Origin of the sequence: Serratia sp. UGAL515B_01 (genome assembly GCF_033095805.1) — a bacterium.
In the GTDB taxonomy this organism is placed as follows: domain Bacteria; phylum Pseudomonadota; class Gammaproteobacteria; order Enterobacterales; family Enterobacteriaceae; genus Chania.
In genome coordinates this window covers 3,398,717-3,456,113 of the sequence record NZ_CP109901.1, presented here as the reverse complement: position 1 = coordinate 3,456,113, position 57,397 = coordinate 3,398,717, and the positions used below count along the sequence as shown (strand labels likewise).

The 57,397-nt window shown below is 48.3% G+C and carries 58 protein-coding genes (2 of these 58 cut by a window edge); 29 read left to right on the top strand and 29 right to left on the bottom strand.

The window, feature by feature from the left end; genetic code table 11:
• The 11 genes from dusB to OK023_RS15510 all read right to left on the bottom strand — a co-directional run.
• Positions 1–936, bottom strand: the 5' portion of a protein-coding gene (dusB, locus tag OK023_RS15560) for a tRNA dihydrouridine synthase DusB (protein ID WP_317693592.1). Its footprint begins 30 nt before the window's first position; only the first 936 of its 966 coding nucleotides appear in the window; the start codon lies at positions 934–936; the stop codon falls past the left edge of the window.
• Between the two features lie 536 nt (positions 937–1,472).
• Complete coding sequence (locus OK023_RS15555; RefSeq protein WP_317693591.1) at positions 1,473–2,210, bottom strand: carbonic anhydrase family protein; 738 nt, start codon at positions 2,208–2,210, stop codon at positions 1,473–1,475.
• 214 nt (positions 2,211–2,424) lie between these two features.
• Positions 2,425–3,306, bottom strand: a complete 882-nt coding sequence (gene prmA / locus OK023_RS15550) for a 50S ribosomal protein L11 methyltransferase (RefSeq protein ID WP_317693590.1) — start codon at positions 3,304–3,306, stop codon at positions 2,425–2,427.
• An 11-nt stretch (positions 3,307–3,317) separates the two neighbouring features.
• The gene (gene panF / locus OK023_RS15545; RefSeq protein ID WP_317693589.1) at positions 3,318–4,763 is read right to left on the bottom strand and encodes a sodium/pantothenate symporter; all 1,446 of its coding nucleotides are present in this window, start codon (positions 4,761–4,763) and stop codon (positions 3,318–3,320) included.
• Positions 4,753–4,995: a YhdT family protein gene (locus tag OK023_RS15540; RefSeq protein ID WP_317693588.1), complete on the bottom strand. Its 243-nt coding sequence runs from the start codon at positions 4,993–4,995 to the stop codon at positions 4,753–4,755. Before OK023_RS15540 ends, panF begins: the two co-directional genes overlap by 11 nt.
• Before the next feature lie 141 nt (positions 4,996–5,136).
• Complete coding sequence (gene accC, locus OK023_RS15535; RefSeq protein ID WP_317693587.1) at positions 5,137–6,486, bottom strand: acetyl-CoA carboxylase biotin carboxylase subunit; 1,350 nt, start codon at positions 6,484–6,486, stop codon at positions 5,137–5,139.
• Between the two features lie 11 nt (positions 6,487–6,497).
• Positions 6,498–6,962: an acetyl-CoA carboxylase biotin carboxyl carrier protein gene (gene accB, locus OK023_RS15530; RefSeq protein WP_317693586.1), complete on the bottom strand. Its 465-nt coding sequence runs from the start codon at positions 6,960–6,962 to the stop codon at positions 6,498–6,500.
• Positions 6,963–6,993: 31 nt separating this feature from the next.
• The gene (aroQ, locus tag OK023_RS15525; RefSeq protein ID WP_317697760.1) at positions 6,994–7,446 is read right to left on the bottom strand and encodes a type II 3-dehydroquinate dehydratase; all 453 of its coding nucleotides are present in this window, start codon (positions 7,444–7,446) and stop codon (positions 6,994–6,996) included.
• Between the two features lie 285 nt (positions 7,447–7,731).
• Positions 7,732–8,331, bottom strand: coding sequence for a protein-methionine-sulfoxide reductase heme-binding subunit MsrQ (msrQ, locus tag OK023_RS15520; protein ID WP_317693585.1), 600 nt, complete (start codon positions 8,329–8,331; stop codon positions 7,732–7,734).
• Entirely contained in the window at positions 8,332–9,333 is a 1,002-nt protein-coding gene (gene msrP / locus OK023_RS15515; RefSeq protein ID WP_317693584.1) for a protein-methionine-sulfoxide reductase catalytic subunit MsrP, read from the bottom strand.
• 189 nt (positions 9,334–9,522) lie between these two features.
• Positions 9,523–10,500, bottom strand: a complete 978-nt coding sequence (locus OK023_RS15510; RefSeq protein ID WP_317693583.1) for an MDR family oxidoreductase — start codon at positions 10,498–10,500, stop codon at positions 9,523–9,525.
• A 387-nt stretch (positions 10,501–10,887) separates the two neighbouring features.
• Between OK023_RS15510 and csrD the strand changes: the two genes are divergently transcribed.
• The 10 genes from csrD to OK023_RS15460 all read left to right on the top strand — a co-directional run bounded on the left by csrD (position 10,888) and on the right by OK023_RS15460 (position 25,389).
• Positions 10,888–12,819, top strand: a complete 1,932-nt coding sequence (gene csrD, locus OK023_RS15505) for an RNase E specificity factor CsrD (protein WP_317693582.1) — start codon at positions 10,888–10,890, stop codon at positions 12,817–12,819.
• A gap of 320 nt (positions 12,820–13,139) precedes the next feature.
• Entirely contained in the window at positions 13,140–14,183 is a 1,044-nt protein-coding gene (gene mreB / locus OK023_RS15500) for a rod shape-determining protein MreB (RefSeq protein WP_021180765.1), read from the top strand.
• A gap of 97 nt (positions 14,184–14,280) precedes the next feature.
• Positions 14,281–15,282: a rod shape-determining protein MreC gene (mreC, locus tag OK023_RS15495; protein WP_317693578.1), complete on the top strand. Its 1,002-nt coding sequence runs from the start codon at positions 14,281–14,283 to the stop codon at positions 15,280–15,282.
• Positions 15,279–15,767 (top strand): rod shape-determining protein MreD, encoded by a 489-nt coding sequence (gene mreD, locus OK023_RS15490; protein ID WP_317693576.1) that lies wholly within the window; start codon positions 15,279–15,281, stop codon positions 15,765–15,767. Before mreC ends, mreD begins: the two co-directional genes overlap by 4 nt.
• Before the next feature lie 10 nt (positions 15,768–15,777).
• Entirely contained in the window at positions 15,778–16,362 is a 585-nt protein-coding gene (locus OK023_RS15485; protein WP_317693575.1) for a Maf family protein, read from the top strand.
• A 65-nt stretch (positions 16,363–16,427) separates the two neighbouring features.
• Positions 16,428–17,897, top strand: a complete 1,470-nt coding sequence (rng, locus tag OK023_RS15480) for a ribonuclease G (protein WP_317693574.1) — start codon at positions 16,428–16,430, stop codon at positions 17,895–17,897.
• 106 nt (positions 17,898–18,003) lie between these two features.
• Positions 18,004–21,813 (top strand): AsmA2 domain-containing protein YhdP, encoded by a 3,810-nt coding sequence (yhdP, locus tag OK023_RS15475; RefSeq protein ID WP_317693573.1) that lies wholly within the window; start codon positions 18,004–18,006, stop codon positions 21,811–21,813.
• A complete protein-coding gene (nit1, locus tag OK023_RS15470; RefSeq protein WP_317693572.1) occupies positions 21,810–22,670 on the top strand; it encodes a deaminated glutathione amidase in 861 nt (286 codons plus the stop codon). The genes yhdP and nit1 overlap by 4 nt, the downstream gene beginning before the upstream one ends.
• A gap of 7 nt (positions 22,671–22,677) precedes the next feature.
• Positions 22,678–24,123, top strand: coding sequence for a metalloprotease TldD (gene tldD / locus OK023_RS15465; RefSeq protein ID WP_317693571.1), 1,446 nt, complete (start codon positions 22,678–22,680; stop codon positions 24,121–24,123).
• A 561-nt stretch (positions 24,124–24,684) separates the two neighbouring features.
• Positions 24,685–25,389: an acyl-homoserine-lactone synthase gene (locus OK023_RS15460; RefSeq protein WP_317693569.1), complete on the top strand. Its 705-nt coding sequence runs from the start codon at positions 24,685–24,687 to the stop codon at positions 25,387–25,389.
• Here the strand turns inward: OK023_RS15460 and OK023_RS15455 are convergent.
• A complete protein-coding gene (locus OK023_RS15455; RefSeq protein WP_317693568.1) occupies positions 25,306–26,049 on the bottom strand; it encodes a LuxR family transcriptional regulator in 744 nt (247 codons plus the stop codon). The two genes, OK023_RS15460 and OK023_RS15455, sit on opposite strands and share 84 nt — an antisense overlap.
• A 243-nt stretch (positions 26,050–26,292) precedes the next feature.
• Between OK023_RS15455 and OK023_RS15450 the strand changes: the two genes are divergently transcribed.
• Positions 26,293–26,562, top strand: coding sequence for a hypothetical protein (locus OK023_RS15450; protein ID WP_317693567.1), 270 nt, complete (start codon positions 26,293–26,295; stop codon positions 26,560–26,562).
• A 1,083-nt stretch (positions 26,563–27,645) separates the two neighbouring features.
• On the opposite strand, the gene OK023_RS15445 is transcribed toward OK023_RS15450, so the two are convergent.
• Positions 27,646–28,062 (bottom strand): IS110 family transposase, encoded by a 417-nt coding sequence (locus tag OK023_RS15445; protein ID WP_317693566.1) that lies wholly within the window; start codon positions 28,060–28,062, stop codon positions 27,646–27,648.
• A 587-nt stretch (positions 28,063–28,649) separates the two neighbouring features.
• Between OK023_RS15445 and OK023_RS19230 the strand changes: the two genes are divergently transcribed.
• Positions 28,650–28,772, top strand: a complete 123-nt coding sequence (locus OK023_RS19230; RefSeq protein ID WP_411569365.1) for an IS1-like element transposase — start codon at positions 28,650–28,652, stop codon at positions 28,770–28,772.
• 335 nt (positions 28,773–29,107) lie between these two features.
• On the top strand, positions 29,108–29,707 hold the full coding sequence (locus tag OK023_RS15440) for an ester cyclase (protein WP_317693565.1): 600 nt from the start codon (positions 29,108–29,110) through the stop codon (positions 29,705–29,707).
• Positions 29,708–30,029: 322 nt separating this feature from the next.
• Here OK023_RS15440 and OK023_RS15435 read toward each other — a convergent pair whose 3' ends face one another.
• The 3 genes from OK023_RS15435 to aaeR all read right to left on the bottom strand — a co-directional run bounded on the left by OK023_RS15435 (position 30,030) and on the right by aaeR (position 32,854).
• Positions 30,030–30,311: a hypothetical protein gene (locus OK023_RS15435; RefSeq protein ID WP_317693564.1), complete on the bottom strand. Its 282-nt coding sequence runs from the start codon at positions 30,309–30,311 to the stop codon at positions 30,030–30,032.
• Positions 30,312–30,466: 155 nt separating this feature from the next.
• Positions 30,467–31,369: an acetamidase/formamidase family protein gene (locus OK023_RS15430; RefSeq protein WP_317693563.1), complete on the bottom strand. Its 903-nt coding sequence runs from the start codon at positions 31,367–31,369 to the stop codon at positions 30,467–30,469.
• 573 nt (positions 31,370–31,942) lie between these two features.
• Positions 31,943–32,854: an HTH-type transcriptional activator AaeR gene (gene aaeR, locus OK023_RS15425; protein ID WP_317693562.1), complete on the bottom strand. Its 912-nt coding sequence runs from the start codon at positions 32,852–32,854 to the stop codon at positions 31,943–31,945.
• A 700-nt stretch (positions 32,855–33,554) separates the two neighbouring features.
• Between aaeR and aaeX the strand changes: the two genes are divergently transcribed.
• The 5 genes from aaeX to OK023_RS15400 all read left to right on the top strand — a co-directional run bounded on the left by aaeX (position 33,555) and on the right by OK023_RS15400 (position 37,568).
• The gene (aaeX, locus tag OK023_RS15420; RefSeq protein ID WP_317693561.1) at positions 33,555–33,758 is read left to right on the top strand and encodes a p-hydroxybenzoic acid efflux pump operon protein AaeX; all 204 of its coding nucleotides are present in this window, start codon (positions 33,555–33,557) and stop codon (positions 33,756–33,758) included.
• A 7-nt stretch (positions 33,759–33,765) separates the two neighbouring features.
• A complete protein-coding gene (aaeA, locus tag OK023_RS15415; RefSeq protein WP_317693560.1) occupies positions 33,766–34,701 on the top strand; it encodes a p-hydroxybenzoic acid efflux pump subunit AaeA in 936 nt (311 codons plus the stop codon).
• Positions 34,701–36,668, top strand: coding sequence for a p-hydroxybenzoic acid efflux pump subunit AaeB (gene aaeB, locus OK023_RS15410; RefSeq protein WP_317693559.1), 1,968 nt, complete (start codon positions 34,701–34,703; stop codon positions 36,666–36,668). The genes aaeA and aaeB overlap by 1 nt, the downstream gene beginning before the upstream one ends.
• 140 nt (positions 36,669–36,808) lie before the next feature.
• Positions 36,809–37,255, top strand: coding sequence for a ribonuclease domain-containing protein (locus tag OK023_RS15405; protein WP_317693558.1), 447 nt, complete (start codon positions 36,809–36,811; stop codon positions 37,253–37,255).
• A gap of 4 nt (positions 37,256–37,259) precedes the next feature.
• Complete coding sequence (locus OK023_RS15400) at positions 37,260–37,568, top strand: barstar family protein (RefSeq protein WP_317693557.1); 309 nt, start codon at positions 37,260–37,262, stop codon at positions 37,566–37,568.
• 12 nt (positions 37,569–37,580) lie between these two features.
• Here the strand turns inward: OK023_RS15400 and yjgA are convergent, their stop codons facing one another.
• A complete protein-coding gene (gene yjgA, locus OK023_RS15395; protein WP_317693556.1) occupies positions 37,581–38,129 on the bottom strand; it encodes a ribosome biogenesis factor YjgA in 549 nt (182 codons plus the stop codon).
• A gap of 183 nt (positions 38,130–38,312) precedes the next feature.
• On the opposite strand from yjgA, the gene pmbA reads away from it, so the two are divergent.
• Together pmbA and cybC are read left to right on the top strand one after the other, a co-directional pair.
• Positions 38,313–39,653, top strand: coding sequence for a metalloprotease PmbA (pmbA, locus tag OK023_RS15390; protein ID WP_317693555.1), 1,341 nt, complete (start codon positions 38,313–38,315; stop codon positions 39,651–39,653).
• Positions 39,654–39,848: 195 nt separating this feature from the next.
• Entirely contained in the window at positions 39,849–40,235 is a 387-nt protein-coding gene (gene cybC / locus OK023_RS15385) for a cytochrome b562 (RefSeq protein WP_317693554.1), read from the top strand.
• 270 nt (positions 40,236–40,505) lie between these two features.
• Here cybC and rnk read toward each other — a convergent pair whose 3' ends face one another.
• The 3 genes from rnk to OK023_RS15370 all read right to left on the bottom strand — a co-directional run bounded on the left by rnk (position 40,506) and on the right by OK023_RS15370 (position 42,801).
• Complete coding sequence (rnk, locus tag OK023_RS15380) at positions 40,506–40,916, bottom strand: nucleoside diphosphate kinase regulator (protein ID WP_317693553.1); 411 nt, start codon at positions 40,914–40,916, stop codon at positions 40,506–40,508.
• A gap of 243 nt (positions 40,917–41,159) precedes the next feature.
• Positions 41,160–41,717 (bottom strand): TetR/AcrR family transcriptional regulator, encoded by a 558-nt coding sequence (locus tag OK023_RS15375; protein WP_317693552.1) that lies wholly within the window; start codon positions 41,715–41,717, stop codon positions 41,160–41,162.
• A 592-nt stretch (positions 41,718–42,309) separates the two neighbouring features.
• Positions 42,310–42,801, bottom strand: a complete 492-nt coding sequence (locus OK023_RS15370; RefSeq protein WP_317693551.1) for a YkgB family protein — start codon at positions 42,799–42,801, stop codon at positions 42,310–42,312.
• A gap of 1,129 nt (positions 42,802–43,930) precedes the next feature.
• Between OK023_RS15370 and OK023_RS15365 the strand changes: the two genes are divergently transcribed.
• The 9 genes from OK023_RS15365 (at position 43,931) to OK023_RS15325 (ending at position 51,549) form a co-directional block, all read left to right on the top strand.
• Complete coding sequence (locus OK023_RS15365; RefSeq protein WP_317697758.1) at positions 43,931–44,263, top strand: glycine dehydrogenase; 333 nt, start codon at positions 43,931–43,933, stop codon at positions 44,261–44,263.
• 36 nt (positions 44,264–44,299) lie between these two features.
• Entirely contained in the window at positions 44,300–44,665 is a 366-nt protein-coding gene (locus OK023_RS15360; RefSeq protein ID WP_317693550.1) for a glycine-rich SFCGS family protein, read from the top strand.
• Positions 44,665–44,961, top strand: coding sequence for a DUF4312 family protein (locus OK023_RS15355; RefSeq protein WP_317693549.1), 297 nt, complete (start codon positions 44,665–44,667; stop codon positions 44,959–44,961). The genes OK023_RS15360 and OK023_RS15355 overlap by 1 nt, the downstream gene beginning before the upstream one ends.
• Positions 44,962–45,041: 80 nt before the next feature.
• Positions 45,042–45,818, top strand: coding sequence for a DUF4311 domain-containing protein (locus OK023_RS15350; protein ID WP_317693548.1), 777 nt, complete (start codon positions 45,042–45,044; stop codon positions 45,816–45,818).
• 11 nt (positions 45,819–45,829) lie between these two features.
• Positions 45,830–46,480, top strand: coding sequence for a DUF4310 family protein (locus OK023_RS15345; RefSeq protein WP_317697755.1), 651 nt, complete (start codon positions 45,830–45,832; stop codon positions 46,478–46,480).
• 53 nt (positions 46,481–46,533) lie between these two features.
• Positions 46,534–47,673, top strand: coding sequence for an amidohydrolase/deacetylase family metallohydrolase (locus tag OK023_RS15340; RefSeq protein ID WP_317693547.1), 1,140 nt, complete (start codon positions 46,534–46,536; stop codon positions 47,671–47,673).
• On the top strand, positions 47,657–48,766 hold the full coding sequence (locus OK023_RS15335; protein ID WP_317693546.1) for a DgaE family pyridoxal phosphate-dependent ammonia lyase: 1,110 nt from the start codon (positions 47,657–47,659) through the stop codon (positions 48,764–48,766). Before OK023_RS15340 ends, OK023_RS15335 begins: the two co-directional genes overlap by 17 nt.
• 5 nt (positions 48,767–48,771) lie before the next feature.
• Positions 48,772–49,512 (top strand): 2-dehydro-3-deoxy-phosphogluconate aldolase, encoded by a 741-nt coding sequence (gene dagF, locus OK023_RS15330; RefSeq protein WP_317693545.1) that lies wholly within the window; start codon positions 48,772–48,774, stop codon positions 49,510–49,512.
• Between the two features lie 120 nt (positions 49,513–49,632).
• Positions 49,633–51,549, top strand: a complete 1,917-nt coding sequence (locus OK023_RS15325) for a BglG family transcription antiterminator (protein ID WP_317697753.1) — start codon at positions 49,633–49,635, stop codon at positions 51,547–51,549.
• A gap of 268 nt (positions 51,550–51,817) precedes the next feature.
• On the opposite strand, the gene npr is transcribed toward OK023_RS15325, so the two are convergent.
• The 9 genes from npr to kdsC all read right to left on the bottom strand — a co-directional run.
• Positions 51,818–52,090, bottom strand: a complete 273-nt coding sequence (npr, locus tag OK023_RS15320) for a PTS phosphocarrier protein NPr (RefSeq protein WP_317693544.1) — start codon at positions 52,088–52,090, stop codon at positions 51,818–51,820.
• Positions 52,087–52,941, bottom strand: a complete 855-nt coding sequence (rapZ, locus tag OK023_RS15315) for an RNase adapter RapZ (RefSeq protein ID WP_317693543.1) — start codon at positions 52,939–52,941, stop codon at positions 52,087–52,089. The genes npr and rapZ overlap by 4 nt, the downstream gene beginning before the upstream one ends.
• 127 nt (positions 52,942–53,068) lie before the next feature.
• Complete coding sequence (gene ptsN, locus OK023_RS15310; RefSeq protein WP_317693542.1) at positions 53,069–53,530, bottom strand: PTS IIA-like nitrogen regulatory protein PtsN; 462 nt, start codon at positions 53,528–53,530, stop codon at positions 53,069–53,071.
• A gap of 217 nt (positions 53,531–53,747) precedes the next feature.
• The gene (gene hpf / locus OK023_RS15305) at positions 53,748–54,035 is read right to left on the bottom strand and encodes a ribosome hibernation promoting factor (protein WP_317693541.1); all 288 of its coding nucleotides are present in this window, start codon (positions 54,033–54,035) and stop codon (positions 53,748–53,750) included.
• Between the two features lie 23 nt (positions 54,036–54,058).
• Positions 54,059–55,495 (bottom strand): RNA polymerase factor sigma-54, encoded by a 1,437-nt coding sequence (gene rpoN / locus OK023_RS15300; protein ID WP_317693540.1) that lies wholly within the window; start codon positions 55,493–55,495, stop codon positions 54,059–54,061.
• Between the two features lie 52 nt (positions 55,496–55,547).
• A complete protein-coding gene (gene lptB / locus OK023_RS15295; protein WP_317693539.1) occupies positions 55,548–56,273 on the bottom strand; it encodes an LPS export ABC transporter ATP-binding protein in 726 nt (241 codons plus the stop codon).
• Positions 56,274–56,279: 6 nt separating this feature from the next.
• Positions 56,280–56,819 (bottom strand): lipopolysaccharide ABC transporter substrate-binding protein LptA, encoded by a 540-nt coding sequence (gene lptA / locus OK023_RS15290; RefSeq protein ID WP_317693538.1) that lies wholly within the window; start codon positions 56,817–56,819, stop codon positions 56,280–56,282.
• Positions 56,788–57,366 carry an LPS export ABC transporter periplasmic protein LptC gene (gene lptC / locus OK023_RS15285; RefSeq protein ID WP_317693537.1) on the bottom strand — a complete coding sequence of 193 codons (579 nt, stop codon included), beginning with the start codon at positions 57,364–57,366 and terminating at the stop codon, positions 56,788–56,790. Before lptC ends, lptA begins: the two co-directional genes overlap by 32 nt.
• On the bottom strand, positions 57,363–57,397 hold the final stretch of the coding sequence (gene kdsC, locus OK023_RS15280; protein WP_317693536.1) for a 3-deoxy-manno-octulosonate-8-phosphatase KdsC. 520 nt of this gene lie beyond the right edge of the window; the window shows 35 of its 555 coding nt (coding positions 521–555); its start codon lies beyond the right edge, outside the window; it ends in the stop codon at positions 57,363–57,365. The genes lptC and kdsC overlap by 4 nt, the downstream gene beginning before the upstream one ends.

Genomic DNA, 57,397 nt, shown 5'->3' with positions numbered 1-57,397 from the left:
CGCCTCCAGCTGTTCGCTAGCATCCTCAATGGCGTTGAATGTGCGCCGAAACTGGTCATTTGGGGCATGCTCCTGTAAGTACCAGGAGACGTGCTTTCGAGCAATCCGGAATCCCTTGCCTTGGCCATAAAAGCCGTGCAGCTCCCGAATATGCTCTATCAACAAGCGCTTCACTTCGCCCAGTGGCATCGGTGATAGCAACTCCCCAGTGTCCAGATAATGCTGGATTTCCCGGAAGATCCAGGGTCTCCCCTGAGCAGCGCGGCCTATCATCAGGGCATCAGCCCCAGTGTAGTCGAGCACTGCTCTGGCTTTATGCGGGTCAGTAATGTCGCCATTCGCGATAATCGGAATGGAAACACTCTGCTTAACTGCCCGAATACTGTCGTACTCCGCGTCGCCGTTAAACAGACAAGCGCGGGTTCGGCCATGAACAGTCAAGGCCTGTATACCACAATTTTCGGCCAGTTGGGCAATCTCTACACAGTTACGGTGCTCTGGTTCCCAGCCAGTACGGATCTTAAGTGTTACCGGAACATCCACTGCGTTAACTACCGCAAGGAGGATTTGCTTAACCAGGTCTGGATACTGCAGTAATGCAGACCCGGCAAGTTTCCGGTTCACTTTCTTGGCTGGGCACCCCATATTGATGTCGATGATCTGAGCACCACTGGCCACATTAATGCGCGCAGCAGCGGCCATATCATCAGGATCACATCCGGCTATTTGCACGGAGCGGATCCCTGGTTCATCGCTATGTACCATACGCAGACGTGACTTATCCGTTCGCCATACCTCTGGATTAGAGGAGAGCATTTCGGACACAGCCATCCCAGCCCCCATTGCATGACATAAGGTTCTGAATGGTCGATCTGTGATACCGGCCATCGGGGCCGCAATCAAGCAATTTGTTAACTGGTGTTGTCCAATGCGCATAGACAAAGAATGACCATACTGTGCCCGCAAGGGCGCGTATATTACGCATTTTTTCATCGAGATGAAAGGACAAACTTTGACCAATTTACTGCTATTTATCAATGAAAATACGGTTCGTAGAAGCCTGTAAAAATATTATACTTATTTAACAATGAGTTGAATTTTTTAGAGTGTTTTTTGTGCAGATAAATACTCTGCAAATAATAGGATTTTATCTTAGGCGGGAGAGGGATGAGTATAAGCATGCGACATCATGCATATCGAGATATTGCCAGTACTGTACTTTGGAAATAAAACCGCAAATTTATTATGGAAAATGTGCGGTACGCCAGTATCAATGGCTCGCCGTCATCCCATCGGGGGCGACGGCGAGCAAAAGATTAGGCGGTGCTACATTGCCGCCACGGGCTATGCTGGCTTGGGCCAATTGAACTAACAGGGGCGCTGTTTACCGCTTATTTTGGCGGTTCATGCTTTACTGGATGTCTAAATGGTTGCCAGCGACGCTTACGTGCAATTAAGGCTACAGCCTGACATCAATCAATGATTATGCGGCCATTGAGCGGTTGTACCGGGCGATTGTTGACATGATGGATAACGGAACGGAATTGGCTGATTTGCTCAGCAGAAGCGCTTACAGGTTTATCTATGACTATCCAGCTGACACCTTCAGAGCATGGTGGAGTGGTCAATGAGCCACTGAAGCGGTAGAAGTGAAATTCTTTAGGCAACAGCGCCTTAATATCCACTGGCTTGTTGAGCACAGCGGTTTGATCAACGGCTGTGGGCATTTGTTGCCAGGCCTGTGCCAGTTGCGTATTGGCTTTACCCTCTTCGAACATCAGTGCTACTACAGCCAAAGCACCGTCTTTGTCTTTAAAGACAAAATGCGCTTCTAACGGAAACTGTTTGCCATCAATTTCATTTTCGCTTGGGGAGTGGAAATGGAATTGCTGTAAAACGAAGTTATCGTCATCTAATTCTAACGTGTTCCCTTCGCTGACGTTGATCTGAATGGTATGGCCATTGTTGACGATTTGTTGCCTACCCAGTTTGAAAGCCAGTTCAAGTTTGCCGTGGTGGGTTGTTTTCAGTGCACCATGAATATTGATTGGGGATTGATTTTTACCGGTTTCACACAGTGAAAAATCTGGTGAGAGTTTTCCCCAATGCGCCGGATCTTCCTGACCTTCGTAGCCCCAATGGGCATGCTCTGCAGCACTAATTGTGAAGCTGGTAGCCAGGATGGCAGCAAACAACATTTTTCCTTTCATTTTCTTACCTTTTGCAAACAAAAATATCAACCATCTCAAGCGGGTCGTTCATTGCTTCATAGCCCACCATTGCTGCGCGCAGTAGGATACGCGCAATACTTTTAAGCATATGCTCGGTTTCTTTAACTAGAAATACGGATATTTCTTAGAAAACAAAGGAAACCACCGAAACTAATTAAATTTCCGATGGTTTTTTATGGTAGGAAAAGTGTAACTATTTGCGTTGACCGGTAATGCGGCACCACTCCTCGCGTTCTGCTACCGCATCGAGGGTGAATTTATCTTCGTAAGCTTCCGCTACGCTCGCCGCTTGAGTGGCCAAAACGCCAGAAAGCCCTAGGTAGCCACCGGATCTTGGCAAATCGCTGATTAATGGTGACAACTCACGCAGTGGACCAGCCAGGATATTGGCTACCACGACGTCGGCCGACAGGTTGGCCGGCTGGTCTTTCGGCAAGTACAGCTCTAAACGTTCAGAAACGCCATTACGCTGAGCGTTATCGCGGCTAGCCTGAATCGCTTGGGGATCAATATCAATGCCGATGGCGCGTGCAGCACCCAGTTTTAGTGCTGCGATTGCCAAGATGCCCGAACCACAGCCAAAGTCGATGACGGTTTTTCCTGCCAGATCCAAGCCATCCAACCATTGTAGGCAAAGTGCTGTAGTTGGATGTGTACCAGTGCCGAAGGCTAAACCTGGGTCGAGCATCACATTGACGGCATCTGAATCGGGAACATCGCGCCAGCTTGGGCAAATCCAAAGGCGTTCACCGAAACGCATAGGGTGGAAATTATCCATCCATTCACGTTCCCAATCTTTATCTTCTAACTGCTCAATTTTATGCCGGAAATTCGCACCTAGTAGTGGGTGTTGTTCCAGCATCACCACCACTTCGGCCATATCGGTTGCGGCATCGTACAGGCCGATCACATCGGTATCGCCCCACAGCAGGGTTTCGCCAGGTAACGGCTCAAATACGGGATTATCGTGCGTGTCCTGAAAGGTTACTGATACAGCGCCGCTCTCGACCAGCGCATCGCTCAGGCCTTCTGCCAGGCTGCCGGTGGTGTTAAGTTTTAGTTGGATCCAAGGCATAGTGATTCTCTTCAAGAGGGTAAAGATGAGGGCAGGAGACGTTTTTCGCCGCAGAGGTTACCGATATAAAACGCCAACAGGCTAAACAGCAGTGAAGGTACAATGGGGTGCAGTCCTGCAAGTTGTATCTTAAAGCTGGCTAATAATGTATAGGATATCGCACCTATGATCATTGAGCTAAGGGCTCCCTGCGTATTGGCCCTTTCCCAGTAAAGTCCAAACACCAGTGGCCATAGGAACACCGCCTCCAATCCGCCAAACGCCAGCAGGTTTAGCCAGATAATCATCTCCGGTGGCCGCCAGGCTGCCAGCAACACCAGCAACCCAAGGATCAGCGTTGTCAGGCTGGAAAAACGTTTGATCATCTTCTCGTTCTGCATGTTCTGTGGGCGAACGCCCAGATACAGATCTTTAATGATGGTCGCGGAGGATTGCAGCAATTGGGCATTGATGGTCGACATGATGGCTGCCATTGGTGCAGCCAGAAAGATCCCCGCAGCGTAGGGTGGTAGTACCGTAATCATCAGCGTTGGGATCACCTGGTCGGGGATGGCTAAGTCGGGGATCACTGCTCGGCCCAAGGCCCCAGCCAGATGCATGCCAAACATCAGAAGTGCTACCACTGTGGTGCCGAGAATAATTCCGCGGTGTACGGCTTTGCTGTCTTTGTAAGAGATACAGCGCACGGCGGTGTGTGGAAGGCCAATCACACCAAAGCACACCAAAATCCAGAACGATGCCATAAAAGGCAAGCTAAGGATCTGCTCGCCACCTTGTGGTGAAACCAGCGCTGGATCGATTTGTTGCAGTTTATCTACCGCGTTATGCAAACCGCCAGCGGCGTGGATCACTGCTACGAGCAGTAACACTGTGCCTAACAGCATCACCAAACCCTGCATAGCGTCGTTGAGTACGCTGGCACGGAACCCACCAAAGGCGGTATAAAGCGCAATGCTAACGCCAAAAATCAACAGACCGTGATCGTAAGGAATACCCGCTGCGGTTTCCAGCAGGCGTGCCCCGCCGATAAACTGCACTGTCATGGCGCCCAGGAAAGCCAGCAATAGGCTCAGGCTGGCCAGCCAGACCAGTAAGCGGCTCTGGTAGCGGGCAAACAACATATCGTTAAGCGTGATGGCATTGTAACGCCTTGCCAGAATGGCAAACTTTTTACCCAGAACACCCAGCGAAAGCCACACGGCGGGCAGTTGGATCATCGCTAAGAGTACCCAACCTAGGCCATATTTATAGGCAGCACCAGGTCCACCAATAAACGAACTAGCACTGATATAGGTTGCGGTAAGGGTCATTGCTAGGACAAATCCCCCCATTGAGCGGTTGCCAAGGAAATACTCGCTAAGGAAATTCCCACTCTGGCGACGACGATAAGCGTAGATTGAGAGGCCAAAAACCAGCAGCAAGTAGGCGATTAACGGCAGAACGACTTCAATCTTCATCGCCATCCTCCAGAGGAATATCGCGGAATATTACGCTAACCATCAGCCAGCATAGGCCGATAAACAGCAGTGGTATCAGCATGCAGGCCATTTCGAACCAGTGTGGCAAGCCTGTAATACCACTGACGTTGTTTGGGAGATAGGCTGCTAGTGACCAGGCCAATAGATAAAGCAGAGTCAATCCCAGTGCCCAGCGTGCTTCGCGGTGGGCTTGAATAAAGCGTTTTTCCATCCGTGCCTCCAGGGGGTTTACGGTTATGGATTAGCAAAGGTGGGGATTTTACGGCAAGTGTAGGTTTTGCCAAGTTGATCTAATAAAAAAAGCACCGCCGATCAGCCCATGCGGTGCTTTTTACTCCTCAATAATGGGCTATCAGGTTTCTTGCAGACCCAGCTTTTTCTCCAGATAGTGGATGTTAGTACCACCATGTTGGAAGTTTTCGTCGTTCATGATCTTTTGCTGTAGTTCAACGTTGGTTTTGATGCCATCGATGATCAGTTCTGCCAGTGCGTTCTTCATACGGGCAATGGCCACATCACGGTTTTCACCATAGGTGATCAGTTTGCCGATCATCGAATCGTAATACGGCGGTACAGTATATCCAGCGTAGATATGAGATTCCCAACGCACACCAAAACCACCTGGTGCATGGAAACGATTGATTTTTCCTGGGCTTGGCAAGAAGGTATTTGGATCCTCGGCATTGATGCGGCATTCCACCGCATGGCCGTGAATTTTGACTTCTTCCTGCTTGATTGACAGTGGCTGACCAGCAGCGATACGCAGCTGCTCTTTGATCAGATCCACGCCGGTGATCATTTCTGTGACCGGATGTTCCACCTGAATACGGGTGTTCATTTCGATGAAATAGAACTCGCCATTTTCATACAGAAATTCAAAGGTACCTGCACCACGGTAGCCGATTTCAACACAGGCTTTTGAACAGCGTTCACCGATGTAGCGGCGCAGTTCCGGTGTGATCCCAGGTGCAGGTGCTTCTTCGACCACTTTCTGGTGACGGCGCTGCATAGAACAATCGCGTTCTGCCAGATAGATAGCGTTGCCCTGGCCATCGGCCAACACTTGAATTTCGATGTGGCGTGGGTTTTCGAGGTATTTCTCCATATAAACCATGTCGTTGTTGAAAGCCGCTTTAGCTTCCGCTTTGGTCATGGCAATGGATTGTTCAAGATCTTTGTCGCTGCGGACAACGCGCATACCGCGACCACCACCACCGCCTGAAGCTTTGATGATCACCGGGTAACCGATGCGTTTGGCGAAGGCGCGGTTTTTATCCATGTCGTCGGTCAGAGGGCCATCTGAGCCTGGAACACAGGGAACGCCTGCTTTTTTCATCGCGTTGATGGCGGAAACCTTATCGCCCATCAACCGGATAGTTTCAGCACGTGGGCCAATGAAAATGAAACCAGAGCGCTCTAATTGCTCGGCAAAATCCGCATTCTCAGACAGGAAGCCATAACCCGGGTGGATTGCCACGGCGCCGGTGATTTCGGCTGCGGAGATGATAGCCGGGATGTTCAGATAGCTTTTTACGGAAGGCGCAGGACCGATGCATACAGTCTCATCGGCCAGTAATACGTGTTTCAGATCGCGGTCAGCACTTGAGTGAACAGCAACGGTTTTGATGCCAAGCTCTTTACATGCACGCAGTATACGAAGCGCGATCTCGCCACGGTTGGCGATAACAATTTTATCAAGCATGGTACGCCTCGTTATTCGATGACAACCAATGGCTCGTCATATTCTACCGGTTGACCGTTTTCTACCAAGATAGCTTTAACCACACCGGATTTGTCTGCTTCGATCTGGTTCATCATCTTCATTGCTTCGACGATGCACAAAGTATCACCAGCATTCACTTTTTGGCCTACTTCCACGAATGCTTTCGCGTCAGGGCTTGGTGTACGGTAGAAGGTACCTACCATCGGTGAACGAACGACGTGACCACTTACCTCAGCTGTCGCTACAGGAGCTTCTGCGCTTGTAGGAACAACAGTAGCGTTAACCAGTGCGGGTTGCTGCTGTGCTGGCATTGCGTACTGCTGCATCATTGGATAAGCCTGTGCCGGTGCTGCTCGGCTGATGCGTACTGACTCTTCGCCTTCAGAAATTTCAAGTTCAGAAATGCCTGATTCTTCAACCAGTTCGATCAGTTTCTTTATTTTACGAATATCCATGAGTGTGATTCCGTACTCTTTTGCGTAGCAATTAGTGGGTTTTTGGCAAACGGCGAACCGCTGCCTGTAAAGCAAATGTGTAACCATCTGCGCCGAGGCCGCAAATCACGCCTACCGCAATATCTGACAGGTAGGAGTGATGACGGAAGGGCTCGCGGGCGTGTACGTTGGACAGGTGTATCTCGATAAACGGGATCTGCACTGCCAAGAGAGCATCGCGAAGTGCCACGCTGGTATGCGTTAACGCGGCAGGGTTAATCAGAATAAAATCCGTATTACCGCGTGCCTGATGAATACGGTCGATTAACGCATGTTCGGCGTTGGATTGCATATGGCTCAGTGTGATACCTAACGCGAGCGCTTGGTTTTCCAACCCGTTAACAATTTCTGGTAGCGTCGTGCTGCCGTATTTTTCCGGCTCACGCGTCCCCAGCAGATTCAGGTTGGGGCCGTTCAGAAGCAAAATGTGAAACTTATCCGCCATCGTGCTGACATCTCCGGCAATAAAACCATCATCGTAGAAAATAACCCGATACTTCCGATTTGTCACTTGCCGAGCATTGATTTTGTCGCTACGGCAAGAACAAGGTCGTGCATTATAACGATATCGTAGCAATTAGCAGCTAAATACTGGTCTTATCAGCGAAGATATTCAACCCTAAATCAGTACACTGTGTATGCGACTGTCGGATTATGAGGGATAGAACACAAAAAATCGCTATTCTGGAAATGAGAAGGATCCTATCAATCATGCGGGTTCTTGCGAGGGTTAGCGCCACCAAGACCGAAATTTTTTGTAACGCAACGCTAATAATAACAGCGCTATCACGGCATAAATAAAAGGCGGTGGTGAAAGCGTTTTTACTGACCACAAGTAATGAATCGGTGCCAAGATCGCCACTAGATAGACGAAGTTATGCAATCTCTGCCAGTTGGCACCTAACTTGCGCTGTGCCCACAGGGTTGAGGTAGTAGCCAGCGCTAATAGAAAAAGCCAACAAAGAATACCCAGGGTCAAATAGGGACGGCTGAACAGCTCCTGCCCCAGTAGGCCAATATTGTTCAGTCCAAGTTCAAGAGTCGAGTAACTTATCAGGTGCAGCGTACCCCAGGCAAAACACCATAAGCCCAGCAGGCGGCGGCAGCGAATCAATAGTGCCTGACGCGTATACCGGGCTAAAGGGGTGACAATTAAGCAGGCTAACAGCAACTTTAGCGTCATTCTGCCGGTAAAGTGTTGGATATCCTTGGCAGGGTCAGCACTGAGCCAACCCTGATTGAGCGCCAATAGTAACCAGACAAAGGGGAGAAAAGCGGCCAGATAGATAAGCACTTTGAGCCAGATGACATGTTTTGGGGTGACTCGCACTCAAAAATTCTCCCGTAAATTCATACCGCTATACAGTGAGGCAACCTGTTCGGCATAGCCGTTGAATAACAGCGTTGGCTGGCGCTGTACATCAAGAATTCCGCCTGAACCAATGAATCGCTCGGTGGCTTGCGACCAACGGGGGTGATCAACATCGGGATTCACATTAGCGTAAAAACCATACTCGTTGGGAGCAGACAGATTCCAGGTAGTAGGGGGTTGTTCGCGAGTCAGGCTGATCTGCACGATGGATTTGATGCCCTTGAAGCCATATTTCCATGGGGTGATCAGACGCAACGGTGCTCCGTTCTGCGGCGGCAACGTTTTGCCATAAACACCAACGGTTAACAGAGACAACGGGTGCATGGCTTCATCAAGCCTTAACCCCTCGATATAAGGATATTGCAGCCCTCCGCCGATAAAAGGATCTTTCTGGCCAGGCATTTGTTGCGGATCGTAAAGCGTTTTAAATGCAACATAGCGGGCGTTGCTGTTCGGTTCGACTAACTTAAGTAATTTGCCCAGTTCAAAACCGATCCAGGGCACGACCATGGACCAGGCCTCAACACAGCGCATACGGTATATACGCTGTTCAAGGGGAAAACGTTTCATGAGATCGTCAATGTCCAGTGTCATCGGTTTACCGACCTCACCATCAATTGTTACCTTCCACCCCTCTGTTTTTAGCGTACCGGCGTTGGCTGCTGGGTCGGCTTTATCCAGACCGAACTCGTAGAAATTATTGTAACCAGTGACCTTTTCCTCTGGTGTGAGAGGCAGGTTGGCTTGCCAGGCCTCTGGTTTACTGAAGTCTAACACTTTACCGGGCAGGGGTTTGGGCCGATCGTTGTCTTTGAACCATGAGAGTAAATCTGCATGCGCATGAGTGGGCAACGCCAACGAAGCAGCGGTGATCCCTAACGCTTGGAGTACCTTACGCCGCTGATAAAATACGCTTTCAGGCGTAACATCGGCTTCAGTCAGTTTTCGCTGTTGTTTCATGTGCTCTTCTCCTTAAGTCAAGATGTAAGCATGGCGTGAAACTGAGCGTAATGCGAGTGGGAAATACAAGATAGAATGTGTTTTCGACCCGAATATGGTTTTTGTGTTCCTCTGCGAGTCGTTATGGCCGGCAGAAAAGCAGGGAACACAGCTAAAACGTCGGGTGCACAACCATTGAACCCCTGCCATTCAGCGGATTTTTACTAAAGTGCGGCCTGTAATTTGGTTATTCATTAGCGCGGCAGCGGCAGCGGGTACGTCCTCCAGCATAATTTCCTGCGTTGCCTGTTCGTAAAAATGCTCTGGCAAGAGCGTGGCCATACGTTCCCAGGCGGTTTGACGTCGATGCAGCGGTGTATGTACCGAATCAATGCCCTGCAGGCGAACGTTGCGCAGAATGAAAGGCATGACGGTTGTGGGTAGTAGGTATCCGCCAGCCAAACCGCAGGCAGCAACGGTGCCGTTGTAATTCATCTGTGCCAGAACGCGGGCCAGCAACTTGTTACCTACGGTATCGATAGCCCCTGCCCAAAGCTGTTTTTCTAACGGTCGCGCTGCTTCGACGTAGTCTCTACGTGGCAAGACTTCCTTGGCCCCTAAGGATTTCAGATAGTCTGTATTGCTATCGCGACCGCTGAGCGCTGTGACGCTGTAGCCCAAGGCGGTAAGCAAGGCGATCGCTGTACTGCCAACCCCGCCGCTGGCGCCAGTAACCAAGATGTTACCCTCCTCTGGTTTTACACCGCCTTCCTCCAGTGCCATCACGCACAGCATGGCGGTAAATCCTGCCGTGCCAAGGATCATGGCTTTACGTTCACTCAGTGCTTTAGGGAGAGGGATCAACCATTCCTCGGAAACGCGGGCCTGTTCTGCCAATCCTCCCCAGTGATTCTCACCTACGCCCCAGCCGGTGAGTACCACGCTTTGGCCCACTTTAAAACGTGGGTTTTTACTGTTGTTGACCCGTCCCGCAAAATCGATACCAGGTATCATCGGGAAGTTACGGATAATTTTGCCTTTGCCGGTAATTGCCAGGGCATCCTTGTAGTTAAGGCTTGACCAGTTAATGTCGACAGTCACGTCCCCCTCTGGTAAATGAGCGCTGTCGATATCTTTAACGAGTGCGAGAGTCTGTTCGTTTTGTTTTTCCAATAGCAGTGCACGCATGTCGATTTTTCCCTTGATTTCATATTTTATATGAATGTGTTAACAAGAATGTATGCCCTGATATAAAGACAAAAAAGGTGTTAAGTTGTTTTTTTCATTATTGCCTATGCTTGATAGGCCGGTAAAGATAACCTGACCCTTGTTAAGGGAAAGGGTACGCTCTTATAATTTTAAAATCAGGTTATCGTATTGTATCTATTTAAGCGGTAGCGGGCCTTTGTACTCTGAATAATTCTAGTTGCAGGTGGTAAGCTCTGGGGCTTGAGCAGTATAAACAGCGTCCTGACTAGGGCGAATGGGTTCAGCCAACAACCTGGTATCTTGAAGTAGCTTGGGTATACATCAAAAGGTAACTATTCACACAATCATTGCGAACAAGGCACAGGGATGAGATTCACAACCAAACTCTCTGCACTAATTACCCTGCTCGTCGTACTGGCTATGTTCTTAATGCTGATGGGGTGCTCATACAGTTTTTTCTATGTCACTCAGGACCGCATGGAACGTCGCCTTGAAGCACTGGCAACCTCTCTCGATCAGGCAATGTTGCTTGAGCCAGTGCAAGAACATCCTAGCTGGTTACCTTTGGTGATGCGTTCATTGGGTATTGTTTCAATCAGTGCAGAGACGGAAACCAGCAATCTTTTCTCTTACCAATTGCCGAAGATAAAACTTCCTTGGAATGCGGCTTACGATTATCGGCAAGTTTCGTTGGAAATGATGCAGCATCCTGGGGTTAAGTTGAAGGTGACTTATCTTGATCCGTTTGCCAGCGATGTGCGTTCATTAAAGTCGACAGCAGCGATGACGGTGTCGATCATTCTTATGCTGATGATCTTGCTGTTCAGCTTACGCTGGTTGCGTGAACAGGCTGTTGGTGAAGAGCGTCTTGAACGCCGTGCTCGGCGCATTCTCAACGGTGAACGCGAAGAAGTACTTAAGGGCGATGTGCGCGAATGGCCAGCCAGTGTGAGTAGCGCATTGGACCGCCTGTTGGCGGACCTGGTTGAAGCACGTGAGGAACGTAGCCGAGTTGATACGCTGATCCGGGCTTTTACCGCGCAAGATGCCAAAACCGGTCTGAATAACCGGTTATTCTTTGATAATCAGCTGACTACTCAACTAGAAGACGAAGGCTCACACGGGATTGTGATGATGGTACGTTTACCTGATTTCGATACCTTGCGTGGAGTTCATGGCAACTCGGCGGTACAGGAACTGATGTTCTCGCTGGTCAACCTGCTATCTACTTTCGTCATGCGTTACCCAGCTGCATTGCTAGCTCGTTATTTCCACAGCGATTTTACGGTATTGCTGCCCCATCGCACTCTGAAAGAAGCCGATGTTATTGCAGCACAGCTGGTCAATGCCATCGATTCGTTGCCGTCAACTGCGTTAATCGACCGTGACGCCTTCCTACACATAGGTATTGTTGCTTACCGCAGTGGGCAAACAGCGGAACAAGTTATCGATTATGCTGAGCAGGCTACTCGGCATGCTACTTTGCAGGGTGAAAACGGCTGGTATGTTTATGACAGTAATGTTCCTGAGAAAGGGCGCGGGAGTGTAAAATGGCGAACGTTGCTCGAACAGGTGTTAGCGCGTGGTGGACCACGGTTGTACCAAAAACCGGCCGTTACGGTTGAAGGCGAGGTACATCACCGTGAGATTATGAGCCGGATTTATGATGGTACACAAGAGCTACTGCCCGCTGAGTTTATGCCGTTGATAAAACAGTTCGGACTGGCAGAGAACTATGATCGTCTGCAGATAAATCAGATTATTCCGTTATTGGCCCTCTGGCCTGAAGAGACGCTGGCATTTCCATTGTGTGTTGATTCATTATTGCAGAACAGTTTTCAACGCTGGCTGCGTGATACCCTGTTACAGTGTGAAAAAAGTCATCGTCAACGAATTCTCATTGAACTTGCTGAGGCTGATATGTGTCAACATATCGACCGTTTGCGTCCAGTGTTGCGATTACTTAGCGGATTGGGATGCCGACTTGCGGTTTCTCAGGCTGGGTTAACCGTAGTTAGTACCTCGTATATTAAGTCGCTACCTGTGGAGATCGTCAAGCTCCACCCAGGCTTGGTGCGGAGTATTGACCGCCGTGATGAAAACAAGTTGTTTGTTCAGAGCCTGACAGGTGCTTGCGAAGGGACTCGTGCGAAGGTTTTTGCCGCCAGCGTGCGTACGCGTAACGAATGGCAGACGTTAAAAGAACGTGGGATACTTGGTGGACAAGGCGACTTTTTTGCTTCGCCCGAGCCGATTGATCTCAACCGCAAAAAATATTCGCGCCGTTATCATGTTTAACCTGATGACCGGGCAAAAATTAACGTAGAATGGTTCGTCCTTTCCTGTGGGCGTCAGTAGGTGTTTACCACCGGTGACAATCAGGGAGAATGTTAGATTTTACGAGCTGTGTTACACCGAAAGTATGTTGATTTGGTGGAAAACTGAGCCTTTGTTAAGGGATTTCAGACCCCTTTCGTTTTCCGTACTTCCGGTCATAAATAACGCAGACTATTTTTCACCGAAGTAGAACATTTCTGCGCCTTGTCGCTGCTTCGTGTGGTTGGTAAAGTAGGCGGATTTTATTTTCCGCCCCCAGCTTGCAGGATTATCCTTTCGTTATGTTTAAGAAATTTCGTGGCATGTTTTCCAATGACTTGTCCATCGACTTGGGTACCGCCAATACCCTTATTTATGTTAAAGGACAAGGCATTGTATTGAATGAACCTTCGGTGGTTGCCATTCGCCAAGATCGTGCTGGTTCACCCAAGAGCGTTGCGGCTGTGGGCCATGATGCCAAACAGATGCTGGGGCGTACGCCTGGCAATATCGCTGCTATTCGCCCGATGAAAGACGGCGTTATTGCTGACTTCTTCGTGACAGAAAAAATGTTGCAGCATTTTATCAAACAGGTTCACAGCAACAGTTTTATGCGCCCAAGCCCGCGAGTGCTGGTTTGTGTGCCTGTTGGTGCCACTCAGGTTGAGCGCCGCGCTATTCGTGAGTCCGCGCAGGGTGCTGGTGCACGTGAAGTGTTCCTGATTGAAGAGCCTATGGCTGCAGCTATTGGTGCCGGACTACCTGTGTCGGAAGCAACCGGTTCTATGGTTGTTGATATTGGTGGTGGTACAACAGAAGTCGCTGTGATCTCGCTAAACGGTGTGGTGTATTCTTCTTCTGTTCGTATTGGCGGCGATCGTTTTGATGAAGCAATCATTAATTATGTGCGTCGTAACTATGGCTCACTGATTGGCGAAGCGACTGCGGAACGCATCAAGCATGGTATCGGTTCCGCCTATCCCGATGATGAGGTCCGTGAAATCGAAGTCCGTGGACGCAATCTGGCAGAGGGCGTACCACGCGGTTTCACCATGAACTCCAATGAAATCCTCGAAGCCTTACAAGAACCGTTGACCGGTATCGTCAGTGCGGTGATGGTTGCACTTGAACAGTGCCCACCGGAACTGGCTTCTGATATCTCTGAACGCGGTATGGTGCTGACTGGGGGGGGCGCACTGCTGCGTAACCTTGATCGTCTGCTGATGGAAGAAACCGGTATCCCGGTTGTGGTTGCAGAAGATCCACTTACCTGCGTTGCTCGTGGTGGTGGAAAGGCGTTGGAAATGATCGACATGCATGGCGGCGATTTGTTCAGCGAAGAATAGTCAGCAGCCCAAGAGTGATGGGATCGATTCAGATGATAGCAATCGTAAAGCATCTGGGGCGATTCCACATTTTGTTGTCGAGGAACGCGCATAATTTATGAAGCCGATTTTCAGCAGGGGGCCTTCCCTGCAGCTACGCCTTCTCTTGGCAGTGATTGCGGCAATAGCCCTGATCGTTGCAGATAGCCGGCTCGGTACTTTCGTTACAATACGAAACTACATGGATACCGCAGTCAGCCCTTTTTACTTTTTGGCTAATGGACCACGTAAAGTTTTGGACAGCGTTTCGGAAACGCTGGCTACCCGCCAACAGTTGGAATTGGAAAACCGTGCTCTACGGCAAGAATTACTGCTTAAAAACAGCGATATACTTCTTCTTGGCCAATTTAAACAGGAAAATGCTCGTCTGCGTGAATTGTTGGGTTCGCCTTTGCGTCAGGACGAACACAAAATGGTCACTCAGGTGATGTCGACTGGTTCTGACCCTTATAGCGATCAGGTCGTGATCGATAAAGGGTCTGATAACGGTGTTTATGAAGGCCAACCGGTGATCAGCGATAAAGGCGTGGTCGGGCAGGTTGTTGCGGTGGCTAAAAAGACCAGCCGTGTCTTGTTGATTTGTGATGCTTCTCATGCGTTACCGATCCAGGTTTTGCGTAACGATATTCGCGTGATCGCTGCGGGAAGTGGTTGTGCCGATGATTTGCAGCTTGAACATTTGCCGGGTAATACAGATATCCGTGTGGGGGATGTGCTGGTGACTTCAGGCCTGGGGGGGCGTTTTCCCGAAGGCTACCCGGTTGCAGTAGTTTCTTCTGTGAAAGTAGACAATCAGCGTGCCTATACCGTTATTCAGGCACGACCGACAGCAGGTTTGCAACGTTTGCGTTATCTGTTGTTGCTGTGGGGTGCCGATCGCAATGGAGATATGCCCCTGCCGCCTGAGGATGTGCACCGTGTCGCAAATGAGCGGTTGATGCAGATGTTGCCACAGGTCTTGCCACCGGTTGATGTTATGGGGCCACCAGCACCAGAGGTTAGCAGCAATTTACCGCCGGTCGCCAGCAGTGATCCCGCCCGAACCGGAGCTACACGATGAACCGCTACCGCAGCAACGGACGTTGGATAATCTGGTTATCATTTTTAGTGGCGCTCGTGCTGCAAATCATGCCCTGGCCGGAGCAAATCTATATGTTTCGGCCTTCTTGGTTGTTGCTTATTCTGACTTACTGGGTGATGGCGTTACCGCATCGGGTTAATGTTGGCACAGGTTTTGTTCTGGGGTTGATCATGGACCTGGTTCTCGGGTCTACGCTCGGCGTGCGTGCACTTGCGATGGGGATCATTGCTTATCTGGTCGCGTTCAAATTCCAATTATTTCGCAATATGGCACTGTGGCAGCAAGCGCTGATCGTAGTGTTGTTATCGTTAGCGCTGGATGTTGTCGTTTTCTGGGCTGAGTTTTTAGTTATCAACGTTTCTTTTCACCCTGAGATGTTCTGGAGCAGTGTCGTAAACGGTGTACTTTGGCCGTGGCTATTCCTCTTGATGCGTAAGATCCGCCGCCAGTTTGCCGTGCAATGAGGTTATATTAATGTTCTCGCTATATCTTGCTTCCGGCTCCCCGCGCAGACATGAATTGTTGACCCTGCTTGGTTTTCCGTTTGAAGTGATCCTGACGAATACAAAAGAACAGCGTTTGACGGGAGAAACCGCCGAGGATTACGTTTGTCGTCTGGCGCAGGATAAAGCCAGGGCCGGTGTGGATATGGTGCAGCAGGATTGGCCAGTGTTGGGTGCCGATACGATTGTGGTACTGAACGGGCAAGTACTGGAAAAACCACGTGATGAAGCGCATGCGGCACAGATGTTGGCCGCGTTATCCGGTAAACAGCATCGTGTGATGACAGCCGTCGCGATTGCCGATAGACACAATGTCCAATGTCAATTGGTGAGTACCGATGTCACGTTTCGCAATTTGTCACAGCAGGATATTCACGACTACATTGCAACGGGCGAACCGATGGATAAAGCGGGTGCTTATGGAATTCAAGGCAAGGGTGGGTGTTTCGTTAGAACGATAACCGGAAGTTATCATGCGGTAATGGGGTTGCCGTTGGTCGAAACATATGAGCTGCTCAGTAACTTTGTCGCATTACGAGATATAAGAACCGTTTGAGGGCATGATTCTTGCCCCTTTGCCATACATAGCATAAAGGCGTTCATCGGTTCTGAGGAGAAAGCATGACAGCTGAACTACTGGTTAATATCACACCTTCTGAAACGCGAGTTGCCTATATAGACGGTGGTATTCTGCAAGAAATCCATATAGAGCGTGAAGCCAAACGTGGCATCGTCGGTAATATTTATAAAGGCCGAGTCAGTCGTGTTTTACCTGGCATGCAGGCCGCTTTTGTCGACATTGGCCTAGATAAAGCCGCCTTCCTGCACGCTTCGGATATTATGCCGCACACCGAATGTGTCGCCGGCGATGAGCAAAAGAACTTCCATGTGCGTGACATCGCTGAACTTGTGCGTCAGGGACAGGATTTGATGGTCCAGGTGGTGAAAGATCCGCTGGGCACCAAAGGTGCGCGCCTTACTACAGATATCACTTTACCTTCACGCTATCTGGTATTTATGCCAGGAGCGGCACACGTAGGTGTTTCCCAGCGTATTGAAAGTGAAGCTGAACGCGAACGCTTGAAACGTGCTGTGGCAGGATATTGTGATGAACTGGGTGGCTTTATCATTCGCACCGCAGCTGAGGGGATTGGCGAGGAGGAATTAGCGCAGGACGCCGCTTTCCTTAAGCGTTTGTGGATTAAGGTAATGGAACGTAAGAAGCGTAACCAGACCAAATATAAGCTTTACGGTGAACTGGCGCTGGCGCAGCGTATCCTGCGTGATTTTGCGGGCGCAGCACTGGACCGTATCCGCGTTGACTCCCGCCTGACGCATGATCAGTTGGTTGAATTCACAGGCGAGTATATACCTGATATCACCAAGAAACTGGAGCTATACACTGGCAGTCAGCCGATTTTCGATCTGTATGATGTTGAGAATGAGATCCAGCGGGCGTTGGAGCGCAAGGTCGAATTAAAATCGGGTGGCTACCTTATCATCGATCAAACCGAAGCTATGACCACTGTGGATATTAATACTGGTGCGTTTGTTGGTCACCGTAATCTTGAAGAAACCATCTTCAACACTAACATTGAAGCGACACAGGCAATTGCTCGTCAATTACGGCTGCGTAATCTGGGTGGCATCATCATCATTGATTTCATTGATATGATTAATGAAGAGCACCGCCGACGTGTATTGCACTCGCTAGAACAGGCATTGAGCAAAGATCGCGTAAAAACCACGATTAACGGCTTTTCTCAACTAGGATTAGTTGAAATGACGCGTAAACGTACGCGTGAAAGTATTGAGCATGTGCTGTGTAACGATTGCCCTACGTGTCAGGGGCGCGGGACGGTCAAAACGGTTGAAACCGTTTGTTATGAGATCATGCGTGAGGTTGTACGTGTTCATCATGCCTATGATTCAGACCGTTTCCTGGTCTACGCGTCTGCTGCTGTAGGTGAGGCACTGAAAGGTGAAGAATCACACGCGCTGGCTGAAGTAGAAATCTTTGTTGGTAAACAGGTTAAGGTCCAGATCGAACCGCTATACAGCCAAGAACAGTTTGACGTGGTAATGATGTAATCCGCTTGCGGGTAAATAAAACACCTACATTGTAGGGGGGCAGCATGCTAAGCCTGCGAGTGCAGAAGAATTTCTGTTGCCAGTCAACGGAAACAAGGAGAAATATGTGAGGCGACTGCCCGGGATCCTGTTAGCTACAGGCGCCATTTTGATTGTCGTTGTGGCGTTGCTGATCAGTGGGTTGCGCTTAGTCCTGCCTGAGCTGAATCATTTCCGTCCGCAAATTCTGGTACAATTGCAGGCAATCTCTGGGGTGCCAGTTGACGCCGATTTTGTTCAAGGCAGTTGGGAGACTTTTGGGCCAACGTTGGAAGTGCACAATATCCACCTCACTCTGCCACAAAGTTCGATGAAAATTGCACGAGTTACGTTGGCGTTGGATGTGTGGCAATCACTGCTTCACCTTCGCTGGCAGTTCCGCGATCTTACCTTTCATCAGTTTCAGCTTGATCTTAATACCACTCTCGGTGGTAGTGAAAATAATGGAAATACCATTACACCGAGCAGCGTGAGCGATTTGTTCCTTTACCAACTCGGTCGTTTTGATCTTCGTAATAGCCGCGTTTCTTTCCTGACGCCGTCAGGGGCACGCGCAGAATTCCACATTCCACAGATGACCTGGCTCAATAGCCATAATCGCCATCGAGCTGAAGGTCAACTCAGTCTTTCTACGCTAAATGGTCAGCATGGTGTCGTGCAGTTGCGTCTGGATTTGCGTGATGAACAAGGGTTGTTGAATACCGGCACAGTCTATATGCAGGCCGATAATATTGACATGAAGCCGTGGTTCAGCCGTTGGCTGAGAATCAACACGGGCCTGGAAAGCGCAGATTTTAGCCTTTCAGCCTGGCTGAATATCCAGAATGGTGAAATATACGGTGCTAACGCCTTACTCAAACAAGGGGTAGCCAGTTGGTCAAGTAGTAACGAGCAACACAATTTGGCGGTTGATAATCTAGCATTGGCGCTAGAGCGTGTGGGTAACGGCTGGCAGGTTAATGTCCCGCAGCTGAACCTGAAAACTGACGGACAGGCCTGGGCTCCAGGAACATTTATCGCATTATGGTTGCCAGAGAATACCGGGTTTATGGGGCCAAATCAGAACGAAGAGCTACGCATTCGCGCTGTGGGTATCCAGCTTGAGCGTCTTGAAGCGCTACTTCCTACTTTTTCTTTCCTCAGCCCAAATATACTTGAGCGCTGGAAAGATCTGCAACCCCAGGGAAATCTCAAGGCGTTAGCGTTGGACATACCGCTGAAACAGCCGGAAAAAACGCGTTTTCAGGCCTTTTGGCAGGATCTTAGCTGGCAGCACTGGCAATTCCTACCGGGTATAAATCACTTTTCTGGCACACTCTCGGGGAGTGTAGAAAATGGCCGTCTAACTTTGGGTCTTAACAACAGCACAATGCCTTACGGTGATATGTTCCGTGCACCGTTGCAAATAAACAGTGCGAAGGGGGCTTTGAGTTGGCAATACAATGCCAATGGGTGGCAAATCGCCAGTAAAGGGTTGGATGTGAAAGCCAAGTCTTTATGGGTTAACGGTGATTTCCGTTACCAACAGCCTGCCAACGGTGAACCTTGGTTGGATATCCTGGCAGGTATTCGTTTGTTCGATGGGGCCGATGCCTGGCGTTATTTCCCAGAACCTCTGATGGGAAAGCATTTGGTAGACTATCTTACTGGGGCGATACAGGGAGGCCAGGCAGATAATGCCACTCTTATCTATGCTGGCAATCCCCGTCATTTCCCTTACAAGGAGAATGATGGTCAGTTCCAGGTTTATGTCCCATTGCGTCACGCGACCTTTCAGTTCCAGCCAGACTGGCCGGCGCTGAATGATTTGGCAATCGATCTTGATTTTGCCAACAATGGTTTGCAGATGAATGCACCGCAGGCCTATCTTGGTAAGGTAGCCGGTCGGAATATTGCGGCTGTTATTCCGGATTATCTGAAGGAAAAGCTGTTTGTCGATGCCGAAGTTACCGGCGACGGACAGGATATACACGATTATTTTAAACAAACGCCGCTGGATGATTCGGTAGGTTCTGCGTTAGGTGAGCTGCAGGTTGGTGGTAGTGTAAGTGGGCGCTTACACCTAGAGATACCCTTAAATGGTGAAAAGGTCCTAGCTAAGGGTGAAGTGACTCTCAATAACAACGCATTACGAATCAACCCCCTAGGGAGTCAGTTAGAGAGAGTAAGTGGAAAATTCCGGTTTAATAACGGCAATCTGGAGGGTGATACCCTAACGGCACATTGGTTTGGGCAACCGTTGGTTATCCACTTCGACACCTTGGAAGACAAACAACGTTATCAGGTCAATATTGGGTTGAAAGGGAACTGGCAACCGGCCAGCATTGAAGGTATACCACCTGACATTGCCAAAACGCTCGACGGTAGTGTTGCTTGGCAAGGGCAGGCAGCGATCGATTTGCCGCATAAGGGCAATCCCAGTTATGACATCGGTATTAATGCCGATCTGAAAAAAGTGAATAGTCACTTACCTGCTCCGCTTGATAAGAAAGCAGGAGAGGCTTTAGCAGTCGGTGTGAAGGTAAAAGGGGGGCTGCATGGATTTGTGCTTAATGGCAGCGTCGGCGAACAAAATCACTTCAACAGCGAATGGCTATTGGCCAAACAGCAGGTAACATTGACACGTGGCGTATGGCAAACCGGTAGTAATCGCCTTCCTGAATTACCCAAAGATGAGTCACTGTCACTTAACCTGCCCGCACTGAACGGCGAACAATGGTTAGCATTGTTGAAAACCGCGATGAAACCTGAAGGAAGTACAGGCAAGGTTAAAGGTTTCAATTTCCCGACCAGCGTAGCACTTAGCACCCCTCAATTGATCGTGGGTGGACAAGCCTGGCATAAACTTCAACTCGTAGTGGAACAGCGGGTGGCGGGTACAACCGTCACGGCTAAGGGTAAGGAAATCGAAGGTAGTCTGTCTATGCCGAATAACGGCTTATGGCGGCTGGATCTCGGGTATCTATATTACAATCCTCAGTTTTCAGACGATAAGAACAATAAAGAGGCGACTAATTCGCTAGCTAAGACTGAAAATGTCTCTTTTCATGAGTGGCCTTCACTAACGCTGCGTTGTACATCCTGTTGGCTAATGGGACAAAATCTTGGCAAGGTTGAAGCAGATGTTAAACACCGGGGTGACTCCCTAGTATTGGAACATGCCCTGCTTGATACCGGCTATGGACGCGTAAATGCGACCGGTCAATGGAAACAGAATGGCCATGAAGAACGTAGTTCGTTAAAAGGCAAACTACAGGGAAAACAAATTGACCAGACTGCCAGATTCTTTGGCGTGATCATCCCGTTGAAAGATGCACCTTATGATATTGATTTTGATATGAACTGGCACGGACAACCTTGGGCGCCGCAGATTGATACGCTGAATGGCACCATGAAGATCAATCTGGGGAAAGGTGAGGTAGATGATATTGGTGGACGTGCCGGGCAGATATTGCGCCTAGTCAGCTTTGACGCTCTATTGCGCAAATTAAGGTTCGATTTCAGAAATACTTTTGGCAACGGTTTGTACTTTGATTCCATACGCGGCATTGTCCAGGCGAAAGATGGCATAATGCGTACAGATAACCTTCTGATTGATGGTTTATCTGCCGACATTGCCATGAGTGGCCAAATTGATTTGGTGCGTCGGCAGATTGACATGCAGGCGGTGATAGCGCCAGAAATTTCGGCAACGGTTGGAGTAGCCACGGCTTTTGTCATTAACCCGATTGTTGGCGCTGCGGTTTTTGCCGCTTCTAGGGTGTTGTCGCCGCTGTGGAATAAGATCTCATTTATCCGCTACAACATTACCGGTAGCCTGGATAAACCCACTGTAAATGAGGTGTCACGCAAGCCAAAAGAGGATAAGGCACCATGAAAAATGCTAATGTTGCATTGCTACAACTGTGCAGCACTGAACAGGTGCGAAACAATTTGGCTCAGATTGAGCAGCAAATCAAGCAGCTCAATGCTGGCATAAAGCTGGTCATGACGCCAGAAAACGCGTTGTTGTTTGCGAATGCTGCAGCCTACCGTGAACATGCAGAAAAAGAGGGTAATGGCCCGTTGCAACAGGCCGTAGGTGATTTGGCTAGGCGTTATGGTGTTTGGTTGTTGATTGGTTCTATGCCGCTGATTAGCCGTGAAGACCCACAGCGCATGACTAGCAGTAGCCTACTTTTTGACGACAAAGGGGTAATTCGAGGTCGTTACGACAAAATGCATATGTTTGATGTTGATATTAACGATATGCACGCGCGTTACCGTGAGTCAGATACCTATCAGCATGGCCAGCAATTGACGGTTGTCGACACCCCCGTAGGGCGTCTCGGCATGACTATTTGCTACGATTTGCGTTTTCCTGGTTTGTATCAGGCACTACGTGCACAGGGGGCGGAACTGATCACTGTACCAGCAGCATTCACTCGCGTTACCGGTGAGGCGCATTGGGAGATCCTGCTACGTGCACGTGCTATCGAGAATCAGTGTGTGATCCTGGCTCCTGCACAGGTGGGGCGTCACGGAGCTACACGCCGCACTTGGGGGCATACTTTGGCGGTTGATGGCTGGGGAAACGTGTTGGCAGAAAATGCTGATGCGGTCTCAGCACTGAGAGTGCGTGTGGATCGAGGTATGTTGAAAACGATTCGCGGGCAGATGCCGGTGATGCAGCACAATCGATTTCAACCGTCGGTGATTGCGCCGGTTGAAAAATCTTCCTCCAACAAAGAGTGATAACACTATGAGTTTGACGTTTGTCAGTGAGCAGTTACTCGCTGTGAATAAGCTGAGTCATCAAGACCTTTTCTCGGTATTGGGTCAACTGGCCGAACGCCGCCTCGACTATGCCGATCTCTACTTTCAATCCAGCTACCATGAGTCCTGGATGATCGAGGATGGCATTATTAAAGAGGGTTCTTACCATATTGATCAGGGCGTTGGCGTACGTGCAGTCAGTGGTGAAAAGACCGGTTTTGCCTATGCAGATCAGATCACCCTCAATGCCTTGAATCAAAGTGCCAATGCTGCTCGCAGCATTGTGCGCGAAAGTGGCAACGGCAAGGTGAAAACACTGGGTGAGATTGGTCATCAAGCACTTTATTCGCCGCTCGATCCATTGCAAAGCCTGCCACGTGAAGAAAAGATTGCCTTGCTGCACCGTGTCGATAAAGTGGCGCGTGCTGCTGACAAGCGCGTGCAGGAAGTGACGGCCAGCATCACCGGGGTATATGAGTTGGTACTGGTGGCTGCGACAGACGGCACGTTAGCAGCGGATGTGCGTCCATTAGTACGTTTTTCTGTCAGTGTTCTGGTTGAAGAAGATGGTAAACGTGAACGTGGGGCCAGTGGTGGCGGTGGCCGTTTCGGTTATGACTATTTCCTGGAAAGCGTTGATGGTGAAGTGCGTGCCGACGTTTATGCCAAAGAAGCCGTACGTATGGCGCTGATCAATCTCTCTGCAATTGCAGCCCCCGCTGGTACCATGCCGGTAGTGTTAGGGGCTGGTTGGCCAGGAGTGTTGTTACACGAAGCGGTTGGGCATGGACTGGAAGGCGACTTTAACCGCCGTGGTACCTCGGTGTTCAGTGGTCAGATGGGTAAACTGGTCGCTTCGGAACTCTGCACAGTAGTAGATGATGGTACTCTTCAGGGCCGCCGTGGTTCGCTGGCTATTGATGATGAAGGCGTTCCAGGACAGTATAACGTGTTGATCGAAAATGGTATTCTCAAAGGCTACATGCAGGATAAACTCAATGCGCGTCTGATGGGCTTAGCTCCTACGGGTAACGGTCGCCGTGAGTCTTACGCTCATTTGCCTATGCCGCGTATGACAAATACCTATATGTTAGCAGGGCGTTCGACGCCAGAGGATATTATCTCTAGCGTGGAGTATGGCTTGTATGCGCCAAACTTTGGTGGTGGTCAGGTAGATATCACTTCGGGCAAGTTCGTGTTCTCAACCTCTGAAGCCTATCTGATCGAAAATGGTCGTCTTACCAAACCAGTAAAAGGTGCCACACTGATTGGTTCCGGCATTGAGGCGATGCAGCAAATTTCCATGGTGGGTAACGATCTGGCCCTCGATAAAGGAGTTGGTGTTTGTGGTAAAGAAGGTCAAAGCCTTCCTGTGGGAGTTGGTCAGCCAACGTTAAAACTGGATTCATTAACCGTAGGTGGTACTGCCTAATCACAGCATAAGCCCTTGGTGTGTAGGCCAGGGGCGTTACTTGTTATCTGTAATACTGAGCCCATCACCGTGCTTAAATAGTTGTGCTTAACACTATTTTACTCTCAGCTGTAGCACTTTACCTGCCGTTATTTAGCTCCTTTAGGCACAATAAACAGAGTTAAAATCCTCTTGTGATTAATGCTTCTTGAGCTCACTGCTTTCATGTCATTCTAAATATTTAGAGTATGCTCGTCATACTTCAAGTTGCTTGGGTGTTGACTGCCTTCGTTCACCTTAGTCACTTACCTGAGTAAGTTCTGGGGCTTAGCTCTGTTGCCGCCTACAAGCAACTCGAATTATTTTGGGTATATATGCTTATTACTTTTAAGCAGCAGAGGAAATTATCTTTCAAAATTTAATTATTTTATTTTATACTTTACATGTAAAAAAACACGAGAAATTATTTTAAAATAGATAATGAAATAAATAAATAGCTGATATATTTTTGAATTTACTTGCAATATCTGCTCTGATATAATAGCCGCCAAGTTTCACGAGGCCTTTTATGGGAATATTATAATGATAGAGTTCTTTGATTTGGGTTATGATTCATTATGTAAAGAGAGATCGACCGAATTATTTTCTCTTAGAAAAAAAACCTTTAAAGATCGTCTTAATTGGAGGGTAAACTGCGAAAGGAATATGGAGTTTGATGTTTATGATAATGAAAATACCACGTATATCTTCGGTGTTTATAAGGGTGTTATCATTTGCAGCTTGCGGTTTATAGAAACAAAAAACCCTAATATGATAATAGATACATTCAAACCCTATTTTAATCAATTGCACTTGCCGGAAGGTAACTATATTGAAGCGAGTCGTCTGTTTATTGATAAGGAAAGAATAAAAACACTTAATTTACAACAGCATCCGGTTAGTTTGATTCTTTTTTTGTCTATGATTAATTATGCAAGATGTCTGGGGTATGAAGGTATCTACGCAATTGTCAGCCATCCGATGCTTATAATCTTTCAACGTTCAGGTTGGCAGGTTTCTATAGTAGAAAAGGGGCTTTCAGAGAAGCGTCAGAATATTTATCTGATTCATATGCCTGTAGATGAGCATAACCAGAATATATTGATAAACCGCATCAACAAAAAATCTCCCCTATTGGGTAGTACATTAAACGCTTGGCCATTATCATTCAGAGTCAGGAAAAACCGGCCTGATCAGTTTCAACTCGACGCCAAGTCTTATGGCATGTTTGGCATTAGTGACACCTAGTTTTTTGACGGTATTGCCAATATGATATTTTACTGTGGTGAGTTTTATCCCTAAGATGAGGGCAATTTCTTGATAGGATTTCCCCATGCTCGCCCAGTAAATTATCTCATTTTCACGCTTGGACAGTATCTCTTTTTGGCTTTTTTTATCAAAGTTATTGCTATCTTCAATTTCCTGATAAAGTGTTGTCATCTTTTCATGTGTAGTTAACAGTAGCATTTGAAGATCATTTTTCTTTTCTAATATTGTTTTTTCTATATCATCATCGCAAGTTTTGTCCATTATCATAGACAGAACAACCAGATTGTGGTTGTGGTCATGAAGTATAAAGGTATAACCATTAATGACACTATAGTTTTTGGCTATATCAAAAATCTTTGGCATTTTTAATCCCGAACTTATCATTATGTTTTCATCCCATGAAAAGGGGGTCAGGCGGCATGATGCTGTGATAAGAACGGGATCTATAAATTGAAAGTTATTTTTAATGTAAAAATCAAACCATTCTGTTCTGTTAGTGATTATTGCAAAATCGTTCGGATTTTTTTTATTCATTATCGCGTAAGCATATTTTATATTCTTGAATTCTTTTAGGTTTTTTTCCAGATATTTTTTTATGGATGCATTAATAAACTGATTATTAAAAAATGAATTGAACACCCAACGTTCTCCTTGACAAAAAGTTATAGTGATCGGAGGAGTATAGCATAAAATATAGGCAGGATGAAGACATCCATAAAATATGTATATTGCCCCGGAGGTAATTCAGGTAAATATAAGGTAGTATCAAGTTGCTCTAAACCGCTGTTATGCGGAACGTAGATGTATCCCTATGAGTTTTCTCCAGTATAATTAATCAAAAAACACCGATCGGCCGTGGTGCGGATTGAGTGGTAATGATTGATGGTCAGCTACCCGCTGATGCTCTTGCCGAGCATCTCTGCTGAATGCGAAAAGCAAATTGTTCTGCGGGTCAGTCGTTTGATATTGTACTATTCTATACCCGCCGCTATTCAAGCTCCAGTCGCGTTGGCTAAGCCGGCTCATCCCATCCGTAGGGCTCGTTATGAAGGGCAGCAGCTAGCAGCGTTCAAAACTACTAGAAATTACATCGTCGTTGTGATTTTACCTTCCGACTACCGCTTTGCAGCATTTAAATCGGTTCTCGACTGATTTGTCTTCGCAGATCTATGTGCGCTCAGTCACATAGTGAGCGGTGTTTCCAGGGACGTAGTCGATTGTCGTCTAACGGCAGCTTGAATGAACTATCGCCAGACCAATATCAATCTATACCCTTTAGTTGCGTGTGAGCACTATTTATGCTTAGAACAAGGTATGAGTCTTACAGTTTGGCGGACCTAATAAGCGGCGAACAACGAAGTAATGCGGAGAATATGGCCAATTGAGAGATACCGTCTCATCTTTGCGAAGAAAACATCAACATTGAATTTATCGTTACGATCCTTGAGCCGCTCTTCTCAGCAGTGCCAGCGCATGCCTTTATGCGGATACCTTGTTTGTATTATAAAGTTCTGGAGTGCTCATCACCTTGACCCTCACTGTTTATGTAAAATCGATGCTCTAGCTACAATTTGATGTTGATACTGATGTGAAAGGTGAAAGGTGAAAGGTGAAAGGTGAAAGGTGAAAGGTGAAAGGTGAAAGGTGAAAGGTGTAGCCTGTTATACCAATTTGTGCTCTTAAGGGATATCTGCTGTTAAAAAGAAGGGGGAACTTTGTTTTATGCGTTAAACAGGAAGATAGGCTAATTTTCGAAAAAATAATAATCATCTCACCCGTTTATCATCGAGTGAGATGATTATTGACTATTCGCAACAATGTAAAAATTTCCCTGGTATTGGCCAAATTGGCAACCGAACCCCTAAATAGAGTTAGTCTTCACATCCCAAGCATTGTTTGCTAGTGATTAAACAATAGAGTCTTTTATTAATGAATGCTAGATAGACTAAAGTACAGTTTGGCACTGTACTTTATTTGGTGAATTCTTCACGATGCATTTGGTTTCTTTAATCTAATTTTTTGAATTTATTAATAATATATTTCAAAGCTTACTTATATCGCCAGCGATAATGTTTATCCTCCCCGCTGTCGGTTCTATGGTGTGCTGTCTAAATAGCTATACGGACACCTCACCAATGCAAGTGTGGGCAGACCTTTTTCTGACAAGGTAGTCACAAACATATATTCGGCTTCGTGAGCCCTGATGAACATCCGTACTCTCTGACCTCATTAGCGCTATGGCTCGTTACAGCCCAGATTGATGAGGGCCGTTCTATTTTTCATTAGTCGCTGACGAACCCGATGCAGACACTGAATATCCTGCTGCTCAACGCTTTTTCCTGCGCCAGGACGACTGTCAGCCTCAACGATAGCGATGGCATCATTTTTATCGTTTTTACTTCCCATTCTGAAGGGAGCCACATACTGGGGGCTGATTTGTTTCACCTCATGTCCGTATTGACCGAACTGCCGTGCCCAGTAGGTTGCGCTGCCACAGGCCTCCATAACAATTCTTGACGAGGGCTGTTGGGCGATAAAAGCCTTCAGTTTCTCACGGGTGAGCATTTTGTTGGCTTTCTTTTCACCCTGTAGAGAAACGATATGAACCTGAAAAACTCGCTTTGCCAGATCGATTCCGATAATTTGTTCCATTGGACACCTCTTTATTCTGCTGTTGGCCCACACTGACAGCATGGCTCATTGAAGCCGATTATGGGGAGATGTCCATTTCATTAGTGCGTAATAGTGCTACAGGTGTGAGCGATGCAGGTTAGTTGACCGTTGAACGGATGTATGCGCGATACGAACCCCCAGTAATGGGGGTTCGGCGTGTCGGTACCTCATCATTGCCACCTGCCAGAAGCGTGATGTGTTGCGGTATTAAGAACACCCATTTAGGTTGTGCTCCTCAATTGCTGGGTAAGATCAGGTAGTGCCGTCGCAGCCCTAAAAGCCCGTTATCAAGGCGGAGGGTGAAGGGCAGGGTTACCCCCCCTGTTCAAGCCCGACAACACAGAGAACGGGCATCTGGGGCGCGCCCCTTCTGGCTGGGGCAATTGGCGTACATTGCTGCGTTGTTCGCCGCTTATTTGGCCCACCAAACCTCACACCTTGCTCTGTGCGCAAATTACTGCCAGCGGCGCTCGCGTGCAATTGAGGGATACAGCCTAGCTCTACGTAAGGCGTGATTGCTATCGTTTGTTTTAGCTCACTGAAACCATAAAGCTAATGAACTTGTTGTGCTAAAGGGCGAACAGAGTGTTCAACTGGCGTTCAACGGTTCTGGTGTTCGTGATACCGCAAGAGTGTTGAAAATCACTATCGACATAGTGAAGCCTGCAAAGAGCGATAACCCACGATGATTGGGTAGCTATGCCGAGGAAGCAGTGCAGTATAAGCTCCTTACCGGTACAGTGATTACTCAACATGTTGAATAAAAAATCTGACGCTAACTACATGAATTAAATTAATTTTTGTAAAACCATCCCTTTTGTATTCTGCTGAACCGCATAAAAAATCATTGTTGCTTTAACATTGTAAAGCATATTTTTTACAAATTTAATTCATTTTTCTTTTTCAGTTTATATGAAAAACATTGTTGATTTAATTTGGTTAACCCAATCTCACTAATAGAATAAAATTCTTAAATCAACACGAAACAATGTGTTGTATCTTTTTATATACATTTGGGGTTATCATGATTAAAACTAATAATTTACTGAAGTTAATGATTATTTCTTCATTAGTTATCAACTTTCCTGTGTTTTCTGCGGAAAATAAGCCTGATGATTTTTCTGCAACATCGGATGTTAATGCTGATAAAAGAATCAATAAAAATTTAGATGAATTTAAGAAGGAGAGGGAAAAGGTAGAAAGAAACCTGCGAAATTTCGATGATTTGGATTTTAATGTTTATAGTCATCAGAAGTGGGGGGATATGCATAAAAGCCACGCTGAAGATATCATTGTACATTACCCTGATGGTTCTGTTACCCATGGTTTAAAAGAACATATTGAAAAATCTAAAAAAATCTTCGCATTTGCGCCTGATACCGAAAACCCGATTCACCATGTGCGTATTGGTCAAGGCGATTATACTGCAGTGACTGGAGTTTGGCGTGGGACGTTTACTAAGCCTATGGTGTTGTCTGATGGGACAATTATTCAACCGACCGATAAGCGTTTTGAAATAGAAATGGCGACAATTGCCCGATGGAATGAAAAAGGGACAATGGACGAAGAATGGTTGTTCTATGATGATTATACTTTTATGAAGCAATTAGGGTTGTTGAAATAGTTTTAGCTTTAATTGACGGCCATATATATTCACCAGCCAAAAATTTAAAACCATTTGGGGTGATAAATATATTTTCGTTAGAGATAAGTCAGAGTGATGCCATTAAAATTTTAGGGATGTGGTATCAAAATACCCTAACTTCAGCCCCTGATTTCAGGGGCTGAATGAGCAATATTAACCTAACCTTATAAATCAGTAGTGGTTTTCTCTTGAGTACAGCACGCAGAATAAAATAATACACTATGCCTAATGCCAACCAACTCAGGCCGGGAGTTTTGGCTTCAATATCCATTTCGTACAATATGAAACCGACATGGCCAGACTAACCAGCCGGAACAACAAGTTTCGCACCTAGGCAGTGGATTTCTGACGAATAACGTTTAATTACCGACAAATGCAGGATCAGGAAGCCTATCAACGCACCGAAATTCACTAAACGGCTTAGGTTATCGATGCCACCGTGCCTTGGGCACTTTCCCACATATAGCCGAATGCGCCAAAGAGGGCGATTGGCACCATTAAAGGTCATGCTGTAAATCACCAGATCTTTCAGCATCAGCGTGCGATGCAGTTCCTGCTTATAACCAAATTGTTCTACAGACATCTTTTGGTCATGTATTCAATGAGTGTATTGCTACATAGTCTGGCGTATACAAAAGGGTGTTTAAAACCAGCCTGAATACCTGAAGAGAACATAGAGCATGGGTGCTATTTTTATTGCGGAGCAACACATTGAATACTTGACCCCTCTTTTGGCCTTTAGTCCAACTGAATGTTTAACTGTGCAGCAACGCTACGAGGTAGCGCGAAGCGGCAGGTTTTCAGCGGATCGACCACTTGGCAGATTTGCAGATCGCCAGTAATGCTCATCAGATTAATGGCATCGGCCAGCGAAACATGGCTGTAATCCGCTACAAAGTGCGCCATATTGCGTGTGGCCAGTTTGGCGGCTTCATCCAGTGTTTTGGCGGAGGCCAGTGTGTACAAGGTGTCTTCGGTGCTGATCATTGGGGTAGGTAGTGCTCGGTTTTTTACTACGGTCAGTTTTACTACCACTTCGCCAGGGATCTCCAACCCGCATACGGAGACCTCGCCATCGCCCATTGCAGCATGGAGATCGCCAAGAGCAAACAATGCACCGGGCACGTTAACCGGTAACCATAGCGTGCTGCCTTCGGTGATAATTTTACAATCCATATTGCCGCCGTGGGCATCTGGTGTACCGCAGGGGACCGCTATCCCGGCGGGCGCAACCCCGATGACACCGATCATCGGTTTTAATGGCCAACGAATACCGCCAGGCAGTAATGCGAAGCCATCTTCCAGAGGTACGGTACGGATCTGCGGCTGTTGTAATTCATCGCCTATTACACCAAGACCTGGTGCGGTAACCATAACTGCCTGATTGCAGCGGGGTGTAATACGCTTGATTTCTACCCGTAACACGTCGCCGGGAATGGCATCCTGCACGTACACTGGGCCGGTCGCTGGATTGATTTTGTTCCAATTCAGCTCAGTAAATACGGCTTGTTCAGAGGCGATCTGGTCTTCAAAGCAGTCGCAGGTTTCAAAACAAACGTCGCTGCCACTGGCAACGCTGGCCACAGGGGCATTATCACTCGACATGGCATAAACCACATGCGTGCGGGTAATTCTTTCCATGGCGGTTCCTGTCATTAAATGTTGTGCTGAGATCTTGTTATTGGTGGGTGATTGCAATTTGACGAGCCAGTGCAGGTCTCCTTGTCGAATTAATTAATCACACTCTTCGGGGTAGAAGCAAGCGAAGGAAAGCCTTGTCAGAAAAGTGTTTGCGTTATGCTGGCAGGATATTCTTGAAATTAGTTATGGTATGGTTTTTACGTCCAGTTGCTCGTTCATTCCCCGCACAACTACCCAGTTGATGAAGGATAATACAGCTGAGCAGAGAACTAACATCAACGGAAAGAAAACACTTACGTTATGTCACGCCCCAAAGACAATTCTCTGTGTTGTCGGGCTTGAACAGACGACCGTACTCAGCCCTTCACCTTCTGCCTTGATAATGGGCTTTTGGGGCTGCGACGGCACCACGGACAGTTAAGGGACACCGCCTACACATAACGCTTCCGGCTGGTGGGAATGATAAGGAACGCCTACACGCCGTGAACTCTTCCCTGGTGGCTGGTATCGCGCATCTAGGCACTCAACGGATCACCCCCACCTGTAGCACCATTACGCTCTGCTATTTAGGCACTAGCGGTAACCTTGATAAACTTCCGCCACACGTTTGAAGTATTCTATCAGGTAGTTAATACACACCTGAACCTTCAGCGGCAGCTTATCCTTTTTGGTGTAGAGGGCGTAGATTGGGCGTGGTTCAGAGTAGTAGTGCGTGAACAGGATCTCTATTTCTCCTCGTTTTATTTCTTCAATCACCCACATTAACGGCGTATGGGCAATTCCGGCACCGGCCTTCAGCAAGTGGATCAGAGTCTGAGAGTCATTAGTTACAAAGCGTCCCTGCGGGGAAATATGCGTGGTGATACCTTCTGGCGTCATCAACTCAAACTCACTGTCTGGCCTTACGCTATATTCCAACCAGGAAGAATTTGCCATATCGCTGGGTTTTTGTGGCGTACCGTGCAAAGCAAGGTAGCGCTTGGCGGCACAGACCACCATCGGCATTGATCCTAGGCGTTTGGAAAACAGGCTAGAATCCTGCAATGTGCCAGTACGGATAACGAGGTCCAATCCGTCCGCAATCAGGTCTGGTGCCGGAACACCTGTCACGAGATTTACCGTCAGACCCGGATGTTCTTGCAGCATTTCAACAGCCATTGTTGCTAGCACATTCTGCGCCATGGTAGAGGAGCTGCCGATACGCAGCGTACCGATTGGTGTGTTGTTCAGTGCGTATAGTTGCTCATGAACTTCAGTGGCTTCTTGCAACATGCGTCGGCAGCCCTGGTAATAGATTTTACCTGCCTCGGTCAGGCCGATGCTACGTGTGCTGCGGTTAAGGAGTTTCACCTGCAGGTCATTTTCCAGTTTGGCCACTGTCTGGCTGATGGAAGAAACGCTCATGTTGAGTTGGCGTGCTGCTGCAGTAAATGAACCACCTTCGATAACTTTGGCAAACACAGACATCCTCTTTAGTCTTTCCATTATTCACTCTGGCTTAAAAGTGATTTAGATCACAAATTGTAGATGAGTTTATAGTAAGCAGGCTAATATAATGCTGCCGGGCGTATCCTTCGCCTTTCGCGTCACGGCGTTGTTTGCTGTAGTCCAGAAAGAGGTGGTGCCCACGGACTGACAGAGTAAGGTAGCCATCCCTCTGTATTTGAAAGGGAGGGATAAACGCTAAGGGCAACGATGTCACGCATACTGCCGTTGACCTAACGTTCCCAACGATAACCTATGTATTCCCTTTTACGACCGTATGTTCAGAGTTTACCTCTTTTTCCGGTTCGAAACCCAGATAATAGGCTGTCCTCCAAAACGGTATGTGAACGTTATGAGCGGTTATTTTAGCGCGGGGCAAAGTGCAGCTTCGCGGTTTAGTGGGGCGAAAAAGCGGCGAGAAACATGGAAAAGTGCTTAAAATGGCCCCGGCTTTTCGGCTCGTGCTCCAAAAGCCTGTTTTTTGTGCGGTTAGGAAGCGAACGCCGACCCACTCTTATCACTTTAGCGCTGGGCCATGTACCCTGAAGGCGGACTTTGGGGGGAGAAGGTACCTTGGTCAGTTTAAGGAACGCAACCTAGGCTGTGTGATAACGTTTGGCCCTCTGTTCGTTATAATGTAAACAAAATGTGAGATAAAAAGGGCGCTGTCCCGGTGCAGTAAAGAATTAAGGAAAAAACGATGAGTTTGCTTCCGGTCATGGTCATCTTTGGGATGTCTTTCCCACCGGTATTTTTTGAGTTATTGGTGTCGCTGGCACTGTTTTTTATTATACGCCGCCTGCTGCAACCCACCGGTATTTACGATTTTGTCTGGCATCCGGCGTTGTTCAATACCGCGCTGTATTGCTGTTTGTTTTATCTGGTTTCATCTCTTTTTGTCTGAGGTCACCGTGAAAACTTTTTCATTGAAAATAATCCGAATTGCGATCACGTTGATCCTGGTCTTGCTGGCGGCTATGGCTGTATTCAAGGCTTGGGTGTTTTATACCGAGTCGCCGTGGACTCGTGATGCCAAATTTAGCGCCGATATTGTAGCGATCGCCTCGGACGTCAGCGGCCTGCTGCAAGATGTACCGGTCACGGACAACCAACTGGTGAAAAAGGGACAGATCTTGTTTGTGATCGACCCTACACGCTATCAGCAGGCATTAGCGGAGGCTAACGCGGATGTCTCCTATTACCAGGCATTAGTAGCAGAGAAACAGCGTGAGGCGGGACGCCGTGTACATCTTGGGATAAAAGCAATGTCTCAGGAGGAGATCGACCAGTCCAGTAACGTGCTGCAAACCGTAGAGCAACAGTTAGCGAAAGCGATTGCTGTCCGTGATTTAGCCAAACTTGATCTAGAACGCACCACGGTTCGCGCACCTGCGGATGGCTGGGTGACCAACCTGAATGTTCATGCGGGGGAATTTATCAACCGGGGTTCCACTGTGGTGGCATTGGTGAAGAAAAACACCTTCTATATCACCGCCTATATGGAAGAAACCAAACTTAGTGGGGTGAAGAAGGGTGACCGAGTGGAGATCACCCCCCTGGGTAGCAACCGCATCATGTACGGTACCGTCGACAGCCTGGCCGCAGCGGTGAATAACAACAGTAGCTCCGTTAATAATAAGGGGTTGGCATCCATCGACAGCAATCTGGAATGGGTGCGTTTGGCGCAGCGTGTGCCAGTAAAAATCATTCTGGACGAGCTGGACCAGCAACACCCCTACCCAGCGGGCACCACGGCGACCGTGGTTATCACCGGTAATAATGATCGCAATGCCGCCAGCGGTTCACCGTTTAGCAAACTAATGCATCGGTTACGTGAGTTCGGTTAATGAAAAACCCAACCTTTATCCGCCTGAGGTTCGCCTTCAAGCTTAGTTTTGCGATTGTTTTCGCACTGTTTGTCGGTTTTCACCTTCACCTGGAAACCCCGCGTTGGTCAGTAGTGACCGCGGCTATTGTGGTTGCCGGCCCCGCTTTTGCTGCCGGAGGCGAACCGTTTTCAGGTGCTATCCGTTATCGTGCTTGGCTGCGTATTCTCGGTACGTTTGTAGGCTGTTTTGTCGGTTTACTGGTTATTGTTATGTGTGCACGAACACCGGTAGTGATGCTGATGCTCTGTTGTATCTGGTTGGGGGTCTGTACCTGGATTTCCTCGTTGGTAAAGATCGAAAACTCTTACGCTTGGGGTTTAGCGGGCTATACGGCGCTGATTATCATTGTGACGTCGGCATCGTCTCCCAACACGTTGCTTGCGGCACCGCAATTTGCCATAGAACGCTGTAGTGAGATTGTGCTCGGTATTGCCAGTGCGGTATTGGCTGACCTGCTGTTTTCTCCCCGTTCAATCAAGCAAGATATCGATCGCATAGTGGATGAATTGTTGGTCAAGCAATACAAACTGATGCAGAAGTGTATCAGCAACGCGGAAAAAGATGATATTGATCGCACCTGGGGAGATTTAGTGAAAAGCACCACTGCGCTGAATGGTATGCGCAGCAATCTGATGCTTGAATCTTCACGTTGGCAGCGAGTTAGCAGCCGTATGCTGGCATTGCATACGCTCTCTCTTTCACTGATTACCCAGGCTTGTGAAACTTACCTGATTTTGCTCAATCACCCTGATGCGGTGAAGGAGAATATCCGCGAGTTGCTGATGGTTCCGGCGGAGACCCCTGCGGAGATCCGTAAGCACCTGAAACAGGTGCGTCAGTTGCTGGCTATCAATCCCACCGAGGAAACGTTGCCTACGGTCACCAGTTGGATCGGCTCAGCAACGCGTTACCTGCTGTTGGCAAAAGGGATACATACCAACAGTAGTATCAATGGGGTTGAAAACGAGATACTTGCCGGAGAGGTGGTGGTGAGGCAGCCATCGGCTGAGGGCCACCATGCGATGATTAATGGGTTACGCGCCTGGGTTGCGACATCCGTTGGTTGTTTGTTCTGGCTGTGGACGGGTTGGACCTCGGGCAGTGGCTTTATGATCATGATCGCCGTTGTTACTGCACTGGCGATGCGCACACCGAATCCGAAAAGGATGGCGCTCGACTTCCAGTTAAGTGTGCTGGTGGCGCTTCCTTTAGGAGCACTGTTCTACATGTTTATCCTGCCAGCGACCCAGCAAAGTATCTTCTTGTTGTGTCTGAGTTTGGGCATTTTTGCATTCATTGTCGGTATCGAAGTGCAGAAACGGCGTCTGGGTTCATTTGGCACGCTGGTGAGTACCCTCAATATCATTGTGTTGAGCAACCCGATGAGTTTCCACGTTACTTCTTTTCTCGACAGCGCTCTTGGTCAAATTATCGGTAGTTTTGTCGCTATGATCGTCTTGTTCCTGATCCGTGATACTTCGCGCGAACGCACGGGACGCACGTTGATGAATCAATTGGTCAGCAGTGCCGTATCGGCGTTGACTACCAAAGCCGCCCGCCGCCGCGAAAATCATCTGCCTGCGTTATACCAGCGTTTGAATCAGCTATTGATGATGTTCCCAAATGATATCGCCAAATATCGGTTGGCGCTCAATTTGATCATTGCTCATCAGCGGATGCAAATGGCAGAGATCCCGGAGAGAGAGGAGCTGTCAGTTTTTCACAAGAAAATTAGAGGCACGGCCGATCATGTGGTCTCGGCGAGGAACGATGTGAAGCGAGCCTACTATTTCGACCGTTTGCTGAAAGAGATGAACGAATACCAGCAGAAACTGGTAGAGAACAGCGCACCGCGCAGCGTCACAGAACCGGTAAAGCGTTTGGCGGAAATGCTGCATCTCTATCGTCATGCGCTGATTGCCTGATATTGTACTTCTACCGGGGATGATGCTCGACATTGAGGCTAGGCGGTTTCTCTTTACTACCAGCGGTGCTCGCGTGGAATTAAAGTACACAGCCTATTTACCTCAGATTTATTATTTTTTGCTATAGAGTCAGGGATGGTATGAACAGACGTACGCTTGTCGCGATGTTGATTGCTGCTATTGTGGCCGGTTTCAGCATGCTGTATGGGAATGATGAACGTATTATTCCCCAGGTATCTGCGCCAGCAGAGAGTATTGATAAGCTCACTGAGCAGAAGCGGGTCGTCAGCTATCTGCGACAGAACCAGCGGTTACCCGACTACTACATCACGAAAAAGAAGGCACGTGAGCGGGGTTGGAACGCGCAAGACGGTAATTTGTGTCAGGTTTTGCCGGGTAAGGCGATTGGCGGCGACCGTTTTTCAAACCGTGAAGGGCGTTTACCGATGGCGAACAACCGAATATGGCGCGAGGCGGACATCAACTACCAATGCGGCCGTCGTGGTGCTGATCGGTTGCTGTATTCTGATGACGGTCTGATTTTTGTCACACGCGACCATTATAAAAACTTCATTCGGATGGAGTAAGTTGATGGCGAAGATAGAGTTCGATTTTAATCAGATACCAGACTTAACCATGTTCTATCGCCGCTTTGCTGACCAGTTCGAGCTGGGTGAGGAGTTTGGTGCCAATCTGGACGCGTTGTGGGACGTGGTGACTGGCGGTATCAGCCTGCCTGTCGAGATTGAGTTTATCAACCTCAATGCGCGTGACAAACGGCATTTTGGTACCCTTATTCTGTTGTTTGAAGAAGCTGAAGAAGAACTGGAAGGCAAGCTGCGGTTCAAGATCCGTGAAATAAGCGGTAAAGTGGTGCATCACAGGGAAGATCCCCTGTGATGCGGCTAGCGATCACTGTTGTGCCTCTGCCAGATCGCGTAGGTACTGAAAGATTTGGCGGAAGGATTTTGGTGGCTTGTTAGCGGCCTTCTCTTTTTGCGCGTTACGTACCAGAGCCCTTAATTGCTGACGATCGGCCTCTGGATAGAGGTCGAGCACCGAGGGGATAGCATCATCACCTTCCTCTACCAGGCGATCGCGTAGCGCTTCCAATTTGTGGAACAGCGAGACCTGCTGGTTGTGACGGTTCTTCAGCTTGTCGAGTGCGGTCTGAATCGGTTCCACGTCGCGAGCCCGTAGCATTTTTCCGATCAACTGTATCTGGCGACGGCGGCCTTCTTTTTTGATCTTCTGCGCCAGCTCAATAGCGGTGCGCAAATCTTCATCCAACGGAATACGTTCCAGTGCGTTTTTACCTAGTTCAACCAGTTCGGTTCCCAGGTCTTTCAACGCTTCGGCATCACGTTTTATCTCACTTTTACTGACCCAGATAATCTCGTCATCGTCCTCGTCTTCGTTCTGCGGGACATCGTCGAGCCAGTCTTCGGGTTGTTTGGTCATAGTAGGCTCCGTTAAAAAGAGGCTAATCCTAACAGGTTGACGGCTTTATGCGAAATTTCACGCGCTTCCTGTTAGACTCAAAAATCTATTAGGCTGTGTCTTGGGCTGTGGCTATGTTCTCGCTTAACACCATGCCGCCACGGGACTTTTCTCAACGATTTTCTGATTAATTATGGCAGATTGATGAAAGTAATCACGCAAGTTGCAGAACAGCGCAAGGCGCTGGAGCAAGCTGTTTCGCAGGCTTTAGAACTGGCGCGAGCTGGTTCAGATGGGGCAGAAGTTGCCGTTACTAAAACCACCGGTATCAGTGTCAGTACCCGTTTTGGTGAGGTGGAGAACGTCGAATTCAACAGTGATGGTGCGTTAGGTATCACTGTTTATTATCAACAGCGCAAGGGCAGTGCCTCTTCTACCGATTTGAGTCCGGACGCGATCTCTCGTACTGTGCAGGCTGCGCTGGATATCGCTCGGTTTACTTCGCCAGACCCTCATGCTGGCCCAGCAGAAAAAGATTTACTGGCGTTTGAAGCGCCTGACCTTGATTTGTTCCACCCTACAGAACTCGATGCTGAAAGGGCGATTGAGTTGGCTGCTCGTGCCGAGCAGGTTTCTTTGGCGGCGGACAGTCGTATTACCAATACGGAAGGTGGCAGCTTCAATAGCCATTATGGCATCAAGGTGTTTGGTAACAGCCACGGTATGCTGCAAAGTTATTGTTCCAGCCGCCATTCGCTCTCAAGCTGTGTCATCGCTGAGCATGCTGGCGAGATGGAACGGGATTACGCTTACACCGTAGGGCGCGCGATGGAAGACTTGGCAAGTCCTGAGTGGGTTGGTCAAGAATGTGCACGTCGCGTGCTGGCGCGTCTCTCCCCACGCAAGCTTTCTACCATGAAGGCACCTGTGTTGTTCTCATCAGAGGTGGCAACTGGATTGTTTGGCCACTTGGTCGGGGCTATCAGTGGTAGCAGTGTCTACCGTAGATCCACCTTCCTGCTGGACTCTTTAGGCAAACAGATCCTGCCTGAATGGCTGACGATTGAAGAACACCCGCACTTGTTGAAAGGGTTAGCCTCCACGCCATTTGATAGCGAAGGCGTACGGACACAACGTCGCGACATTGTGAAAGACGGTGTGTTGCAGACTTGGTTATTGACCAGCTATGCGGCGCGTAAACTGGGGCTGCACAGTACTGGGCATGCGGGGGGGATCCACAACTGGCGTATTGCGGGCCAAGGGAATGATTTTGCCGCTATGCTGAAACAGATGGGAACGGGTCTGGTGGTAACTGAGCTGATGGGGCAGGGAGTCAGCGGTATTACTGGCGATTATTCGCGCGGTGCTGCGGGTTTTTGGGTGGAAAATGGAGAGATCCAGTACCCAGTCAGCGAGATCACTATCGCCGGCAATCTGAAAGATATGTTGCGTAATATTGTTAGCATCGGTAGCGATATTGAAACGCGTAGTAATATTCAATGTGGTTCTGTTTTGCTGCCAGAAATGAAAATTGCTGGTCAGTGAATCCACTGCTGAAAATATCACCGCTCAGGCAAGGCGGTGATATTTAACCGCGTCTTTGCCACCAGTAACAGTCTCCTAAGCGTTTTCGCATAACATATCTTCTTTTTTATCCGCTTTTGAAACTCTCCGTTTCAGTTTTACATTATATTTCTATGGTTACTGTGGGTTAACTAAAACAACAACTGGAAGGTAAACATGAGAAAAACATTAAAAGTACTCGCCATGCTGACACTGCTGGGTGCCAGTTCATGGGCGATAGCAGCAGATTTAGCTGATGATATGGATAGGCTCTCGGCTAATTACAAAACTGTGCTGAAAACTAACTCGGTCGATACTTTCAAGCAAAGCCTGCAAAATATGCGTGATGCTGCTACTGATTCCATGAAAGGTACGCCACCGAAGCTGAAAAATAAAGCGCCTGATGGCCCTGAGATGCAGGAATTTCGCAAAGGTATTAACACGCTGATTGGCCAAATCGATCTGTCAATGGAGTTGGCTAATCAGGGTAAGTTGGAGGATGCGCGCAAACTAGCACGAGAATTTAAGCAAACGCGCGATACCAATCATAAGAAATTCCGTTAATCGTCGGGGCGGTAGCGCCAAATCAAAAATCCCGATACAGCCAAGTTCATTTAAACGGTAGCTAGGCGGTAAGTGAACGATAAATCTGCCGAGCAGATTTGAACAGCGCTTGCGCTGCCGGTAAGGTGAACCCGAGGGAGAAGGTTTCTTAACCCCCAGGAGCTTACTCAAGTAAGATCCTGGGGTGAGTGAAGGTAGCCAACGCCGCTGTACTTTAAATACCATCGGTGGAGTATAAAAGGGCGGAGCATAGTCGCCGCCCAGTATCATTTAGCGGTGATACTCGCCCGCAGCTTCCGGCTGATACAGTAGTTCCAGTACTTCAATCCGAGCTTCTTCACCATTGGGTAAACGCCAATTGATCTGTTTACCTACGTGCATACCTAATAGCGCAGCGCCTAAGGGAGCCATCACAGACAGTTGTTCATTACTGTCGGTCAACGAAGCCGGGTAAACCAGCGTCCTTACATGTTCTTCCGAAGTATGCAGATCGCGGAAACGTACACGGCTGTTCATGGTGACAACGTGTGCGGGGATTTGCGCTGGTGGTACGATATCTGCGCGATCCAGTTCAGCGTTCAATGCGGCCGCGACGTCAGTATTGGCAAAAGCTGGCTGTGCCAGTAGCGCATCCAGACGTTCCGCATCCAGCTCATTAATGGTAATGGTTGGTTTGGTCATTCCACTCTCCAGTCCAATCAAAGGGCGCCCTTATCTGCGCCTATAAATTCGGGAAAACAACACAAAGCAACACCCCCGCGCCAATGGGAGCGGGGGTGTTGGAAATGTTGGTTTGTCCTATTGATAGTAGGCTGTTAATGCGGGAAAAGGAAGAGATCTCGGTCACGAAGTTTTTTCTACGGGGGTACGGACTAGAAACGGTTTGCCGTGATATTTTTTTGCTCCCTTTAATAGGACGGATAATTAGGGTTGGGTAAGAAGCTTCAGGATAGCTGACATAGTGCGGTTACAGGCATCGTGCGGCGGGATTCGGTTGAGCATCAGGGCACCTTTGATGGCACTGGAGATGATAATCGCAATATCTGCCGGCGTGCCATTGAAAAGCAGTTCACCACTTTCTCGGCCAGATGCCAGCACTGAAGTGAGGATACGCAGGTCGGTTTGTGCCAACTGGTTGACCGCTTTCAACAAAGGGGGAGCAAACAGATTGCTGTCAGAGAGCATGGCATGGACACCGCACATCTGTCCGCGCTCCGCATATCGTAAAAAGGCATCAATATAACCCTTTAAGCGGGCTTTACCTGCAGGGCGTTGCAACAACGCTGTCTCTAACTTTAGGAGATCGGTCTCTTTGTACTCACAATAGGCGATACCTAAGTCTGTTTTGGTCTGGAAATGATAATGGATGCTGGCTTTGCGGATACCCAAGTGTTTAGCAAGGTCAGCATAGCTGAATCCCTGATAGCCATTTTCTTGGATCAACGTATCTGTAACTGCAATGAGGCTGTCATGAGTTGACATGTTCTTTTCTTCCAACACCGGGGTACCTCAGTAATTTCATATTGTTAGTTGTGCTGAAGTTGTGCACACCATCAACATATATGGTGAGTACACGACTGTCTCAGCCATTTGCTGATGTAATCGTTGTCCTTCGAGTTATCGCGGTGTGAGTGCTTAACTTGGCCTATTCGTTGAGCAGCAGTACGACTCAGTTTTCATCGAAAGAACGTACTAGAGCTGTATATTCCGCTATGTCAATGAACTTTACCTACTGATAGGTAATGGTGCAAGAGTGGATTTATCAGGTTATTGAGATAGCCCCATTTCTGAAGCGCACCCCGTGTGTAACTATACCCAAGTTACTTCAAGTTGCATGTGAGCGGCCACCAAGTTGCCAATGAGCTGGGAGCAGATTTGAACGCAGCTAAGGTAAACGGCCTAAATTGGTGTGCTTAATACCGCTACACATCACGCTTCTGGCAGGTGGGAATGATGAGGAACACCGACACGCTGTAAACCCTCCCTAGTGGCTCGTATCGTACATCCATGCACTCAACTAACCTGCCTCATCCCCACCTGTAGCACCATTACATGCAGCTATTTAGTATTGCGTTTAATTATCTGAAGTCGTTATTGAGGCTTTAAGGATGCATAATGATGCAGCGAGTAAAACAATATCTTTAAGAAGGAATTGTCCAGGCATAGCGGATATTGCAGGAAACCCGCCTGCGGTCTCTTCTGCAACGCCCGGAGTGCTAAAGAAAAATGTAATAGTAATTAAGTAAGTCATCGAGGACATAATGCCCCCTAATGCGGAAAAAATGGGACTAAAAGAGCCGATAATAAGAGAAGCTGCTGTGAGAAGTTCTAATATGCCTATGACATAACTTGCACCTTGAATGCCAAAAAATGTATGTAACCACCCAATAAATATGCTGTTTTCAATAAATGGTGCTATGCCTAAGGCCTCGTAATGAGTGAACTTCATTCCTCCAAACCAGACGAAAACGACAATAAGAGCCCATCGAAGAAGCACGATGGAATTAAATGAGTTGGCATTTCTCTCGGCCACAATTAAACGGAAATTATTTTTTTTAATGTGCATTAAATTTTACCTGAAGTAATTAATTCAATTAAATATTGATAGGTATAAGCCTATTTTTTTGCTGATTTTTTTGAGTTTAATAATGCTAAAAATACACAAAATAATTCGAGTTGTTTGTAGGCGATAGGTACTGGAAACCCCAGGAGCATTGCCCACTGTGTGGCTGGAGTGACAAAGCGCTGTCAATATCCAAACAACTTGAAGTATGGCGTGCACACATACTACATCCTTACGTTTCCAGAGTGATCTCTGCGATAAAGCCCAACGATGCCATGCATCCTTCCTTTGTCCTGTGGTTAATCGTTTTGCTTTAAACTTACCTATCAGAAGGTAGGTTTGCAAGTGAAAAATCGATTTTGTTGTGATAGGTACTAGTCGAGATCGGGAACGATGCCGTGTCCTTTATGCGCAAACAACACGGTAATCTAGGCTGTGTCCCTTAACTGTACGCGAGTGCCGCTGGTGGTCATTTGCGCGCAGAGCAAGGCGTGAGCCGCGAGGTTGGGTGGCCCCAATAAGCGGCGAACAACGCAGCAATGCACGCCAATGGCGTCAGCCTGTAGGGCCGCGCCCCAAAAGCCCATTCTCCGTGTTGTCGGGCTTGAACGGAAGGCCGCTCTGCCCTTCACCCTCCGCCTTGATAATGGGCTTTTGGGGCTGCGGTGGCACCACGGACAGTTAAGGGACACAGCCTAGGCTCATGACCCCAGCCCTTCTAGGCTTGGCCCAAGATCTCTGTCTCTGCGTTATCATTTACCGCCATGTTCTTCTCACGATCTTGATGATCTGCGCGCTACCATAGAAAATTAAGAGATACAGCCGATTACCTCATCTGTTGACCGATAGGTTCGACAAGCGTCTTGGCTTATATCAGTTTTGCGAAACAGATCCCTTGCCGTCACTGAATTTCCAGTTTGAACTGGAAAAAAACGGTCTACACAAGAAATGCCTTAAAGGTTAGGGTAAAGGCATCAAAGAAAGCGGTTAAAAAGATACTCGGCATACTTTAATTTGTCTTGTGTCAGCGGTGTTTGCCACCTGAATTATTCAAAGAAAGAATATGGCGTACTTTACTGTTAACAGAGACATGCCCAGATCCAGAGGTGACTGAAAAGTGAATGAAGGAACGATTTCGTTAAATAAAGATGAACAGGCTGATATTGGTGAGGAGACAGTCAAAACTGAACAGGTGCTGGAAGATATTACCGTAATGTTGAATGCAAGAAATATTTACACTAATGCTGTTCAACAACAAATGTTGGAATCACATATTCGCGCTATGGTATTGCGTTCGATAACTGGTGAAGCGTTACCTGAAGTGGATAAGTCGCTGTTCGACGAAATATCGGCTGAATCCATGCAACTGGCAAAGCAAGTGATAAATAAACTGCCTACGCTTCCCATTGAAGAGGCTTACCTGCTTTCTGTTCATTTTGAAGTGGCTAAAGATAACCATCAATAGTATTGCGTAACGCAAATATAATCAGGAGAAAACACCATGGGACAAATTACTGTTGTGATCGGCGATCGTTTGGGTAAAGGCCAGAAAGTCGGCCAAGGTATTGAAAGTGCTGGTGGCAAGGCGATAGTTATTCCGGGTATGGCTGCTGATATGAAGCTGGGCGATGTGATGAAAACGGAAAACGCGCAGCTCGGTATTTCATTTTGTGGCAGTGGGGGGGCTGGTGCAATTACCGCACAGACCAAATATGGTTATAAAGCTAAATATGGTATGCGTTCTATTGAAGAGGGCGTTACGGCAATTAATGAAGGTTATAACGTATTAGGCTTTGGTTTTATGGATAAAGAGGAGTTAGGCCAACGCCTGGTTGAAGCCTATATCAAAAAACACGGTAACCCTTAATGAAAGAACATTACACGACATCGGTAAAGGTGGAAGGTAACGGTGACAGTAAAGCAAAGGCTTTTGCGAGCGCATTGGCGAACGTGCAGGGCACGGTTTTAAAATCCACCGCTAATATTCTGCTGCGCATTGAACCTCAGGACGTGAAAATATTAAAAGCAGAAGAGAAAATCACCAAAGAAAAATTTATCTTCTTCTTTCTACCACGTGAAAGAAAAAGCTATGTCGTCTCTTTGGAAATAACTGTCAACGTGACGATCATCAATATAGGGAAGGTGGTTTTCGCCACGCAATAAAAACGTTATCCCCATCGCCTTTAAGTCACAGCGTTATTCGCTGTAACTTGAAATCGACAGGGTATAAGAGGGATGTACTGATGTTTTTAATCATCTTATTTAAGTCGATTATTATCGGTGGGTTGGTTGGTATTGGCGTGGGGGCCGGGGCCGCACGTATGTTTCATGCCCCGACGATACAGGGGATGGGGGCTTTCCGTACGTTGGGGGAGCTGAATTCTTGCGAAGGCGATCCCGCTTCTCATTTCTCATTCGGGCTGGGCTTCTTCTTCAACGCCTGGGCATCCTCCGTGGCGGCCGGTGCTTTCACTCAGGATGTGGACCATCGCATTATCCCCAACTGGGGCGCTGCGGCTCTGATGATCAAAAACCGCAACCTGGCTGAAACGCTGCACAATCCGAAAAAAATGGCTATCGCTTGCGGCATTATCGGCATGTTTGTTGTCGCTTTCCTGAATACCACCGCTTCTGCCGTTCCTGCCGCACTGCAGGTGACGGCGATCAAAGTGTTGGTGCCGGCGGCTAACCTGTTGGTAAACACCGTGATGCCGGTCATCTTCTGGCTTGCGGCGATAGAAGCAGGGAAACGCTCCGGTTTTTGGGGAACTATTTTTGGTGGCCTGGCGCAATTGATTATGGGCAACGCCGTTCCGGGGCTGGTGCTGGGTATCCTCATAGGTAAAGGTGTTGAGGAAAGCGGTTGGAATAAAGTCACCAAGATCATGATGGCGGCCATTGTGCTGTTGTTCGTGCTGAGCGGCTTCTTCCGTGGCTTTGATATGAAACTTCTTGAGTCCTTCACGCTGGGCGTTCCCGGCTGGTTGGATGCCCTGCATAACACCCTGAGCGGTAAATAAGGAGCTGAATGATGGAAACACAAACCCAAAAAGGCTTCTGGTATGCAGACTGGTCGTTCCCGATTTTTGTTGGTCTGCTTTCATCCGGTGTATTCGCCGGGACACATATGTATTACCTGTATGGTATCGGTGCATTTAACGAAGTTGCCTTCGTTTCTATGCTGCGAGCTGGGATGGACACCGGTGTTTACGGGGCAGTGGCGGCATTCGGTGCCAGTTTTCTGTTTGCCCGTATCATCGAAGGTTCTTTGGTCGGTATCCTGGACATCGGTGGTGCGATCCAGACAGGGGTCGGTCTTGGGATCCCGGCAATGTTACTCGGTGCAGGTGTTGTGTTCCCGGTGGCTAACTTTGCTGTATCGTTGCTCACTGGTTTAGTGATTGGCCTTGCGATTGGCTATCTGATTATCCTGGCGCGTAAATTCACCATCAACCAGAGCAACTCAACCTATGGTGCGGATGTGATGATGGGGGCGGGTAACTCCTCAGGGCGTTTCCTAGGGCCACTGATTATCCTGTCAGCGATGGCCGCCTCGATTCCTATCGGCGTGGGTTCTCTGCTGGGGGCGCTGCTATTTTATATCTGGGGCAAGCCGATCACCGGTGGTGCGATCCTGGGTGCAATGATACTTGGGGCTATTTTCCCGGTAGCTATTTCTTAATAAAGATTTAGCCCCCGGGAGGTTTCCCTAGGGGCTAATAGGAGTCGTGAAGTATGTATGACCTAATCATCCGGCGCGCCAGAATGGTGGATGACAGCCTGATCGATGTGGCAATTAAGGCGGGTAAAATCGCCAAGGTAGGTCAACTGCCTGCCGAGGCAAGCACTCGCAGACAGCTGGACCTGGCAGGTAACTGCTGCTTGAGTGCCGGTTGGATCGATGCTCATGTACACTGTTATCCCTCCTCACCTATTTATCACGATGAGCCGGATCTTGTCGGTGTTGCCAGCGGCGTGACCTCGGTTGTGGATGCTGGCAGCACGGGCACCGATGATATTGATGAGTTCTACATCTTAACGCGCAGTGCCAAGACCAACGTTTTTGCCTTCCTGAATATCTCGCGTATTGGCCTGTTGCGACAAAATGAGCTGGCCGATCTGAGCGATATCAATAAACAGGCGGTCAAGAGAGCCATCGACGGGAAGCCCGGTTTTATCATTGGGATTAAGGCCCGAATGAGCAGCAGCGTGGTGGGCCAGAATGGCACCAAACCTCTGGTACTGGCGAAAGAGATCCAACAGGAAAATCAGCAACTGCCTTTGATGATGCATATTGGTAATAATCCACCGGATCTGGACGAAATTGCCGATCTGCTGACCCAAGGTGATATCATTACCCATTGCTATAACGGCAAACCGAACCGTATTCTGACCCCTTCCGGTACGCTGCGTGAGTCAATTCAGCGAGCCCTGAAACGTGGCGTTCTTCTTGATGTGGGCCACGGTACTGCCAGTTTTAGTTTTGATGTTGCGCGGCAGGCGATTGCGCTGGGGATTTTCCCACATACCATCAGTTCCGATATCTACTGCCGTAACCGCATGTCAGGCCCGGTGCATAGCCTGGCTGCGGTGATGTCCAAATTCCTCACCATTGGCCTCTCTCTGCCGCAGGTGATTAGTTGTGTCACGGAGAATGCCGCCTCGGCATTACGCCTGACGACCAAAGGGCAATTGAAGCCTGGTTTTGATGCTGACTTGACCATTTTTGAGCTTCGTAAAGGGCCATTGGTGTTTGCCGATTCTGAAGGGGAATCGGTCAACAGTGAGCAGCGGCTGGTGCCGTTGGCTGCCGTTGTCGCAGGGGAAGTCCTATTAACCGATGAAGGAAAAGCCACTCATGTCTTCAGTCTATGAGAAATATAACTTAAAGCAGGTTATCAATACTTCTGGTCGCATGACCATTTTGGGCGTCTCTACGCCACGCCAGCAGGTGATCGATGCCGTGGATGACGGCCTGAATCATTATTTCGAAATCAAGGATCTGGTCAACAAGACCGGGGCCTATATTGCCAGTCTATTGAATGTTGAGGATGCGGTAGTCGTTTCCTGTGCTTCTGCCGGCATTGCCCAATCGGTAGCGGCGGTGATCGTCAAAGATAATGCCAATCTGCTGGTCAACCTGCATTCTGCACCGGTCAATGAACCACGTGAAATCGTTTTGCCGCGTGGGCATAACGTCAACTACGGCGCACCCGTTGACACTATGGTGGCCCTTGGCGGTGGCAAGGTCGTGGAGGCGGGATACGCCAACGAATGCTCACCTGAGCAGATCGAAGCCTGCATCACACCGCAAACTGCCGCCGTGTTGTATGTGAAATCTCACCATTGTGTGCAGAAAAGCATTCTCTCCGTAGAGCAGGCGGCAGAAGTGGCGCACAAGCATAATTTACCGCTCATTGTCGATGCTGCCGCTGAAGAAGATCTGATGTGTTATTACCAGATGGGGGCCGACCTGGTGATCTACAGCGGTGCTAAGGCGATCGAAGGGCCAACCAGTGGCCTGGTGATTGGCAGGAAGCAATATGTTGCATGGGTCAAGAAGCAAACCGACGGCATTGGCCGTGCAATGAAAGTTGGCAAGGAGGGCATTCTCGGTCTGACACAAGCCATTGAAAGCTACCTGACACTTGAGAAAACCACAGGTGCACAGATGGTTGAACGTATGACGCCGTTTATCACCCAGCTTAATACGTTGAAGGGGATTAGTGCTAAAACCGTTTGGGACAGTGCTGGGCGTGATATCGCTCGGGTAGAAATTACCTTTGATGAAACGGTGCTGGGTATGTCGACTGTTGATATCGTCAAGCGGCTGAAAACGGGGGATATCGCTATCTATTTTCGTGGCTATAAAGCCAATGAAGGCAAGATTGAGGTGGATGTCCGCAGTGTCAACGAACCGCAGTTGATGACGGTTTTCACCTGTATTAAAAATCTGTTTACGGAGTAACAAGCATGAAGCTGAAGCCTAATTATTACAAAGATCGTGTTTGTCTGAATGTATTGGCCGGTTCGAAAGCGAATGCTCAGGAAATTTATGAAGCGGCACAGGGACACGTGCTGGTAGGGGTACTCTCTAAAAACTACCCGGACGTTGAAAGTGCGCTGACGGATATGTCGAATTATGCTCGGTTGATCGAAAACGCGCTCTCAGTGGGCCTGGGTGCTGGCGATCCGAAACAGTCGGCGATGGTTAGCCTGATCTCCCAGTATGTGCAGCCGCAGCATGTGAACCAGGTATTTACCGGTGTTGGCACCAGTCGTGCTTTGTTGGGGCAAAATGACACCGTGGTCAATGGCTTGGTATCGCCTACTGGCCGTGTGGGCTGGGTGAAAATCTCAACTGGACCGCTAAGTTCTCATGCAGCAGACGCGATCGTACCGGTAGAAACGGCAATTGCTTTGCTCAAGGACATGGGGGGAAGTTCGATAAAATATTTCCCGATGGGCGGTATGAAACATAAAGAAGAATATGAGTATGTGGCGAAAGCCTGTGCTGAGCATGACTTTATGCTGGAACCTACCGGCGGGATTGATCTGGAAAACTACGAACCGATCCTTGAAATTGCACTTAACGCCGGTGTCAAACAGGTGATCCCGCACATCTATAGCTCGATTATTGATTCTGCCAGCGGACATACACGCCCACAGGATGTAAAGAAACTGCTGGAGATGACCCAAAAGCTGGTGGGGTAAATCTGGTGTGCAGGGAGCAGGTTACTCGTGGTAGTCGTCGTAAATAGTGCGCCTACCAACGGTGAAGTCACTTTTTGCCCGTTTGATGCGTTCGGGCGGGCACGTAACAACGGGAAAAGAATGGTGAGATTCCCCTATCCACGTTTGGCATACCTGTTTGATGCATTGCAGTCCGAGACACTGCCACAAAATGAGTTGGCGAAGCGTTTTGCTGTGTCGACCCGAACCGTGCGTGCAGATATCACTGCGCTGAATGATATTTTGCAAAATTATGGTGCTCAGTTTGTACATGGCCGCGGAGTAGGTTATCGCCTACAGGTGTATAACCAAACTCTGTTCAATACTTTGCAGTATCAAGAAAGCAAAAAACTTGCCACGCCGCGCAGTGCACTGGAGCGGGTAAATTATTTACTGGTGCGTTTTTTGACCTCAGCCTTCTCCATGAAGCTAGAGGATCTGGCCGATGAATGGTTTGTTAGCCGGGGTACGCTACAAAACGATATGGCTGAGGTGAGAGAGCGCTTGGCACGTTATCAGTTAACCATTGAGACCAAGCCGCGTTATGGGATGAAGCTGTTTGGTTCAGAAATGTCGATTCGCGCTTGTTTGACCGATCTGCTGTTTCAATTGCACCTGTCGGATGCGGAAAACCCGTTGTTGAATAACAATATTCTTCATCAACCGCAAGTGGCTACCTTTGCCGGGCTTCTTCATCCGTTGCTTGCTCAATATACCCTCCGGTTGACGGACGAAGGCGAGCAATACCTGATCTTTTATTGTGCTGTCGCGTTGCGACGTATCATTGACGGTTATCCGTTACAGGATCTTGAGGTGGATGAAGGCGATGACGCGGTGCGTAAGGCGTCCATGTGGCTGGCCGGCGAACTTCGTAAGGCAGCGGGTAAGGAGATTTCAGCGGCAGAAGAGGCCTACTTGCGGGTCAATATTGCCGCACGGCGTGTACAAGAAGTGCAGCCAACAAAGATTAATGCCGATGATGAAGAAGCGTTGGTGGATTACATCCTTGTCTATATCAACTCGTATTACAACTACAACCTTCAAGGTGACAAGCAGCTACGGGCCGACTTGCTCACCCATATCAAAACGATGATCACCCGGGTGAAGTATCAAATCAACATCCCAAATCCGCTTTTGACGAACATCAAACAGCATTATCCTATGGCCTACGATGTCACGCTGGCGGCGGTTTCAAGTTGGGGTAAACATACGCCTTATACCTTGAGTGAGAATGAAATTGGCTATTTAGTGCTTCATATTGGGGTTGGTCTTGAACGGCATTACAACATTGGTTATCAACGCCATCCTCAGGTGATGCTGGTATGCGATACCGGCAACTCTACGGTGCGGATGATCCAGGCGCAGATCGCACGTAAATACCCGCAACTGGTGATGACGCGCATTATTTCGCTGCGTGACTACGAGAACCTCGACCATATCGAAGAAGATTTTATTATTTCCAATGCGCGCATCAGCGAGAAAAATAAACCGGTGGTAGTGATGTCGCCGTTTCCAACCGACTATCAATTGGAACAGTTGGGCAAACAGGTGTTGGTAGATCGCACGAAGCCTTATATGTTGGAGAAGTTCTTCGATGCGGGCCATTTTATGATCGTCAACGAACCGCTGACGCAAGAGCAACTGTTTAATAAGGTTTGCACTCAACTTGAGCAGGAGGGGACTGTCGGTAGTGATTTTTACCCTTCGGTGGTAGAGCGTGAGGCCATTGTCTCAACCTTACTGGGTGAGGGGATCGCATTGCCGCACTCCCTCGGGCTGTTGGCAAAAAAGACAGTGGTAGTGACGCTGTTGTCACCCCAAGGGATACCTTGGGGAACGGATGAAGTGGCGCACGTTATTTTCTTGCTGGCGATCAGCAAAAGTGATTACGAAGAAGCGATGGCGATTTATGACCTGTTCGTCACCTTTGTGCGTGAACGTTCAATGAGCCGTTTGCTGGGCAGTAATAATTTTGACAGTTTCAAAGCGGTTGCGTTGGATTGCCTGAGCCGGATCTGAGCTGCGCCGCTCAATTGAGGCTTATTTCCTTTAATTATTGAGCGTGAAGACCCGCTCACTTGTTGTTTTTTTTGCCAAATATCTTCAGTAGAGCGCCAATGATCAGGCCTACGGCGATACCGGTCAAGATCCAGTCAATAATACCCATTACTTGTTTTCCTTTTATTTTATCGTTGTCAGATTTCCATTGGTCGCCGAATTAAAATCACTTTATTTTTCGAGCAGAATCGTGAAATCCATAGGCTGTGATATTTTGCGAAAGGAGAGGTTAATCTTCATCAAACCCTGAGTTGAACAGTTCAATAACCGCCATTAGCGCCTGTTGTTCTTCTGGCCCGCTGGCTTCAATTTCGATTTGACGGCCCTGGGCTGAATCGAGCATCAGCAGTGCAATCACGCTGCTGGCTTCTGCCTCGGTGCCGCTATCATTACGCAGCAACACCTCAGCATCGAAACTCTGCACTAATTCGAACAACTTCATTGCTGGACGTGCATGCATACCCAGCTTGTTTTTGATCTCTACCGTTTGTCTGACCGTCATTGCTTACGCTTTTCCAGTGTACGGTGGCGCGACTGAACATTCTTGCCGCGTGAACGGAAATAGTCGGCCAACTGCTCTGCCACATAAACTGAACGGTGCTTACCACCGGTACAACCAATCGCTACGGTTAAATAGCTGCGATTGTTGGTTTCCAGCATCGGCAGCCACTGTTCTAGATAGCTACGCGTCTGGTAAATGAAGTTATGCACTTCGGTGTGGCGGTCAAGGAATGAGGCTACGGGTTTATCCAGGCCGGTCATTGGGCGTAGTTTGGGATCCCAATGTGGGTTTGGCAGAAAACGAACGTCGAATACATAATCGGCATCAATAGGAATACCGTGCTTGAATCCAAAGGATTCAAATACCATCGTCAACTCACGCTCACGTTTGCCTAATAGGCGGGTACGCAGCATTTCAGCTAACTCATGAACCGACATTTCGGAGGTATCAATGATCAAATCGGCGCGAGAACGTAGTGGTTCCAGTAGGTCGCTTTCTTCATCAATTGCGCTTTCCAACGACAGGTTTTTAGCGGAAAGAGGATGCAGTCGGCGAGTATCACTATAGCGGCGAATCAGCGTATTACGGTCTGCATCTAGGAACAGCAGTTGCGGAGAGAAGCTGTCCGGTAACTGTGTCATCGCATGTTCGAACACTTCCGGTGATTCCGGCATGTTACGTACGTCAATGCTTACCGCTGCGGAGCTATTACGTTCAGACAACGTATGGGCAAGCTGCGGTAGCAGCACCACGGGCAGGTTATCAACGCAGTAAAAACCCATGTCTTCCAGCGCTCTCAAGGCGACGGATTTCCCTGAACCGGAACGGCCGCTGACAATCATCAGCACCATGTGGCAACTCCCCCTGGCATCGAAGTGGCGCTTATCGCCACCGTTAGGATCTTTTATCCAGGTTAAAACCTGGATATCATTAGAAAACAGTATCGTTTTTGAGGCTGTTAGTCACGTCAGCCAATGGTTACTCTGTGATGATTTGGTAAAGTTCTTCGTTAGTTAGTGCTGCGCGCAGACGGCGGCATACGGTTTTATCCGCCAACCGTTTAGCTACCAGTGATAAAGTATGCAAATGGGTTTTACATTGATCGGCCGGTACCAGTAGGGCAAAAAGCAGGTCTACGGGTTGATTATCAATAGCATCAAAGGCAATAGGCTGTTCAAGGCGGATAAACACGCCAACGGCTCGCAAGGTGTCCTCTTCCAGCTTACCGTGTGGGATTGCAATACCGTTGCCAATACCCGTACTGCCCATACGTTCGCGGGTAAGAACCGCTTCAAACACCACCTGCGAAGGCAGGTTAAGCTGCTTGGCAGCTAACTCACTGATAATTTCCAATGCTCTCTTCTTACTGGAGCAGTGTACCGAGCCTTTAGTGCACTCGATGTTTAACACCGAGCTTAATTGCATTATTTCGTTGTTCATCTCATCTTCACTTAAAACCGCTTACTCAACTATTCAGCCAGTTTGTTTTACCCGGTGTAAAAGTCCTGTATGAATAACGTTCATAAGACGGTTTTTCGCCTGTTTAAACCTGATGGCATTTTGGCACGCACCCATTCAGATAACGCACCGAGGGTTGCCGTGTAGCCAAGCAGACTAAGATTAGGGCCACTTCCGTTTAGGATAGTGGCCCAGAATGTCAGTGTTGCTTTAGTTTGTCTTTATGTTTATTCAATTGGCGCGCGAGTTTGTCGATCAGGGTGTCAATTGCGGCATACATATCCTCTTTTTCCGAGGTGGCGTGCAACTCGCCGCCGTTCACGTGCACCGTCGCTTCAGCAATCTGCTGCACTTTTTCCACACTGAGTACAACATACACCTGATTAATGCGATCGAAGTACTGCTCAAGTTTGGCAAATTTGCTGTTTACGAATTCACGCAAAGGTTCGGTGATTTCGATGTGGTGTCCGGTAATGTTGAGCTGCATAATGTCTTCCTTCTCTTTGGAGGTCAAACTAACTGTTTACGTTGATTTGACGGCGGGATGGACAAAGACTCTCGGTACTTGGCGACGGTACGCCTTGCTACCATGATCCCTTGGTCGGAAAGCAGGGTAGCCAGCTTACTGTCGCTAAGCGGTTTGACGGGATTTTCCGCCGCTATTAATTTCTTCACTAAGGCCCTGATCGCCGTTGAGGAGGCTTCACCACCGCTATCGGTATTCACGTGGCTGGAGAAGAAATATTTCAATTCGAAAATGCCACGCGGACTGTGCAGAAACTTCTGCGTAGTAACGCGCGAGATTGTCGATTCATGCATCTCCACGGTCTGTGCGATATCAGCCAGTACCATGGGTTTCATAAATTCCTCCCCTTGTTCAAAGAATGCTTCCTGCTGTTCGACAATACAGCGGGAGACCTTGAGCAGAGTTTCGTTACGGCTTTCCAAACTTTTAATCAGCCATTTCGCTTCCTGCAGATTACTGCGGATAAACTGACCGTCGGCCTCATTACGAACGCTATTGCCAAGAGCAGCGTATTGCTGGTTGATTTTCAGCCGTGGGATACTGTCGGTATTGAGTTCTACCGTCCACTTATCTTGCACCTTGCGTACCAGTACGTCAGGGATCACATATTCAGATTCACCTGTATGGATCGACTGCCCAGGCCGAGGGTCGAGCGACTGAATCAACACCATAGCTTCTTTTAGTGTATCTTCTTTTAGGCGAGTTGTTCGCATCAGGCTGCGAAAGTCATGGTTAGCCAGTAAATCCAGGTGTTCGCTGACAATCAGGCGCGCTTCTGCCAAATAAGGAGTATCTTTAGCATATTGAGAAAGCTGGATGAGCAAACAGTCGCGCAGATCCTTTGCGGCAACGCCGACCGGGTCAAAACGCTGTACCCGCTTCAAGACGGCTTCGATCTCGTCCATGGTTATATTTGCGTCCCCCATGCTCTCCAGAATGTCTTCCAGCGGTACGGTGAGATAACCAGTATCATCAACGGCGTCAACGATAGATGTGGCAATCGCGGTATCGGTATCAGAAAAAGGCGTCAGCTCCACTTGCCACATCAGGTAATCCTGTAGCGTTTGTGTGGTTTCTCCTTGGTAGAGAGGTAATTCGTCATCACCGTAATCGTTGCTCGTGCCGGAAGGTGTTCCAGCCGAATAAATCTCATCCCAAGAAGTATCCAGAGGCAGCTCTTCTGGCATATCCCGCTGCTCCATAGCCTCGCGGGTATCAAGAGCTTCGGTATTAGCACTTTCTTTGGTGTCTATCTCTTCATGCAGGTCGTCGGTTTTTTCAAGCAGCGGGTTGCTCTCTAACGCCAGTTGGATTTCTTGCTGAAGCTCAAGCGTAGACAGCTGCAGCAGGCGGATTGCCTGCTGCAGCTGAGGGGTCATGGCGAGTTGCTGGCTGAGCCTGAGTTGCAAACCTTGCTTCATAATCTTTAGCCTACTTCCGTCCGTTAACGATAGCCTGCTAGCTTGCTGGAACTTAAAGGCGGAATTGGTCGCCCAGATAAACGCGTTTCACTTGCTCATCTGCCAGAATAGCATCTGGGGTGCCGTGAGCAATCAGCTTGCCTTGGCTGACGATATAGGCACGTTCACACACGTCTAATGTTTCGCGTACGTTATGATCGGTAATCAATACACCTAGGCCGCTGTCACGAAGGTGCTCGATGATTTTTTTGATATCGATAACTGAAATTGGGTCAACTCCGGCAAAAGGTTCATCCAACAGAATAAACTTCGGGTTGGCAGCGAGAGCACGGGCAATTTCCACGCGGCGACGCTCACCACCAGAAAGCGATTGGCCCATACTGTCACGCAGGTGAGAAATATGGAACTCCTCCATAAGCTCTATTGCGCGATCGTCACGCTGTTCACTCGTGAGATCGTTACGGATCTCCAAAACTGCCATCAGGTTGTTATAAACACTTAGCCGACGGAAAATAGAGGCTTCCTGCGGCAGGTAGCCTATACCACGGCGAGCGCGGGCGTGCAGCGGAAGAAGGCTGATATCCTCGTCGTCGATCACGATACACCCGGCATCACGTTGAACGATACCGACAACCATATAAAAAGTCGTTGTTTTACCCGCGCCATTAGGTCCCAGCAGGCCGACGATCTCCCCTGATCTTACTTTCAGACTCACGTCTTCAACGACTTTGCGGCCTTTATAGGCTTTTGCCAGGTTTTCTGCGATAAGTGTTGCCATAAATAATTAGTTACTCTTCTTTTGACCGTTTTTGTCTTGCAGCTGCGCTGGCACCAGAACTGTTGTCACGCGCTTGCCTTGATCGCTGAACGCTTCCATCAGTTGTTGCTGTACCAGGTAAGTAATTCGGTCACCTTGGACATTGCTGTCAAGCTGTTCCAGATAAGCCTTTCCTGTGAGCGTAACCAACTGAGTTGCTACGTCGTAACGCACTTTCTGTGCGCGGCCCTTTACTGGTTTACCGCTGTCTTGCATCTGGTAAAAAGTGACTGGATTACCAAACGCTTCAATGTAAGTTTTACTCTGATCGCCACCTGGACGGGTTACCACTACTTTATCGGCTTTGATCTCAATGGTTCCTTGTTTGATGACAACTTCATCGGTAAAGATACTGACATTGCTCTGCATATCCAGAGACTGTTTCAGCGAGTTGATGTTTACCGGTTGGTCAGAATCGGATTTCAACGCCATGGCCGGATTGCTGGCGGTCAAAATGAGGCTGACGATCAACAGATTACGGAGTTGTTTTTTGGGGCTGAATTTCATAGTTGGTCTTAACCTTATCAATCAGATCAGCGGTTTTGTTCCGCAGATTGCCACGCATCTTCATGCCATTAGAGGTAAAATTCGTTCCAAACAGAGTGACTTCATCATCTGAAGACACATCTTGAGTGATGAGATTAACCTGAGCATTCTCTGTTTTAATTTTTTCCAGTTGTGATGTCGTCGTCAAACTGTTTACCTCAACGTTGCCGTAAAGATACAGCATGCGGTCTTTAGTGAGTTTGGCACGATCGGCACGTACTGACCATGTGGCTACTGCTTTTTCATCAAACAATGTCATCACCGGCTGGGCAAACCAGCTTAACTCTTCGGTGGTGAAATATTTCACTTCTTCTGCTACCAGCTTATAGCTTAGCTTCCCTGTTGGGCTATACACGATAGTCACGGTACGCTGACTCTGATAGGTTGGAGCCTGACCATTGAGCGGTAGCGAACTGCTATTATCGCTGAGGTTGGTCATATTCCAGCCGATCAACGCCAGAACGATCACCAGCAGTACGAGGGTGATCCAAAGTTTGGTTTTACTCATATCGACAGCCCTTTGGCGTCCTCCAACTTAT

What these genes read in the sequence shown, in the direction of transcription:
- OK023_RS15555 (WP_317693591.1), bottom strand. Translation starts at nt 2,210, where the DNA reads ATGAAAGGAAAAATGTTGTTTGCTGCCATCCTGGCTACCAGCTTCACA.
- prmA (WP_317693590.1), bottom strand. Translation starts at nt 3,306, where the DNA reads ATGCCTTGGATCCAACTAAAACTTAACACCACCGGCAGCCTGGCAGAA.
- panF (WP_317693589.1), bottom strand. Translation starts at nt 4,763, where the DNA reads ATGAAGATTGAAGTCGTTCTGCCGTTAATCGCCTACTTGCTGCTGGTT.
- OK023_RS15540 (WP_317693588.1), bottom strand. Translation starts at nt 4,995, where the DNA reads ATGGAAAAACGCTTTATTCAAGCCCACCGCGAAGCACGCTGGGCACTG.
- accC (WP_317693587.1), bottom strand. Translation starts at nt 6,486, where the DNA reads ATGCTTGATAAAATTGTTATCGCCAACCGTGGCGAGATCGCGCTTCGT.
- accB (WP_317693586.1), bottom strand. Translation starts at nt 6,962, where the DNA reads ATGGATATTCGTAAAATAAAGAAACTGATCGAACTGGTTGAAGAATCA.
- aroQ (WP_317697760.1), bottom strand. Translation starts at nt 7,446, where the DNA reads ATGGCGGATAAGTTTCACATTTTGCTTCTGAACGGCCCCAACCTGAAT.
- msrP (WP_317693584.1), bottom strand. Translation starts at nt 9,333, where the DNA reads ATGAAACAACAGCGAAAACTGACTGAAGCCGATGTTACGCCTGAAAGC.
- OK023_RS15510 (WP_317693583.1), bottom strand. Translation starts at nt 10,500, where the DNA reads ATGCGTGCACTGCTATTGGAAAAACAAAACGAACAGACTCTCGCACTC.
- csrD (WP_317693582.1), top strand. Translation starts at nt 10,888, where the DNA reads ATGAGATTCACAACCAAACTCTCTGCACTAATTACCCTGCTCGTCGTA.
- mreB (WP_021180765.1), top strand. Translation starts at nt 13,140, where the DNA reads ATGTTTAAGAAATTTCGTGGCATGTTTTCCAATGACTTGTCCATCGAC.
- mreC (WP_317693578.1), top strand. Translation starts at nt 14,281, where the DNA reads ATGAAGCCGATTTTCAGCAGGGGGCCTTCCCTGCAGCTACGCCTTCTC.
- mreD (WP_317693576.1), top strand. Translation starts at nt 15,279, where the DNA reads ATGAACCGCTACCGCAGCAACGGACGTTGGATAATCTGGTTATCATTT.
- OK023_RS15485 (WP_317693575.1), top strand. Translation starts at nt 15,778, where the DNA reads ATGTTCTCGCTATATCTTGCTTCCGGCTCCCCGCGCAGACATGAATTG.
- rng (WP_317693574.1), top strand. Translation starts at nt 16,428, where the DNA reads ATGACAGCTGAACTACTGGTTAATATCACACCTTCTGAAACGCGAGTT.
- nit1 (WP_317693572.1), top strand. Translation starts at nt 21,810, where the DNA reads ATGAAAAATGCTAATGTTGCATTGCTACAACTGTGCAGCACTGAACAG.
- tldD (WP_317693571.1), top strand. Translation starts at nt 22,678, where the DNA reads ATGAGTTTGACGTTTGTCAGTGAGCAGTTACTCGCTGTGAATAAGCTG.
- OK023_RS15460 (WP_317693569.1), top strand. Translation starts at nt 24,685, where the DNA reads ATGATAGAGTTCTTTGATTTGGGTTATGATTCATTATGTAAAGAGAGA.
- OK023_RS15450 (WP_317693567.1), top strand. Translation starts at nt 26,293, where the DNA reads ATGGTCAGCTACCCGCTGATGCTCTTGCCGAGCATCTCTGCTGAATGC.
- OK023_RS15445 (WP_317693566.1), bottom strand. Translation starts at nt 28,062, where the DNA reads ATGGAACAAATTATCGGAATCGATCTGGCAAAGCGAGTTTTTCAGGTT.
- OK023_RS15440 (WP_317693565.1), top strand. Translation starts at nt 29,108, where the DNA reads ATGATTAAAACTAATAATTTACTGAAGTTAATGATTATTTCTTCATTA.
- OK023_RS15435 (WP_317693564.1), bottom strand. Translation starts at nt 30,311, where the DNA reads ATGTCTGTAGAACAATTTGGTTATAAGCAGGAACTGCATCGCACGCTG.
- OK023_RS15430 (WP_317693563.1), bottom strand. Translation starts at nt 31,369, where the DNA reads ATGGAAAGAATTACCCGCACGCATGTGGTTTATGCCATGTCGAGTGAT.
- aaeR (WP_317693562.1), bottom strand. Translation starts at nt 32,854, where the DNA reads ATGGAAAGACTAAAGAGGATGTCTGTGTTTGCCAAAGTTATCGAAGGT.
- aaeX (WP_317693561.1), top strand. Translation starts at nt 33,555, where the DNA reads ATGAGTTTGCTTCCGGTCATGGTCATCTTTGGGATGTCTTTCCCACCG.
- aaeB (WP_317693559.1), top strand. Translation starts at nt 34,701, where the DNA reads ATGAAAAACCCAACCTTTATCCGCCTGAGGTTCGCCTTCAAGCTTAGT.
- OK023_RS15405 (WP_317693558.1), top strand. Translation starts at nt 36,809, where the DNA reads ATGAACAGACGTACGCTTGTCGCGATGTTGATTGCTGCTATTGTGGCC.
- OK023_RS15400 (WP_317693557.1), top strand. Translation starts at nt 37,260, where the DNA reads ATGGCGAAGATAGAGTTCGATTTTAATCAGATACCAGACTTAACCATG.
- yjgA (WP_317693556.1), bottom strand. Translation starts at nt 38,129, where the DNA reads ATGACCAAACAACCCGAAGACTGGCTCGACGATGTCCCGCAGAACGAA.
- pmbA (WP_317693555.1), top strand. Translation starts at nt 38,313, where the DNA reads ATGAAAGTAATCACGCAAGTTGCAGAACAGCGCAAGGCGCTGGAGCAA.
- cybC (WP_317693554.1), top strand. Translation starts at nt 39,849, where the DNA reads ATGAGAAAAACATTAAAAGTACTCGCCATGCTGACACTGCTGGGTGCC.
- rnk (WP_317693553.1), bottom strand. Translation starts at nt 40,916, where the DNA reads ATGACCAAACCAACCATTACCATTAATGAGCTGGATGCGGAACGTCTG.
- OK023_RS15375 (WP_317693552.1), bottom strand. Translation starts at nt 41,717, where the DNA reads ATGTCAACTCATGACAGCCTCATTGCAGTTACAGATACGTTGATCCAA.
- OK023_RS15370 (WP_317693551.1), bottom strand. Translation starts at nt 42,801, where the DNA reads ATGCACATTAAAAAAAATAATTTCCGTTTAATTGTGGCCGAGAGAAAT.
- OK023_RS15360 (WP_317693550.1), top strand. Translation starts at nt 44,300, where the DNA reads ATGGGACAAATTACTGTTGTGATCGGCGATCGTTTGGGTAAAGGCCAG.
- OK023_RS15355 (WP_317693549.1), top strand. Translation starts at nt 44,665, where the DNA reads ATGAAAGAACATTACACGACATCGGTAAAGGTGGAAGGTAACGGTGAC.
- OK023_RS15350 (WP_317693548.1), top strand. Translation starts at nt 45,042, where the DNA reads ATGTTTTTAATCATCTTATTTAAGTCGATTATTATCGGTGGGTTGGTT.
- OK023_RS15345 (WP_317697755.1), top strand. Translation starts at nt 45,830, where the DNA reads ATGGAAACACAAACCCAAAAAGGCTTCTGGTATGCAGACTGGTCGTTC.
- OK023_RS15340 (WP_317693547.1), top strand. Translation starts at nt 46,534, where the DNA reads ATGTATGACCTAATCATCCGGCGCGCCAGAATGGTGGATGACAGCCTG.
- OK023_RS15335 (WP_317693546.1), top strand. Translation starts at nt 47,657, where the DNA reads ATGTCTTCAGTCTATGAGAAATATAACTTAAAGCAGGTTATCAATACT.
- dagF (WP_317693545.1), top strand. Translation starts at nt 48,772, where the DNA reads ATGAAGCTGAAGCCTAATTATTACAAAGATCGTGTTTGTCTGAATGTA.
- OK023_RS15325 (WP_317697753.1), top strand. Translation starts at nt 49,633, where the DNA reads ATGGTGAGATTCCCCTATCCACGTTTGGCATACCTGTTTGATGCATTG.
- npr (WP_317693544.1), bottom strand. Translation starts at nt 52,090, where the DNA reads ATGACGGTCAGACAAACGGTAGAGATCAAAAACAAGCTGGGTATGCAT.
- rapZ (WP_317693543.1), bottom strand. Translation starts at nt 52,941, where the DNA reads ATGGTGCTGATGATTGTCAGCGGCCGTTCCGGTTCAGGGAAATCCGTC.
- ptsN (WP_317693542.1), bottom strand. Translation starts at nt 53,530, where the DNA reads ATGAACAACGAAATAATGCAATTAAGCTCGGTGTTAAACATCGAGTGC.
- hpf (WP_317693541.1), bottom strand. Translation starts at nt 54,035, where the DNA reads ATGCAGCTCAACATTACCGGACACCACATCGAAATCACCGAACCTTTG.
- rpoN (WP_317693540.1), bottom strand. Translation starts at nt 55,495, where the DNA reads ATGAAGCAAGGTTTGCAACTCAGGCTCAGCCAGCAACTCGCCATGACC.
- lptB (WP_317693539.1), bottom strand. Translation starts at nt 56,273, where the DNA reads ATGGCAACACTTATCGCAGAAAACCTGGCAAAAGCCTATAAAGGCCGC.
- lptA (WP_317693538.1), bottom strand. Translation starts at nt 56,819, where the DNA reads ATGAAATTCAGCCCCAAAAAACAACTCCGTAATCTGTTGATCGTCAGC.
- lptC (WP_317693537.1), bottom strand. Translation starts at nt 57,366, where the DNA reads ATGAGTAAAACCAAACTTTGGATCACCCTCGTACTGCTGGTGATCGTT.